This window comes from Bacillus sp. B.PNR1, from assembly GCF_030386235.1.
In the GTDB taxonomy this organism is placed as follows: Bacteria; Bacillota; Bacilli; order Bacillales; family Bacillaceae; genus Bacillus; species Bacillus stercoris.
In genome coordinates, this window is record NZ_JANYMN010000001.1 from 1,777,041 (window position 1) to 1,830,552 (window position 53,512).

The 53,512-nt window shown below is 39.8% G+C and carries 72 protein-coding genes and 6 pseudogenes (2 of these 78 only partly in view); 13 read left to right on the forward strand and 65 right to left on the reverse strand.

The window, feature by feature from the left end; translation table 11 throughout:
- Window positions 1-1,657, reverse strand: the 5' portion of a protein-coding gene (gene manR / locus NZD81_RS09200; RefSeq protein WP_289860206.1) for a mannose transport/utilization transcriptional regulator ManR. Its footprint begins 290 nt before the window's first position; 1,657 of the gene's 1,947 nt are visible here — the first part of the coding sequence; it begins with the start codon at window positions 1,655-1,657; the stop codon falls past the left edge of the window.
- Window positions 1,658-2,220: 563 nt separating this feature from the next.
- Here manR and NZD81_RS09205 point away from each other — a divergent pair.
- Window positions 2,221-2,568, forward strand: coding sequence for a BLB8/JUQZ-1 family protein (locus tag NZD81_RS09205; RefSeq protein ID WP_003232839.1), 348 nt, complete (start codon window positions 2,221-2,223; stop codon window positions 2,566-2,568).
- A gap of 159 nt (window positions 2,569-2,727) precedes the next feature.
- On the opposite strand, the gene NZD81_RS09210 is transcribed toward NZD81_RS09205, so the two are convergent.
- Both NZD81_RS09210 and NZD81_RS09215 read right to left on the reverse strand, forming a co-directional pair.
- Window positions 2,728-3,483 carry an SDR family oxidoreductase gene (locus NZD81_RS09210; RefSeq protein WP_282374199.1) on the reverse strand — a complete coding sequence of 252 codons (756 nt, stop codon included), beginning with the start codon at window positions 3,481-3,483 and terminating at the stop codon, window positions 2,728-2,730.
- A gap of 236 nt (window positions 3,484-3,719) precedes the next feature.
- Window positions 3,720-4,037 carry a putative quinol monooxygenase gene (locus tag NZD81_RS09215; protein WP_080478205.1) on the reverse strand — a complete coding sequence of 106 codons (318 nt, stop codon included), beginning with the start codon at window positions 4,035-4,037 and terminating at the stop codon, window positions 3,720-3,722.
- 243 nt (window positions 4,038-4,280) lie between these two features.
- Here NZD81_RS09215 and NZD81_RS09220 point away from each other — a divergent pair, with 243 nt between their 5' ends.
- Entirely contained in the window at window positions 4,281-5,447 is a 1,167-nt protein-coding gene (locus NZD81_RS09220; RefSeq protein ID WP_289860210.1) for a response regulator aspartate phosphatase, read from the forward strand.
- A gap of 511 nt (window positions 5,448-5,958) precedes the next feature.
- A complete protein-coding gene (locus NZD81_RS09225) occupies window positions 5,959-6,159 on the forward strand; it encodes a hypothetical protein (RefSeq protein WP_014663576.1) in 201 nt (66 codons plus the stop codon).
- A 78-nt stretch (window positions 6,160-6,237) separates the two neighbouring features.
- Here the strand turns inward: NZD81_RS09225 and NZD81_RS21260 are convergent.
- Window positions 6,238-6,570 (reverse strand): annotated as a pseudogene (locus NZD81_RS21260) (N-acetylmuramoyl-L-alanine amidase); the annotation flags it as partial.
- Here NZD81_RS21260 and NZD81_RS09235 point away from each other — a divergent pair.
- From NZD81_RS09235 to NZD81_RS09255, 5 genes and pseudogenes are all read left to right on the forward strand, one after another.
- A pseudogene (locus NZD81_RS09235) lies at window positions 6,551-6,814 on the forward strand (hypothetical protein); the annotation flags it as partial. The pseudogenes NZD81_RS21260 and NZD81_RS09235 sit on opposite strands and share 20 nt — an antisense overlap.
- Before the next feature lie 11 nt (window positions 6,815-6,825).
- A complete protein-coding gene (locus NZD81_RS09240; RefSeq protein ID WP_282374196.1) occupies window positions 6,826-7,224 on the forward strand; it encodes a CDI toxin immunity protein in 399 nt (132 codons plus the stop codon).
- A gap of 27 nt (window positions 7,225-7,251) precedes the next feature.
- Window positions 7,252-7,557: pseudogene (locus NZD81_RS09245) on the forward strand (hypothetical protein); the annotation flags it as partial.
- 46 nt (window positions 7,558-7,603) lie between these two features.
- A complete protein-coding gene (locus NZD81_RS09250; protein WP_014663571.1) occupies window positions 7,604-7,882 on the forward strand; it encodes a contact-dependent growth inhibition system immunity protein in 279 nt (92 codons plus the stop codon).
- 459 nt (window positions 7,883-8,341) lie between these two features.
- A complete protein-coding gene (locus NZD81_RS09255) occupies window positions 8,342-8,680 on the forward strand; it encodes a YolD-like family protein (RefSeq protein ID WP_289860213.1) in 339 nt (112 codons plus the stop codon).
- A 425-nt stretch (window positions 8,681-9,105) separates the two neighbouring features.
- Here the strand turns inward: NZD81_RS09255 and NZD81_RS09260 are convergent, their stop codons facing one another.
- The 5 genes and pseudogenes from NZD81_RS09260 to NZD81_RS09280 form a co-directional block, all read right to left on the reverse strand.
- A complete protein-coding gene (locus tag NZD81_RS09260) occupies window positions 9,106-9,939 on the reverse strand; it encodes a DUF3800 domain-containing protein (RefSeq protein ID WP_289860216.1) in 834 nt (277 codons plus the stop codon).
- A 60-nt stretch (window positions 9,940-9,999) separates the two neighbouring features.
- Window positions 10,000-10,226 (reverse strand): annotated as a pseudogene (locus NZD81_RS09265) (DNA-binding protein).
- A gap of 324 nt (window positions 10,227-10,550) precedes the next feature.
- Window positions 10,551-10,685: a hypothetical protein gene (locus NZD81_RS09270; protein ID WP_268425218.1), complete on the reverse strand. Its 135-nt coding sequence runs from the start codon at window positions 10,683-10,685 to the stop codon at window positions 10,551-10,553.
- A 90-nt stretch (window positions 10,686-10,775) separates the two neighbouring features.
- Entirely contained in the window at window positions 10,776-11,006 is a 231-nt protein-coding gene (locus NZD81_RS09275) for a helix-turn-helix domain-containing protein (protein WP_010787768.1), read from the reverse strand.
- 247 nt (window positions 11,007-11,253) lie between these two features.
- A complete protein-coding gene (locus NZD81_RS09280; RefSeq protein WP_015715414.1) occupies window positions 11,254-11,397 on the reverse strand; it encodes a hypothetical protein in 144 nt (47 codons plus the stop codon).
- Between the two features lie 160 nt (window positions 11,398-11,557).
- On the opposite strand from NZD81_RS09280, the gene NZD81_RS09285 reads away from it, so the two are divergent.
- The 4 genes from NZD81_RS09285 (at window position 11,558) to NZD81_RS09300 (ending at window position 14,962) form a co-directional block, all read left to right on the forward strand.
- Window positions 11,558-12,169: a hypothetical protein gene (locus NZD81_RS09285; protein ID WP_167559397.1), complete on the forward strand. Its 612-nt coding sequence runs from the start codon at window positions 11,558-11,560 to the stop codon at window positions 12,167-12,169.
- A gap of 21 nt (window positions 12,170-12,190) precedes the next feature.
- Window positions 12,191-12,406, forward strand: a complete 216-nt coding sequence (locus NZD81_RS09290) for a hypothetical protein (protein WP_167559396.1) — start codon at window positions 12,191-12,193, stop codon at window positions 12,404-12,406.
- 265 nt (window positions 12,407-12,671) lie between these two features.
- Window positions 12,672-14,507 carry a T7SS effector LXG polymorphic toxin gene (locus NZD81_RS09295; protein ID WP_289860225.1) on the forward strand — a complete coding sequence of 612 codons (1,836 nt, stop codon included), beginning with the start codon at window positions 12,672-12,674 and terminating at the stop codon, window positions 14,505-14,507.
- Window positions 14,508-14,521: 14 nt separating this feature from the next.
- Window positions 14,522-14,962 carry an SMI1/KNR4 family protein gene (locus tag NZD81_RS09300; protein ID WP_289860226.1) on the forward strand — a complete coding sequence of 147 codons (441 nt, stop codon included), beginning with the start codon at window positions 14,522-14,524 and terminating at the stop codon, window positions 14,960-14,962.
- Window positions 14,963-15,372: 410 nt separating this feature from the next.
- On the opposite strand, the gene NZD81_RS09305 is transcribed toward NZD81_RS09300, so the two are convergent.
- From NZD81_RS09305 to NZD81_RS09500, 40 genes and pseudogenes are all read right to left on the reverse strand, one after another.
- The gene (locus NZD81_RS09305) at window positions 15,373-15,927 is read right to left on the reverse strand and encodes an SMI1/KNR4 family protein (protein WP_289860228.1); all 555 of its coding nucleotides are present in this window, start codon (window positions 15,925-15,927) and stop codon (window positions 15,373-15,375) included.
- Window positions 15,928-15,945: 18 nt separating this feature from the next.
- A complete protein-coding gene (locus NZD81_RS09310) occupies window positions 15,946-16,926 on the reverse strand; it encodes an HNH endonuclease signature motif containing protein (RefSeq protein WP_289860230.1) in 981 nt (326 codons plus the stop codon).
- Between the two features lie 120 nt (window positions 16,927-17,046).
- Window positions 17,047-17,868: a peptidoglycan recognition protein family protein gene (locus NZD81_RS09315; protein ID WP_289860232.1), complete on the reverse strand. Its 822-nt coding sequence runs from the start codon at window positions 17,866-17,868 to the stop codon at window positions 17,047-17,049.
- 45 nt (window positions 17,869-17,913) lie between these two features.
- Window positions 17,914-18,336 carry a phage holin family protein gene (locus tag NZD81_RS09320; protein ID WP_289860234.1) on the reverse strand — a complete coding sequence of 141 codons (423 nt, stop codon included), beginning with the start codon at window positions 18,334-18,336 and terminating at the stop codon, window positions 17,914-17,916.
- Between the two features lie 40 nt (window positions 18,337-18,376).
- Window positions 18,377-19,219, reverse strand: coding sequence for a glycerophosphodiester phosphodiesterase (locus NZD81_RS09325; protein ID WP_289860236.1), 843 nt, complete (start codon window positions 19,217-19,219; stop codon window positions 18,377-18,379).
- Window positions 19,220-19,237: 18 nt separating this feature from the next.
- The gene (locus NZD81_RS09330) at window positions 19,238-19,381 is read right to left on the reverse strand and encodes an XkdX family protein (protein ID WP_256766819.1); all 144 of its coding nucleotides are present in this window, start codon (window positions 19,379-19,381) and stop codon (window positions 19,238-19,240) included.
- Complete coding sequence (locus NZD81_RS09335) at window positions 19,382-19,735, reverse strand: hypothetical protein (RefSeq protein WP_256766818.1); 354 nt, start codon at window positions 19,733-19,735, stop codon at window positions 19,382-19,384.
- Between the two features lie 14 nt (window positions 19,736-19,749).
- Window positions 19,750-21,075, reverse strand: a complete 1,326-nt coding sequence (locus NZD81_RS09340) for a hypothetical protein (RefSeq protein ID WP_289860241.1) — start codon at window positions 21,073-21,075, stop codon at window positions 19,750-19,752.
- Between the two features lie 12 nt (window positions 21,076-21,087).
- Window positions 21,088-21,717: a hypothetical protein gene (locus tag NZD81_RS09345; RefSeq protein ID WP_289860242.1), complete on the reverse strand. Its 630-nt coding sequence runs from the start codon at window positions 21,715-21,717 to the stop codon at window positions 21,088-21,090.
- The gene (locus NZD81_RS09350; RefSeq protein ID WP_289860244.1) at window positions 21,714-22,898 is read right to left on the reverse strand and encodes a baseplate J/gp47 family protein; all 1,185 of its coding nucleotides are present in this window, start codon (window positions 22,896-22,898) and stop codon (window positions 21,714-21,716) included. The genes NZD81_RS09345 and NZD81_RS09350 overlap by 4 nt, the downstream gene beginning before the upstream one ends.
- Window positions 22,882-23,238 (reverse strand): contractile injection system sheath initiator, encoded by a 357-nt coding sequence (locus NZD81_RS09355; protein ID WP_015715403.1) that lies wholly within the window; start codon window positions 23,236-23,238, stop codon window positions 22,882-22,884. The genes NZD81_RS09350 and NZD81_RS09355 overlap by 17 nt, the downstream gene beginning before the upstream one ends.
- On the reverse strand, window positions 23,235-23,582 hold the full coding sequence (locus tag NZD81_RS09360; RefSeq protein ID WP_015715402.1) for a Gp138 family membrane-puncturing spike protein: 348 nt from the start codon (window positions 23,580-23,582) through the stop codon (window positions 23,235-23,237). The genes NZD81_RS09355 and NZD81_RS09360 overlap by 4 nt, the downstream gene beginning before the upstream one ends.
- Window positions 23,582-24,547 carry a phage protein gene (locus NZD81_RS09365; protein ID WP_289860248.1) on the reverse strand — a complete coding sequence of 322 codons (966 nt, stop codon included), beginning with the start codon at window positions 24,545-24,547 and terminating at the stop codon, window positions 23,582-23,584. The genes NZD81_RS09360 and NZD81_RS09365 overlap by 1 nt, the downstream gene beginning before the upstream one ends.
- Window positions 24,534-24,890, reverse strand: coding sequence for a phage baseplate plug family protein (locus NZD81_RS09370; RefSeq protein ID WP_032722280.1), 357 nt, complete (start codon window positions 24,888-24,890; stop codon window positions 24,534-24,536). The genes NZD81_RS09365 and NZD81_RS09370 overlap by 14 nt, the downstream gene beginning before the upstream one ends.
- A 13-nt stretch (window positions 24,891-24,903) precedes the next feature.
- Window positions 24,904-25,458, reverse strand: coding sequence for a LysM peptidoglycan-binding domain-containing protein (locus tag NZD81_RS09375; RefSeq protein WP_289860252.1), 555 nt, complete (start codon window positions 25,456-25,458; stop codon window positions 24,904-24,906).
- Window positions 25,459-30,150: a transglycosylase SLT domain-containing protein gene (locus NZD81_RS09380; RefSeq protein WP_289860254.1), complete on the reverse strand. Its 4,692-nt coding sequence runs from the start codon at window positions 30,148-30,150 to the stop codon at window positions 25,459-25,461.
- Window positions 30,151-30,308: 158 nt separating this feature from the next.
- Window positions 30,309-30,605, reverse strand: coding sequence for a hypothetical protein (locus NZD81_RS09385; RefSeq protein ID WP_041351423.1), 297 nt, complete (start codon window positions 30,603-30,605; stop codon window positions 30,309-30,311).
- A 97-nt stretch (window positions 30,606-30,702) separates the two neighbouring features.
- Window positions 30,703-31,092, reverse strand: coding sequence for a phage structural protein (locus NZD81_RS09390; protein ID WP_041339434.1), 390 nt, complete (start codon window positions 31,090-31,092; stop codon window positions 30,703-30,705).
- A 14-nt stretch (window positions 31,093-31,106) separates the two neighbouring features.
- Window positions 31,107-32,141 (reverse strand): DUF3383 family protein, encoded by a 1,035-nt coding sequence (locus tag NZD81_RS09395; protein WP_289860261.1) that lies wholly within the window; start codon window positions 32,139-32,141, stop codon window positions 31,107-31,109.
- A 5-nt stretch (window positions 32,142-32,146) separates the two neighbouring features.
- Entirely contained in the window at window positions 32,147-32,617 is a 471-nt protein-coding gene (locus tag NZD81_RS09400; RefSeq protein ID WP_289860263.1) for a phage neck terminator protein, read from the reverse strand.
- Window positions 32,574-32,963, reverse strand: a complete 390-nt coding sequence (locus NZD81_RS09405; protein ID WP_041906578.1) for a hypothetical protein — start codon at window positions 32,961-32,963, stop codon at window positions 32,574-32,576. Before NZD81_RS09405 ends, NZD81_RS09400 begins: the two co-directional genes overlap by 44 nt.
- Complete coding sequence (locus tag NZD81_RS09410; protein ID WP_114168507.1) at window positions 32,963-33,466, reverse strand: hypothetical protein; 504 nt, start codon at window positions 33,464-33,466, stop codon at window positions 32,963-32,965. Before NZD81_RS09410 ends, NZD81_RS09405 begins: the two co-directional genes overlap by 1 nt.
- A gap of 4 nt (window positions 33,467-33,470) precedes the next feature.
- Window positions 33,471-33,806 carry a phage head-tail connector protein gene (locus tag NZD81_RS09415; protein ID WP_289860265.1) on the reverse strand — a complete coding sequence of 112 codons (336 nt, stop codon included), beginning with the start codon at window positions 33,804-33,806 and terminating at the stop codon, window positions 33,471-33,473.
- A 14-nt stretch (window positions 33,807-33,820) separates the two neighbouring features.
- The gene (locus tag NZD81_RS09420) at window positions 33,821-34,699 is read right to left on the reverse strand and encodes a phage minor head protein (protein ID WP_289860267.1); all 879 of its coding nucleotides are present in this window, start codon (window positions 34,697-34,699) and stop codon (window positions 33,821-33,823) included.
- An 11-nt stretch (window positions 34,700-34,710) separates the two neighbouring features.
- Window positions 34,711-34,881 carry a hypothetical protein gene (locus NZD81_RS09425; RefSeq protein ID WP_289860269.1) on the reverse strand — a complete coding sequence of 57 codons (171 nt, stop codon included), beginning with the start codon at window positions 34,879-34,881 and terminating at the stop codon, window positions 34,711-34,713.
- A gap of 14 nt (window positions 34,882-34,895) precedes the next feature.
- Window positions 34,896-35,756 carry a phage major capsid protein gene (locus NZD81_RS09430; protein WP_289860271.1) on the reverse strand — a complete coding sequence of 287 codons (861 nt, stop codon included), beginning with the start codon at window positions 35,754-35,756 and terminating at the stop codon, window positions 34,896-34,898.
- Window positions 35,757-35,770: 14 nt separating this feature from the next.
- Window positions 35,771-36,490: a DUF4355 domain-containing protein gene (locus tag NZD81_RS09435; protein WP_289860272.1), complete on the reverse strand. Its 720-nt coding sequence runs from the start codon at window positions 36,488-36,490 to the stop codon at window positions 35,771-35,773.
- A 145-nt stretch (window positions 36,491-36,635) separates the two neighbouring features.
- Entirely contained in the window at window positions 36,636-38,033 is a 1,398-nt protein-coding gene (locus tag NZD81_RS09440; RefSeq protein WP_268487441.1) for a phage portal protein, read from the reverse strand.
- Between the two features lie 11 nt (window positions 38,034-38,044).
- On the reverse strand, window positions 38,045-39,283 hold the full coding sequence (locus NZD81_RS09445; RefSeq protein WP_289860277.1) for a PBSX family phage terminase large subunit: 1,239 nt from the start codon (window positions 39,281-39,283) through the stop codon (window positions 38,045-38,047).
- The gene (terS, locus tag NZD81_RS09450; RefSeq protein WP_289860279.1) at window positions 39,276-39,980 is read right to left on the reverse strand and encodes a phage terminase small subunit; all 705 of its coding nucleotides are present in this window, start codon (window positions 39,978-39,980) and stop codon (window positions 39,276-39,278) included. Before terS ends, NZD81_RS09445 begins: the two co-directional genes overlap by 8 nt.
- Window positions 39,981-40,070: 90 nt before the next feature.
- Window positions 40,071-40,391 carry a hypothetical protein gene (locus tag NZD81_RS09455; protein WP_289860282.1) on the reverse strand — a complete coding sequence of 107 codons (321 nt, stop codon included), beginning with the start codon at window positions 40,389-40,391 and terminating at the stop codon, window positions 40,071-40,073.
- 188 nt (window positions 40,392-40,579) lie between these two features.
- Window positions 40,580-40,864 carry a YjcQ family protein gene (locus NZD81_RS09460; protein ID WP_003245536.1) on the reverse strand — a complete coding sequence of 95 codons (285 nt, stop codon included), beginning with the start codon at window positions 40,862-40,864 and terminating at the stop codon, window positions 40,580-40,582.
- Window positions 40,865-40,875: 11 nt separating this feature from the next.
- A complete protein-coding gene (locus tag NZD81_RS09465; RefSeq protein WP_289860284.1) occupies window positions 40,876-41,379 on the reverse strand; it encodes a hypothetical protein in 504 nt (167 codons plus the stop codon).
- Window positions 41,380-41,645: 266 nt separating this feature from the next.
- Window positions 41,646-42,107, reverse strand: coding sequence for a hypothetical protein (locus tag NZD81_RS09470; RefSeq protein WP_289860286.1), 462 nt, complete (start codon window positions 42,105-42,107; stop codon window positions 41,646-41,648).
- Between the two features lie 36 nt (window positions 42,108-42,143).
- Window positions 42,144-42,313 (reverse strand): annotated as a pseudogene (locus tag NZD81_RS09475) (hypothetical protein).
- Between the two features lie 15 nt (window positions 42,314-42,328).
- Window positions 42,329-42,460 (reverse strand): annotated as a pseudogene (locus NZD81_RS09480) (hypothetical protein).
- Window positions 42,461-42,596: 136 nt separating this feature from the next.
- Window positions 42,597-43,523 (reverse strand): hypothetical protein, encoded by a 927-nt coding sequence (locus tag NZD81_RS09485; protein ID WP_289860288.1) that lies wholly within the window; start codon window positions 43,521-43,523, stop codon window positions 42,597-42,599.
- A gap of 10 nt (window positions 43,524-43,533) precedes the next feature.
- Window positions 43,534-44,169: a hypothetical protein gene (locus NZD81_RS09490; protein ID WP_289860289.1), complete on the reverse strand. Its 636-nt coding sequence runs from the start codon at window positions 44,167-44,169 to the stop codon at window positions 43,534-43,536.
- A complete protein-coding gene (locus NZD81_RS09495; protein ID WP_289860291.1) occupies window positions 44,162-44,638 on the reverse strand; it encodes a hypothetical protein in 477 nt (158 codons plus the stop codon). Before NZD81_RS09495 ends, NZD81_RS09490 begins: the two co-directional genes overlap by 8 nt.
- A 214-nt stretch (window positions 44,639-44,852) precedes the next feature.
- Window positions 44,853-45,029, reverse strand: coding sequence for a hypothetical protein (locus NZD81_RS09500; RefSeq protein WP_289860293.1), 177 nt, complete (start codon window positions 45,027-45,029; stop codon window positions 44,853-44,855).
- A gap of 112 nt (window positions 45,030-45,141) precedes the next feature.
- Between NZD81_RS09500 and NZD81_RS09505 the strand changes: the two genes are divergently transcribed.
- Complete coding sequence (locus NZD81_RS09505; protein ID WP_289860294.1) at window positions 45,142-45,411, forward strand: LCI fold-containing protein; 270 nt, start codon at window positions 45,142-45,144, stop codon at window positions 45,409-45,411.
- 103 nt (window positions 45,412-45,514) lie between these two features.
- Here NZD81_RS09505 and NZD81_RS09510 read toward each other — a convergent pair whose 3' ends face one another.
- From NZD81_RS09510 to NZD81_RS09585, 16 genes are all read right to left on the reverse strand, one after another.
- Complete coding sequence (locus NZD81_RS09510; protein ID WP_010330964.1) at window positions 45,515-45,763, reverse strand: hypothetical protein; 249 nt, start codon at window positions 45,761-45,763, stop codon at window positions 45,515-45,517.
- Window positions 45,760-45,987, reverse strand: a complete 228-nt coding sequence (locus NZD81_RS09515; RefSeq protein WP_251233572.1) for a nucleoside/nucleotide kinase family protein — start codon at window positions 45,985-45,987, stop codon at window positions 45,760-45,762. The genes NZD81_RS09510 and NZD81_RS09515 overlap by 4 nt, the downstream gene beginning before the upstream one ends.
- Complete coding sequence (locus NZD81_RS09520; protein WP_289860300.1) at window positions 45,984-46,355, reverse strand: VWA domain-containing protein; 372 nt, start codon at window positions 46,353-46,355, stop codon at window positions 45,984-45,986. The genes NZD81_RS09515 and NZD81_RS09520 overlap by 4 nt, the downstream gene beginning before the upstream one ends.
- A gap of 34 nt (window positions 46,356-46,389) precedes the next feature.
- On the reverse strand, window positions 46,390-46,593 hold the full coding sequence (locus tag NZD81_RS09525; protein ID WP_289860302.1) for an XtrA/YqaO family protein: 204 nt from the start codon (window positions 46,591-46,593) through the stop codon (window positions 46,390-46,392).
- Window positions 46,594-46,680: 87 nt separating this feature from the next.
- Window positions 46,681-46,848 carry a hypothetical protein gene (locus tag NZD81_RS09530; protein ID WP_289860304.1) on the reverse strand — a complete coding sequence of 56 codons (168 nt, stop codon included), beginning with the start codon at window positions 46,846-46,848 and terminating at the stop codon, window positions 46,681-46,683.
- A 119-nt stretch (window positions 46,849-46,967) separates the two neighbouring features.
- A complete protein-coding gene (locus tag NZD81_RS09535; protein ID WP_289860306.1) occupies window positions 46,968-47,426 on the reverse strand; it encodes a DUF1064 domain-containing protein in 459 nt (152 codons plus the stop codon).
- A gap of 232 nt (window positions 47,427-47,658) precedes the next feature.
- The gene (locus tag NZD81_RS09540) at window positions 47,659-47,802 is read right to left on the reverse strand and encodes a hypothetical protein (RefSeq protein ID WP_289860308.1); all 144 of its coding nucleotides are present in this window, start codon (window positions 47,800-47,802) and stop codon (window positions 47,659-47,661) included.
- Window positions 47,795-48,619, reverse strand: a complete 825-nt coding sequence (locus NZD81_RS09545; RefSeq protein WP_289860550.1) for an ATP-binding protein — start codon at window positions 48,617-48,619, stop codon at window positions 47,795-47,797. Before NZD81_RS09545 ends, NZD81_RS09540 begins: the two co-directional genes overlap by 8 nt.
- On the reverse strand, window positions 48,531-49,244 hold the full coding sequence (locus tag NZD81_RS09550; protein WP_289860309.1) for a DnaD domain protein: 714 nt from the start codon (window positions 49,242-49,244) through the stop codon (window positions 48,531-48,533). Before NZD81_RS09550 ends, NZD81_RS09545 begins: the two co-directional genes overlap by 89 nt.
- A gap of 166 nt (window positions 49,245-49,410) precedes the next feature.
- On the reverse strand, window positions 49,411-50,310 hold the full coding sequence (gene recT / locus NZD81_RS09555) for a recombination protein RecT (protein ID WP_289860312.1): 900 nt from the start codon (window positions 50,308-50,310) through the stop codon (window positions 49,411-49,413).
- A complete protein-coding gene (locus tag NZD81_RS09560; protein ID WP_289860314.1) occupies window positions 50,303-51,253 on the reverse strand; it encodes a YqaJ viral recombinase family nuclease in 951 nt (316 codons plus the stop codon). Before NZD81_RS09560 ends, recT begins: the two co-directional genes overlap by 8 nt.
- Window positions 51,253-51,441 (reverse strand): hypothetical protein, encoded by a 189-nt coding sequence (locus NZD81_RS09565; protein ID WP_289860316.1) that lies wholly within the window; start codon window positions 51,439-51,441, stop codon window positions 51,253-51,255. The genes NZD81_RS09560 and NZD81_RS09565 overlap by 1 nt, the downstream gene beginning before the upstream one ends.
- Window positions 51,442-51,541: 100 nt before the next feature.
- On the reverse strand, window positions 51,542-51,736 hold the full coding sequence (locus tag NZD81_RS09570; protein ID WP_015715353.1) for a YqaI family protein: 195 nt from the start codon (window positions 51,734-51,736) through the stop codon (window positions 51,542-51,544).
- Window positions 51,737-51,865: 129 nt separating this feature from the next.
- Window positions 51,866-52,123: a YqaH family protein gene (locus tag NZD81_RS09575; protein ID WP_289860319.1), complete on the reverse strand. Its 258-nt coding sequence runs from the start codon at window positions 52,121-52,123 to the stop codon at window positions 51,866-51,868.
- On the reverse strand, window positions 52,120-52,689 hold the full coding sequence (locus tag NZD81_RS09580; RefSeq protein ID WP_289860321.1) for a helix-turn-helix domain-containing protein: 570 nt from the start codon (window positions 52,687-52,689) through the stop codon (window positions 52,120-52,122). Before NZD81_RS09580 ends, NZD81_RS09575 begins: the two co-directional genes overlap by 4 nt.
- A 131-nt stretch (window positions 52,690-52,820) precedes the next feature.
- Window positions 52,821-53,512 carry the 3' portion of a phage antirepressor KilAC domain-containing protein gene (locus NZD81_RS09585; RefSeq protein ID WP_289860323.1) on the reverse strand. It continues 76 nt past the right edge of the window, so the window shows 692 of its 768 coding nt (coding positions 77-768); its start codon lies off the right edge, out of view; it ends in the stop codon at window positions 52,821-52,823.

The following is a 53,512-nucleotide window of genomic DNA, read 5'->3' on the forward strand; positions in this document are numbered from 1 at the left end:
TCACCGCATGAACCGCATAGTCCTTTTCAACATAGCCTTTCTCAAACAAAGCTGTCGCCAGCTGTTCAATTAACTTGTAGCGATGCTCCGCCTCCTGCTGCAAAAAAACCAAAAAAGGAGTCGTATTGTTCAGCATCTGAAACGTTTTTTGTTTTTGGCGGTGTGGTTCGCCCAGCTGACGTATAAATGCACTTAATTTCTTCTCTTCGCCAGGCTCTAACAGCGGAGACACAACAATATGGGGGACCGTTATATTCTCCAGCGCAATGGTGGATATGACAAGATCGATATCCTCATGCTTTTTGATATAATCCTTTAAATCGGCCTTTGCAATACATGCCATTACAGCGATTTGGTGATATTTCCGTTCAATTTTCGTACGCAGCAATTGTGACATCCCGATTCCCATGTGGCAGACGACGATCGCCTTTTTATGTGCCTCGCTGCTGCACTGCATCCGTTCGATGGCTGCTTGAAAATGCAGTGTCAAATATGCTGCCTCTTCCTCAGGAATATGAAGATCAAAAGTTTGATTGATATCTTCCAAAACGTCAATGATAAGATGAAACAAATAAGGATACATCTTTTTAATATCATTCAGCATAGGATTTGATACTGAAAGATCGTAGCTCAGCCGCTGTAACACTGTATTGAGATGAATGTTCAAACCATTGATCAAATCCAGGTCTTTATGAAAATCCATCATTTTCAGCTCTGAAACACGATTGATTAAATGCTCTACAACCTTAGGAAGCACAGCATTTTCAAAGTTTTCTTCTTTCTGTAATGGATAACGAACTTTACCGCCCAATATATGTAATGTTAAATACACGGCTTCTTCTTCTGGAAAACGGATTGCAAAAACCGGTTCAAGCCGTTGTAAACAAGCAAATGTCCATTGATATTCTTTCTTCTTTTTTACTGCCGCCATTTCTTTCGGGGACAAAGAGATCGGCTGCTTCATTTTGATGCGGCGGACCATTAATAATGTATGCAGCAGCAAACTCTCAAACGTTTCATCTGTGAAATAGAGAGAATGCTTTTTTTGCAATGATTTGATTTCTCTCGTCACAAAATCTACTTCATAATGTAAAAACTTACTTTTAATAAATTGGCTCGTAAACTCTGTATTGTGAATCAAATCAGATATTCTTGCCAATGCCTTTCTTTTATTTCTTTCGTTCCCTTCAACCTTTAATCCAAGCCTCTGCCTAGAAACGAGCGTGAGATCAAAACGCTTCAGCCACTCTTCTACTGCGTATAAATCCTTTTTAATGGCAGATCGATTGACAAAATGCCGAGCGGCAATTTCTTTTGCGGAAACAGGCTTCGGATTCATTAATAAGTCATAAGCAATTTGCAGCATTCTTTCTTCATCGCTCCGCTGCCTAGAAGAAAAATGATCAGTATGTAATTGTTGGCTTAGCCAGGTTCTTTCCTGTTCTTCTATATGTAAATAAACGCCCAACCCTGGTTTTCGAATAAGCTGTGCATGAGAATGCTCATTGAGATAATCCTCGATCACTTTCAAATCATTCCGGATTGTTTTTTCAGAACACTGTACCCTATCTGCGAAATCTTGCACAACTAAATAGTCATCAGGTTCAGATAACAACAGATACAAAATCTCTTTTTGTCTTGAATTTATGTATTCCATCTGTTTTTCTATCCTTCCTGTCAGTATCCACTTGAGCAAATTCATAGTATAAGTATACTATATAAGAAACCGTTTACATTATAAAATAAAATCATAGAGACAAAAGTTTTGTTTTTTACCGAAGCTTCCGGAAAAAAGCGATTTTTATATTCTTTGAGTTTGTTATGTAATGTATTTTTTATCGTTATTCAGCAGAAATTCATAAAAATACTCCAATTCTTCACCTATTTAGAACGAAGATTTTCTAATGTATGAGTACGAAAGTAAGAACATGATGAAGAAAAGTGATTTGGTATCTTTGGGGATAAAGTGCAGGTAACAAAATTCCCACACGCTCAACAAACTAATAACCCCACCAAATGTGTTTTATTAAGATTTTAAAGATGACCATTCTCTCTCAGCAATTTTCAATCATAAATACAAACTCTGTGCAGGGCACACAATAGTCTTAGCTCAAATCAGTTGATCGTTCACATATTATTAACATTTATTTACAAGGGAAATAATTACTTTTATTGAATTGTTATAGTGCAAGACAAAAAACTTTAAAGGAGTGTTTCAAAATGAATTTCAAAAAAACTGTTGTTTCTGCTTTATCGATTTCTGCGTTAGCTCTGTCGGTCAGCGGGGTAGCTTCAGCTCATGAAATAAACTCCACACCTACTGAAGTAAAGAACATTTCTATTTCACCTACACATGTTATCAAGATTCAAGACTATAATTTACCTCTAAAAGTTGGAGAAACCTATTCTGTTAAAAATAATTCAGCTACTCGTTATTGGACTGATAACCAAAAAGTTGCTGAAGTCGATCAAAATGGTTTAGTGACGGCTAAATCAAAAGGGAAAGCCACGATTACTTTGTTTAAAGGTACTGCAGTATTCGGAAAAGTATATGTAACGGTTTATTAATCTCTTAACCGCCAGATTTTCTGAATGCAAAACATGCATGAATAAAATAAGGTCCCCCTCTAAAAAGAGAAGGGACCTTATTTTATTTCAATTGCGCTTCAAGTTTAGATTTATTTTTGGGAATACATCATACATTGGTTTATATTGTGTTTCATTAGCTTAGCCCCGAATAAATCCACCTTCTGAATGAATAATTTGTCCAGTTATCCATTCAGCCTCATCACTTGCAAGAAAAGCAATAATTCGTGCCGCATCATCTGGTGTGCCAATACGCCCCATTGGAAATTTAGGTGAAAGAAAATTTCTTATTTCATCAGTCATCCATGTAGAATCTGTTGGACCTGGGTTTACAGCGTTAACAGTGATGCCCAATGGTGCAAGTTCTTGTGATAACGACCTAGTAAAGGCAGAAATAGCTCCTTTAGTAGCTGCATACGCTAACTCCCCAGGCAAAGGACCTAAATCCTGCCCTGATGTCATATTGATGATTCTTCCTGATATTAAATTAGACTTTTTAAACCGACGGGCGAATTCAACACAAAGAAGAAAATTCGATCTCATATTAACCGCATAATGATCATCAAGTGATTTAGCATCTAACGATACATAATTATCACTTGCGGAATGAGCTGCATTATTAATAAGAATGGAAGGATATCCTAATTTATCTGAAATTTTTTCATGTATTGTGAATGCAGCATGTGCATCTGATAAATCAATTTTCATTGCCTCACAGCGCACACCCATACGTAAAATTTCTTGTTGAAATTCTTCTATCCAGGCCGCATCAGAGTTCCAGTGAGTAAAGAAGATATGTATACCCTGTGAGGCTAACTTACGACAAATAGCCGTACCAATATCCCCTTGACTGCTTGCTCCTGTAATTAGTGCAGTTTTTTCTTGAGAATGACTCATTATTTTAACCTCCAATTTATACGGAGTATCTCCATTATGATGGTAACAAGCTATCCAAAGAATATAATCCATTAAATCAAACAGAGCTGACTTTGAATACATTTTAAAATCAGCTTAAAAAAACATTTTCGTCTCAAAAAATATTAAATAGAAAAAATAAGAGTTGGACAACAATTTACTACTTAGTCACAAGTGGCTGATACTAAGTCATTGAATGTCTCTTTTTAAAGAGCCTTTCAATCATTCACATTGCTTTTCATTAACCATTCTACTTCCGTTAATTCTTGTTTTTGAACGTCTATTGTGTGTTTTTTCGTAAAATGGGTTTTCACAGCTTCTTCGTTTTCCCATATCTCCCAAAGCATTATTTTACGTTCTGATGGCTCAAGCGGATAAGCATGGAATTTGATACATCCCTCTTCTTTGTTCGTTTCTTCCTCAAGTTTTTTGAATTCCTTCATTATCTCATTAAGGTCTTTATTACTGATGATTTTTAAACATGCCGTTATGTAATGCATCGAAAATCCCCCTCCTATCATTTTATGGCTTTTCATTATAACATTTTCTTGAAAAATGCAGATGCCATTTATAAATCATTAAACGACTTCAAGTGCCTTTTAGATCAGCCTCCCTAAATTCTAAAGCAAGCTAAAGAGTTCGTATCAGACAATACGGTCCTTATTTATGTTTATTCTGACTTTTTTTAGTCTAAATAGATGGACTTTTCAAAAAAATAATTCTATTAGAGGGTGTCCTTAGTGATATAATATTAAATATATGTAAAAAAAAGGAGGTATTTGATTGTCTGTTTCGGATTTAATCCCATATCTTATGTAACTACAGACATTAATCATTGGTATGTTGTCATAAAACAGGGTCGAGTTGAGAAAGCAAAAGAAATGAAACAAAAAGTTGAAAAAGCATTCGATATGATGGAGAAAAATGAAAAAGTAGCAGTCTATCTCCAGCTATTAAAGCTGCGGCACGAAATAATGCTGTCGTATCTCGAACCTGACTCTGTTGAAAATATAGATGGTGTATATGCTGACCTCAAAAAGACAAGGGAAAATATGGCCCCTGAATCCCTCACGAATACAATAGAGTTCTATTATCATTTTTTTACCGGCATGTACCATTTTAGAACGAGAGATTTAGTTATTGCTTTAACATATTATCGCGAAGCCGAAAAATATCTTGATTTATTAGATGAAAACGCAAATACAGATAAGGCAGAGTTCTATTTTAAAGTGTCAGAAGTCTATTACTATATGAAAGAGACTCATTTCTCAATGAATTATGCTCAGCGAGCATACTCTATATTTAAAGAGCAAAAAGATGCTCAGGGGAACCTTACATATGGCAAAGAAATGGTCCAATGTCAGTTTGTTATCTTTGGGAACTGGCTAGATAAAATGTGTTATGAGGATGCTTTAGAAACAGCTGAAAAAGCCTTAAATGATGCTATAAAAATAGGGGAGCAACATTTAATTGGTTCAGCTCATTTTAACGTGGGATTATGCTATAATAACCTTGAAGAACTTGACAATGCTGAGAAACATTTTCAAATCGCCTATGAAATTCATAAGGATCGAAAACACATTTATGAGTCCAAAGCGATTTTTAATCTGGCTTATGTCAAAGCAAAGAAAAATGATTTAAAGGCTGCATTAGAATTATACCAGGAAGGTCAGAAGGTTGCTGCCCGACACAACAACCAGGAAGTAACCGAGAAATTAAAACTGGTTAAAGGCCTTTATTTATCATTCGACTTACAAACACTTAGAGAAGTGTTCAAGTTCTTCGAAGAGAAAAACCTTTACGGTGATATGGAAGAATACGCTGTTGCTGTTGCTGATTTTTTGACCAACAAAGAAGACAGACATGATGCGGTCGATTTTTATCAAATGGCAATTGAAGCACGCAAACAAATTCAAAGGGGGAAGCATTTAAATGAAAAAATGTAAAATTGCAATTTGTTTAGCGCTCTTGCTTGGCGTTGTTGGAGTATCTAGCGCTTCATACGCTCTTTCTGAGCAGTCCACTTATAAGGTCGCAGATAGAGCAGCAACTTAATATGATATTAAGAAATAACCCCATTTTGGACTTTAAAAGTGGGGTTTTTATTTTATATTCTCAACTCAATATTATTCCTGAGTTTTTATTTAAATCATATACTGCATTAATAAACCGACAGCCCATAAATTTTAAGCTGATTCCGACTGAGCTCGAACCAAGGATCTCCTCCCTGTCACAAGGTAGCGATTATATTCTGACATTAAGCTCCCTGCTGCTTATAAGCTGGCTTGCACATGCCTGCTAACCCCGAGTAACTCTGCTGCCACTATACCCTTATGGTCTGCTGGATAAGAAAAAATCATTTCATATACCATTAAACATATTACGGATTGCTTAATTTTTATATAACTGTTGGAACCGGTTTTTCCGTCTGCGATAATTAAATAAGAGGTGAAATCAATGAATGGTATAGAATTTTTAGAGTCCGTGTCGCAACTGGGACAAATAATTTTATTGTTCTCCGGCTACGCCCTTTACTGGAAATTAGGTAAAATAAAAAAAGAACGGAAACTTACAAAATATGAAACTTTTCTTAGATTCTTTGTAACGTTCGGCATATTTGCATGGGCACTTTCGTTTCTTGCTTTGCATTTGTGGTAACAATCTTCTGTCGATATTTCATTAATTATATCGAATTTTTTTAATCATTAATTAAACTCCCTTTTTATTAAAAAACGGAAGAGTATCACTTTTTTTGACTGTGTAAATGCCCCCAGAAGCTTTAGACGCAGATGATAACAGTTTAGATGTTGTCTTTCCTCCCAGCACCTTCAATTCTGACTCAATGGCTGACTTAACTTGGTTTCATCTGCCCTCAGCTAAAATGCGGTGCAGGCAATCCTTTCCGCTTCTGTTCTGATGTTTACGGACACAATCAATTCCCCAGCTGCGCTCTTTAAGCAGCTACGCCACAAACTTGATAGCCAGCTTTTCAGCAGTGTAGTATTTAGCGCCTCCTGACTTGCTATAACAAATACCAACACCAATCAAATTACGGTTCCCGGGACCATTAGGAATAGATTCAAAACCTTTTATAGGTACTTTATCTAAAAGCGCAGGCTTTGGTAAAGTTACTGGCCGAATATCTGGAGATAATAAAGTCCTTTGGAGATTAGATTATGACCCTGAAAAGGGACCTCATATAAATGTTGAGGATTATAGAAATGGAAAAGGAGATAAGGCAAAGAAATATTATATACCGTTTAACGGAAACGAAGAAACTTATAAATCACTTTTAAAACATTTAAATAAATAGGAAGTGTTAATATGACTTTATACGAAGAATGTCTAGAAGCTCTTGGAAATAACAAAGAAGTCCTCACTATTTCTGAGACACGTAAATATCATGAACAACTTGGTGAAAGTTTCCCCTTCACATCATGGGGAAGAATTAAATGGGATGAAGTAACTTCTCACAGATCTATTGATTACGCTGATGATATTGATGAATGGTTAATTGAGAATAAAATAGATGATAAAACTGTTATTCTCCTTTGGGCTTACGGTGATAATCCAGCTGTAAAAACCAGCTTAGACAACGCCTTAAACGTAATTGATGATGTAACTGCTGTAGGTTCCGATACTTTCATGTTCAGCGAATCTGGTTATGTTATTGAATTTTTCCATGATGGAGATGTAACAATAGGAAAGGCAATAGGAAAATAATAGCCCTGCTTAGTTAAGAGGATCAATATGAATTTAGAGAAAAAAATGAAAACTATATCAATTAAACGAAAAAAACTTAATCTTAATGATGACTATGGAATTCAAAAAAGTTGGGATGAAATAATTGAAGTACTCTCAGAAAATGAGGAAAATACAATTAGCTATCTAGAAAATTGTAATGAAGAAGATTTATATTGGATCAGTGAAGTATTTGAAGATTTAGCTGAAAGTTTACAAAGTAAAGAACTTATTAATTGTTTAAGAAAATTAGATGAAAAATACCCTGACTTAGAAATGACAAATGATATTGATATAGCAGAAAGTTATTTAGAATTAGATACGTACCATTTCTCAGATTTGAAATTAATATTTCTTAGTGGTGATTGGAATCGAAATTTCTGAACCTGTATTTCAATTTCTAGGAGGTATTTTTTATCAAGGCATAGAAACTCCAGAATCAGCACTGGACGAATACTTAGAAGAGATACCAAAAGAAGAGCAAGAAACTGATATAGCTGCATTGAAAGATTTTATTAACAGTGATTATTCGGATGAAGAAAAGAATGATTTTATCGATGAAGCTGCTGACGGAGTGGACATTCTTAGTTACGGCGTATCTCCAATCATATGGCTCGAACAAGTTATTCAAAAAATCTAAAAGAATATTGAAACTTTATAATCCATTAAACTAGCATAGAAACAGAGCTGATTTTAATTCACTTCAAAATCAGCTTAAAAAACTTCCGCCCCCAATCCGTCCCCAACTCGATGAATGATGGCAAAATCAATAAATAAGCAAAGTAAAAAACCCTTGCTACGCAAGGGTTTTGGCTATGATTCCGACTGGGCTCGAACCAGCGACCTCTACCCTGTCAAGGTAGTGATTACCTTCTGAGCTGTTATTTTTATTCCTGACAAATACTTATCCATCAAGGGATTTCAAAATAGATGTCTGATCCCTTCTGAATAAAAATATTAATTGTTGACAGGTTTGGGCAACAACCCGCCAACAATTTTCCACTTAAATCCAATGAGTAAATTCACAGGCCTACCAATATTTTCTCCATTGATAAAAGAACATTAGTTCGCATATAATTTATTCAAGGAGATGATCGGAATGAGTCAAGGAATTTACGACAAGAGATGGGAACAAAAATTCATATTGTCTGAACAAAGGACTGCCCTCTTAAACAGAAAGAGAGAAGTCCAGAAGCTCAAAAAACCCATTCTCGATGAATACCAGCTGGAGGAAATGGCACGCACTATTTGCGAAGCGATGGAATCCAACTCGGTTCTGGTCATCGGTATATACAGAGACGGATTTATTGAAGAAGTAACAGGACATGTTCATTACATAGATGAAGTTAAACAGAGGCTGCACGTGAAGGATTTAAAAGGAGATACATGGTTTATTGCATTTGAGGCTCTTTTGGCCGTTGGAGTATATGAAGAGTGAATTGATGTGGGGTAGACATATAAAGGATGGAGTTTTATAGAAATAAAAAAACTCCCAAACGGGAGAAGTTTCTAATCATACTCTCAGCTCAAAGGAGAACCCGCTATTTTACTAATTAGGTAAGCTTGAATACTGCTTGCGAAAACTGTTAGAATACTTAGATTGTTCATATCTATCGCCCCCTGTGTAATACTCAAATTGAAAATCCCTAACAACATAATGACTGTCCAGATAATCAACCTATTAGTAAACCCAAGAGTTGAACTCGGCTCCTTATCTACGCTCAGGGGTAACGCTGAGCTCAGAGTACGATCTAAAAAGAAAAGCCCCATCTCACCTACGTCAGTAGCTCACGTAGGAACGCAAGCCTTCGGATTGACAGGGCTAATACACAATATTTGTAACCCAATTATACAAAAATCAGACTAAAATTGCAAGGTTTTTTTCACAACTTGTGAAGGAGTGAATTTCCAGTGGGAGTATGGATAATTCCATTTATTTATTATATCACCATCATTACTTGTACTTACGCCTACATTGAAATTCGGTCTGATTTCACATATACGTTTATGAATATGTTTATAAAGCTTTTCTTTAGCAATTGTCCTTTTCCCTCGTCTACCCGTTTCTTCATTTTTTTCTAAATGAAGTTTATTTAATCTGAAGAACATTGCCCCTGTTACAATATCAGCACATTGCAATATAACATGATCGTGTGAAGAAACTTCAACAATGTCGTCAAACCGTATAGAGAGATTTGCATTTATAAAATCTTCAGATAATCTTAAGTCATATATAAAATTTTTAAATTTATCAACTTTTGATTTTTTATCTGGAAATTGATCGAAATATAAACGTAAATTGATTTTTTCATTAGTTAAATTAGAGTACTTTAAACCAAAAGCATGTTTTATAAATTGATAATAAAGCTTGAAATAAGATTCTTCATGTTCTTCTTTAGTAAAGTGTCTTATTATATCGTCACTAACTAAATTCTGTTGAAACATAACTCTCATTTTCACCTTATCCTCTTGTAATAAATCAAAAAAAACATCCATCAAACCAATGTATTTTTCTAAATATGGAGCAGTAACCTTGGTCCATTTTACTTCACCAGTTATATTCGCTTCACTTTTATATCTATTCAATCTATTAACAACATCTTCAAAGTGTATTGATTTAACTAAAGCCCCGCCGTAAAAATTACTGCAAAGCTTTCCCCTTTTTGTAGACTCGTCACAGTAAATAAGGTATTCCAAAATTTCCCCCTCCTAAAATAAGTATACCTTATTTACTGAAACTTAGAAATATTTGTTTTTTTAACCATAATACGGTCTATATTTCTTCCGGCCAGCTTCTAATTCTTTTTTAAGGGATACATGTCCCAACAAAAACAATGCAACGGTCCCAACCTTTTTCACCGGCTTGAGCTTTCCGGAAGTCACAAGGGTGCTTAAACGCTGTCGGGTGACTCCAAGCAGCTCCCCCGCTTCCGCTGCAGTCAAAACTTCTCCTGGATAAACTTAATTTTTTCGCTTTCTTTCATGTCGTTTTTCTGACCAAATCATAATAAGACCTTTAAAAATTGTGAGGATCACTGCCAGATATAAAATTACATTCGCTATCATTCCCGAAAGCGACAAGTTTTTAGAATCAATAGCTACAAGGCCAAATAACATTATTAGAAGTATGGCCATTTCTGATGTGCTGTATTTGCTGAAATAATCTTTCATTCGAAAATGGATGAGTTACAGTATACCGCAATACGTTTTTGCGGCATACCGCAATCACTTTTGATGTATACTGAGTGTATATTCGAGGAAACAGGGGGTTTCCCCCCTTAAAAACCTTGAAACCTGCAGTTGCGCTTCTAGCTTTGGCGGCGGAAGCGCTTTTTCTCCTTTTCTCCTCGCTGCTTCTTTTCATTTTGGAAAATGTCATAAAGCTGTTTGCATATTGTGACAATCCCTGCAATGGAAAGAACCCAGTTTCTAAACTCATCCACTTAACCACCTCCTAACACAAGAATTATACCATTTTTATCCGAGACACCAATAAATTTCATAAAAAAAACCTCCTCATCTCGAGAAGGGCTTCATTCATCATACGGTCGATACTTCTTCCGGCCGGCTTCTAATTCTTTTTTAAGGGTTTGTACATGTCCCAGCAAAAACAATGCAACTGTCCCCACTTTTTTAACCGGCTTGAGCTTTCCGGATGTCACAAGAGTGCTTAAACGCTGCCGAGTGATTCCTAGCAGCTCCCCCGCTTCCGCTGCAGTCAAAACTTCTTCCTGGATAAACTTAATTTTTTCGCTTTCTTTCATGTCGGCTTTCTCTCCACATCATAATGAATCCTTTTAACAAGGTAATAACAACGGCTATCATCAATACAGTATGCGCAATCTTTCCAGACATACCCTCATCGGTCAGATCAATTGCGACGATCCCGGCAACCAATATGAGCAAAACGGCAAAGTCACCTGTGCTGTACTGCTTAAAATATTTTTTCATACTATCGTGGACGTGATATAATGTATGAGCAAGGGGATTTCTCCCCTTGTCTCACTAGTATCAGCGCTTCTTGCTTGTCCGGCGGGAGCGCTTTTTCTTTTTCTTGCTATGCTTTTCGCTTTCCTTCTGCCATATGTCGTAGATGTGTTTTATAATGGTCACGATACCAGCGATAGCAAGAATCCAGTTTCTCACCTCGTCCACTTCAGCACCTCCTTTCTATACTCTTATTATACTATACCTATTGACTGTTGTAAACAGATTATCAAAAAATATTTCTTTTTAAGTAAATTTTTTCTTGTAAAGTCATAATCCTTTTATATACAATTAGGAGAAGAATTATTTGATACTAAGGGGCTATACGATGGCTACAGAACAGACTGAAATTTCGGATGAAAGACAGCTAAATTCAGAGGAAAGTCAACAAAATTCAGAACAACACCATATTGAATACCCTAGTTCTGAAACATTACTCAATACAATATCTAGAGAATATGATGCTGAGGCTAATAGAAAACGAGATATTGAAACTAGAGCTGGTGTCCTTATAGCTTTATTAGGAGCATTGATAGGATTTTATGCAACAGCGCTAGATTTTTCTTTCTTCAAGAAAGCACATAGCCCAATTGAAATGCTATGTTTTGCAATCATCGCCCTGTTATATATCTTTCCAGCTATTATGCAATTGATCGCATTTAAGCACTTAATTAATGTGCTTAAAACATACGAATATCAATCGCTCGGATTAAGTGGATTTAACGAGGACGATGGAAGCCTAAATAACAATGCAAGACTACCCAAAGATGAACTTCAGTATGCTTTAACAGATTCATACTATAACATTGTCAAAAAAAACAGTAATGCCAACGACACGAAAGCAAAGCTTTATAAAAAAGGAATCGAGAAGATATACATTTCAATAATCGGAATTGTATTAGTGTATATGATTAAGCAAGTCATTCTTTTAATGGTTTAACCAAAAGAGAGGAAGGTTTTAATGGGAGATAAAGACAGTTGGAACAAACATACAACAGTTAATAAACAAACACCAGTTGATAAAACAACAGTTAAAAAGGCTAAAGGATTTGGTTCCCGAGGAGTACAGAGTAACGTCAATAAGATTAAAGATGTAAAATTTGAAAGTAGACATATTTTATACGAAGCATTACCAGACTACTTCCATAATACTAATATCAAAAGAGATAAAGAATAACCCTCTCTAATTTAGAGAGGGTTATTCTTTAATTCAATAATCTTTCAAGTTTCGCTTTCGTTTTCGATCCATAAATGCCGGCTGCCTTTAATTCATTAACTAGAACCGGCTGACTGCGTCATCAGTTTCCAAACAAATAACCTGAATAGGTAAATTGACACAGATCAAATTATTCATTTCACACTTTTGAATCACATCGCTGTCTATTTCTTCATTTTCCCATGGTAAAATCTTGTTGGAGCTATTCAAACGAAAGGATATGATCATGAAAGTATTTGAAGCCAAATCACTGCTTTCAGAAGCAGATAGACGCGCAAAGGAATACAAGGAATTAAGAAGTCAGATGGTTAATCTAAAAAAGGCCTTTAAAGCCGTAGCTGATTTAGATGACAGTGAGTTTTCCGGAAAAGGCGCTGACAACATCAAAGCGTTTTATCAAGACCACGCAGGTGTAGCTGACAATTGGATTGATTTACTTGATATGAAAATTGCTTTCTTGACGAGCATTTCAGGCACTATAGAGGACGCCAGCTTATCTGATGCATATATAGAAGAATCCTTCTTAGAGCACGAGCTGGCTAATGCTTACACAAAATCAAAATCGATTATGTCTGAACAAAAGAAAGCGATGAAAGATATCTTACATGATATCGACGATATTCTTCCGCTTGATTTGTTCTCGACAGAAACCTTTAAAGACGAACTCGCCGATGCGGAGAACCAACGCAAAAAAACAGTCAATAAAGTAGGCAGCGTTGACGAAGCACTTGTTTCTGAATATACCCAGTCAGAGCCAAACGAGCAATTCATCAAGAAGGACTTTCAAAAGCTTGAGGAATCCACAGGCAAAGGCAAGAATGCTACACCCATCCATTACAACGCCAAGGCGTACCGTGAGAGTGATATACATAAGAAAAAAAGTGATATTGAGAAGCGAACGGATGCTTATTTGACTATTAAAAAGAAAGAAGAAAAAGAACGGGAAATCGAAAAGCTGAAAGAAAGACTGAAAAATTACGACTATGCTGATGCAGATGAATTCTATTCAATGGCTAAAACTATTGGTTACGAGAACCTGACAGAGGATCAGCAAAGGTATTTCACACAGATAGAAAACACACATGAACTCACGGAGGGCTTCAAAGGAGTCGGTGTCGGTCTTTATGATGTTGGAAAAGATACTGTAATTGGTTTAAAAGACTTAGCTGTCGGTGCCTGGGAATTCTCCCAACTCTCTGATAAGCAAAAAGTTGCCACAACAATTAGTACTGTGTTGAATACACCTTCATATGCTAAAATCATATGGAAAAATATAGCTGATTCATGGAATGATAAATTTATAAACGGTGATACATACTCAAAGGCACACTATGTTACCTATGTAATCGGCAATCTAGTTGGATTAAAAGGCGCAGGAACTGCTGTAAAAGTATCTAGTAAGATCGCCAAAACTGGCGCAACTAAGGTAGATAAAGTTTTGAAAGCTGGAGAAAAGACAGCAACTAACCATGTAAATAAAGGAATCTCTAAAGGAAAAAAATACATCAAATCCTTATCTGGAAATAAAGATGAACTGGCTCTTGTAGGAATAGCTCAAGATATAGAGAACACTTACAATGTAAAGAATACATCTATATTAAAAAAAGAGATTCAATTCAAACAAGATCAATTCGTCCAAGCTGCACCATATACGCATAAAGATGCATTCGGTAACACCGTCACAACCAACTTAAAAAATGGACATTTAAAAAATGATGTTCACCCTGTAACCGGAGTACCTTATGATAAAGATGGCTTCCCAATTTTTGAACCAGTTGCCGAAGTAAAGATTGATAAATCATTATATCTACAGAAAGATACTGCACAATTTAAAAAAGCCACTGAACTATTACAGCAAGAAATTAATAAAAATCCAGAGTTAAAAAAACATTTTACAGAAATGCAGTTAAAGCAGATTTCAAAAGGCAAAAAACCAAAAGGTTTTACATGGCACCACCATCAAAATGAAGGTATAATGCAGCTAGTAGATGCAGATATTCATGGCAAGACAGGACATACTGGCGGAAGAAACATATGGGGCGGAGGTTCCAAATACAGATAAAAGGAGTTTTTAAAATGGTTGAATGGGATTTCGGAGAGCATCCTGTTAGTAACGAGGAAATTATTGAAGTAGAAAACATTTTACAAGTAAAGTTCCCAAAGGATTATTTAGAATATGTCAAAATCTATTCTGGCGCTACCCCTTCTCCCGAAACTTTTGACCTTGAAGATAGGGAAGGAGTTGCATTCGGATACTTACATAGCTTCCATAAAGAAAGTGAGTCATATATAGTTAACGTTTCTAATCGTTATCGAGATGGTAGAATGCCAGACAAAGTAATACCGATTGCGGATGATGTGTTTGGCAATGAAATCTGTTACGATTTTCGGAAAGGACTCAGTAGTCCTTCTATTGTTTTTTGGGACCATGAAATTGCACATGAAGATCCTGATGGAGCTTTGAGTCATATATGTGATTCATTTACCGAGTTGATTAATAAACTATACGAGGAATAAACGGATAAATCCCTTCTCATAACGAGAAGGGATTCTTTTATTTTTAGTAGGGATTCAAGCTTAACTTTCGTTTTCGGGTCATAAATGCCGTCACACTTTGTCCAGTGAATAATCTAAAAAATCTAATATTTTCAACATCTGTTCTGACCATTTATACAGAGATATCTCAGCTTTAGCTTAATCGAGGAAGTAAGAGAGCATGATTTTTATATAGAGGAAGTAAATCAAACGCTACATGTGTGAAGGTTTTAAAGGGGATACATGGTTTATTCCAGTTGAATCACTTTTAGATGTTGAAACTTGTGAAAGACGAACTGATTAGGATAAACGGGGGAATTGGTAATAAAAAAGAGCCGGTATTACACCTGCTCTCTCTTTCTTACTAGACTGCTATTGACTCTAGGGAGGGTTTAGTCCTCTACACGGTGAGTTCTGTAATAATTCTCAGCAGTATAGATTCCCCAATCCCAAAAATTCGATCCCTGAGATAAAATATACCGATCTAAGAATATCTCAAAATTAAGTTGCAGTGGTTCATAATCTACAAACCTGAGGAACCATAAATAGTTTGGATCTGTGGAAATTCTGGTTTTGTCAATTAACAAATAACATCCGTCTAACAGATGTGCGACGGGAATAAACTGAGGCTTTAAAAAACCATTTTGCATATACTTTTCAATCTCTTCTAAATTAAGAATATGCAACCCCCCACCTACATTCTCGCCGTAAATCAACAAATCAAATATTCTGGCCCCGTTATGCAGTTTTAAAAAGGTTTTATAATCTTCAGGAAGTGACACTTTTATTTTCTTCTCAAAACTCTCAATCTCTAGATCTGTTGCACCTTTAGAGAAACTACATTCTGTTTCTAAAATAGCTCCTTCATCCCCTAAAATTTTCAAACGTCCTTTTTCATCAATTAATTCTTTTAGACCTTGGATCGTTTTTTTAACAAAAACTGTCATTGAGCCACCTCTTACTTACTAATATTTATCCCACCAACGATTTAATACGTTTTGGTGTATATCACGAGGAAGAGGGAACAAATTATCAAAGTTATTCTTTCCCCCATACTTTAAAGGAAGTACATGGTGAACATCTAATGCTGACCAATTCCATTTTGGATTACCGTATTTGTCGATGTACTTCTTTATATAGTTACCTCGATCCGTTGAAGTCCATTCTTCTCTTTTATCTGCAGGTACAACTGGGAAATTCGCTTTAGCTGGTACTGGCATTGTCTTTTTGCTGTGGTTATTTTTTATTTCTGGATACAGCCATCCTATTTTATTAGCAAGAGCAGGAGCCAACGTTCCAGTGGAAGTATCAGGTACTGATCCTTTCCAACCAGCTACCGTAGTATGTTGGGACATATAAAACTTTGTCTTTTTAGGATAATAGGACTTTGAATAAGATTTACCTACTTTAATATCCTTCCCTAAGAATTCTCTGCTATGGACAAAAACCCTTCCGTATTTTCCGCTATAAGTGTTGCTATCATATAAATCGTTTCTAGCTTCAATAACTATCGGCTTTTCGCCAACTATGCTTGCTATTTTAATTGTTGTTGTGATGGATTTTTTGTTGGGGTCATATATCGTTGTGTAGGACATCGAAACTAAGCTGGCTGCTTTTGGATGTGCTTTCTCATCTTTTTTCTCAACGACTGGCACATTAACGATATTGTTTTCTTCTTTAGCTGTAGGATTTTTATAAGTTATTTCATTGTGATCACTCTGGTTAGCAAGTTGTCGTGCGTTCTTAATGACAGAAGCTTGGTCATCATTTGTGCTCTTAGCCACTCCATTCTTATCTACTGTTAGAGTTTCTTTTTCCTCAATGGTTACTGGTTTTTCCAATCCAAATGAATTCTCTTGTGACGCTTTCGTTTGTGGTGAAAATCCAATAGTAGCAATCAATAGAGTTAAGACGAGCAAACAAATCGAATTCTTTAACAATTTCATACAAATCCTCCTTAATTTGTTTTCTGGTCTAATATACTATATTTTTACTTTCATTTCAATAATATGTAAATTATTTGACTGCTATTATTAGGTCTTCCCAAAAGAGAAGACCCAGTAGACCTATTTTAATAGGGATTCAAGCTTCGCTTTTGTAGCTGGTCCATAAATGCCATCAGCTTTTAATCCATTCATCAACTGGAACCGTCTGACGGCATCGGCAGTTTTCGGTCCATAATAGCTATCGATCCCAAAGTTGTTGGCTTTCTTATCCGGATAGAAATGCAACGCAGCTAACGCTGTTTGAATTTTCTCAACTGCAGCACTGTGCATTAATGGGCTTTTCACTTTAAAGATGCCAGAGGGCAGATTAAAGGATGATTTCTTTTTGCTTGAGCTTGGTTTTTTCACTGCCTTGGACGAAGTTGTTTTCTTGCTCGATGTTTTGCCGCCAAGCGCTTTTAATTCAGCATCAATTGCAGCTTTGACTTCATTCCAGCGCCCTTCTGATAAGATGCGATGCGGGCAATACTTTCCGCTCCAGTCTTGATGTTTCCGCACACGCTCAATACCCCATCCGCGTTCTTTAAGTAGCTGCGCCACAAACTTGATAGCCAACTTTTCAGCAGCGTAGTATTTAGCGCCTCCCGACTTGCTGTAGCAGATTTCAACGCCGATAGACTTACGGTTACCGGGGCCGTTTGTGCCGTCTCCTGTATGCCATGCATTGCGATTTAACGGCAATCCTTGAATAACCTCTTTGTCATCAACTGCAAAGTGGAAACTCGTTGAACTGGTATTTCCGGTCATGTAGCTGACCTCGTTAGCAGCTGATGCATCATTCGCTGTATTGTGGATGGTAATGTATTCAGCATCCAAGTAATTCGGGCATTTTAAAGCGTATTTTGCTTCTGATACAAGGTTCTTTTTCACTGCAATTGTCATGAAAATCTCTCCTATTCTTTTTTTGAAATAAAAAGAGCCGCTGGATTACCCAGCAGCTTGTTCATCTTTTTTTGTTGTTTGTTCGTTTTCTTCTTCAATTACATGAAGTCGGTCCGTAATTGCAGCCGGAATCTTTACGCCGATCTGTGCCAAGTTCTCCGTAATGGAAAGCCCCTCATTGGCGATATAAAAAAGAACGGTTCCAAATGTCAGGACGCCGTTCAGATTGAGAATTGTATCTATGATATTTGCCACAATAACCACCAAAAAGCTGAGCATCTTCCGGACATAACCGAACCAAGCGCTCCGGCTCCGCAGCTTCTTAAATTTCCAAGCCTTGGTTACGCCTGTTATGACGTCAATAATGCTCAGGACCAGTAATAAATCGAGATATTTCACACCTCCGAACAGGTAGATCCTCGCTAAATCCAACGTTTCAAAATTGATAAACACAGTCGTTTCCTCCATTTCGTTTGATCACCTCCTTAGAGGCAAAATAAAAAACCCGTCAATTTGACGAGTTTATTAATCTCTCAGTATAAGAAGGGTTATTGGTAAATAATCCATCCACTCTTAAATTAATCATTTCCATTGTTTGTTTTTTCTCATTTTCCGCATCAAAGAATACATGGATTTTTAAATCTGCAGCATGAACTTTTTCAACAATATCCTTATCGACTAATTTGGCATTGGGGCCAACTGCATAAGCATAACTCTTTATCTGCTTTAGCTTATTATTATTTAAATCCTTCACTTCATCATCACCAAGTAAACGTACAAGTGGTATCTCTTTATTAATAGAATGTATCTTCTTTAAACTCTTTTCACTAAATGATTGTAATACTACTTTGTGGGTCGCTAACAGATTGTATTTATTTAGAATGTCAATGAGTTTTTGTTCCATTACTAAGTTTCTGTTATTATCTTCTCTCGTTTCTATATAATACTTTGTTGAAAGACCAAATTCTTTTATTATCTCTTCTATTGTCAATACTTTTTGACCCTTACCTGCATTTAATTTTTTTATTTGAGACAAGGTAAGATCTTGAATTTTTCCTTTTCCGTTTGTTGTTCTCTCAACATCCTTATCATGAATCGCAACCAACTTATGATCTTTAGTCTGCCTTAAATCAATTTCAATAAAATCTGCTTTATCTTTTATGGCACGCTTATATGAGAGTAATGTATGCTCTGGTTCTAAAGCTGAAGCGCCCCTATGTGCAATTATTAATGGATGATAATCAGGTGTTTTTGAAGGTTGTCCAGAACCTTTAACAACAGAGCCTTCATATGTTGAACACCCACTTAAAATTATGGAAACTATAAAAAGTAAATAGATAATATTTTTCATAAGTTTAAATTATCATAATTAATCTGCTGTAACAATATCTTCCTGAACAATTTCTTCATACTGACTTTCGGTTATTTTGTTATACATAACAAAGACTTTAACATCATTTTTGGAATAACATCCCCAGTTATAACATGCACGAATGCTTTCATACCAGTCCATTTAAATTACTCCTTTTTGTGTAAGTGATAGGATTAAATCAGCATACATTTTGGCCTGTTGCTGAGCCATCGATTGAGTTTCAGCTAATTGGGAGATAAGTAAAGCATTTTGTTGTTTAAGTAAATCCAAATCAGAAGGTTCTCTGTTGGGCTCCAAACTTAAAATATAGTCCTCGGTTGCTGCCTCCCACCATTCATTTAATTCAGGATGAAATTGTGGCTTAAACATACCATCAGGAGGCGCAATTGTTGTACAATTTTTAGGTAGATTTACTTCTTCATCAGTACCTATTTCATCAATAATCACAGGAGTTTCAAATATATAGTCGTCATCGTATTTATAGACTTGTATCATCCTAAAAAACCTCCTTAAACCGCCTTAAAACTAAACCCTAAACTAATGAAATCGTTTGGTTTCACAGTGTTCGAACAATTTTCAACAATCACTTTTCCATCAGTATCTACAAGTAGCCTATGTGTTTGTGGAATACCTGACATGCCAACTTGTGAAGCTACTCCAACCCACTGAATTGCCCTAGCTGGTCTATACCCTACCGGTAGTACAAAAGCTGGCACCCCGAATCCAATGGTACCTTTTGCAATAGCTCCTTCTACAAATACCGTTCCAGTAATATCCTTGGCATATCGAACTTTAAACTTTGTTTGATCAGTTGCATTTGCATCAGTATAGTTAACCCAATTATTTTGTAAAGCTGGTGAGAACCATGTTAAATCGGTTAGTTTTTTTTCAAGGTTATCAGTGTATGACTTTGCATGGGCTTCAGTTTCTACTTTAGCCCATCCAGCCCATCCTTGATTTAAGTCCAAATAATTTGTGAAAACATTGTTTTTATAATCAATTGCAACAACATAACCAAATGTCCCTTTTCCATTACTATCGACTGAGGTAAAGTGAAAAAATCCCTTAGTTGATAATGTAGAAGGTGCATTTGTAGGCTTTCCTGTTGAATAAAAAGTTCCGAATGTCTTTCCAGCTTCAACAATTTTACTTAGAAAATCATCCGTGTCTCCTATGGATATTAGGACCCCGCCCACATCATTAGTAATTTTAAATAGCTGAGCCCCGTTCCACTTTGTTCGCTCTGATGCAGTTATATGAGCTGTATTATCTTTTACATGCGTATCAAACTCCGTTTTGGTTGCCTGTTTGTCATTTGTAACATTACTGAGCCCGACTTGATCTTTTGTCACTCCGTGAGGGTTGCTTTTATCACTAATGTGCTGATCAGTATATGTTTTGGCGTTTTTTTCGGCTGTATCAGCCTTGTTTTGCGCTCCTGTAGTCGTTTCCTTTGCATTCCAGTTTGAACGCTCTGTGGACGTGATATGGCGTGTTGAATCGTTATTGTGTGTGTTGAATTCTGTTTTTGTTGCTTGCTGCACGTTGTCTACGTTCCCTAAACCAACTTGCCCCTTTGTGACTTGGTTCGGGTTATCTCTACGCGCAGCAAAATCATCTGTATAAGCTTTTGCTGTTTTTAAAGCAGCAGAAATGTCATCCTGCGTTGCTCCTATCTCTTGCAATTCCTTTAGTGCATGATAGGCCGTATACTGATACCAGTTGAACCAATCCGCAGGGGGATGATCCATTGGTTTGTATCCTTCATCAATGGAGGACTGCGGGGGCCGTTGCCCGGCGTTCCCCCATTCAGGCAATTCTTTTGTAAAAGGCATAAAAATCACTCCTTAAATCGGTAAAGGGTAATCATCTTCAGGCTGAAAAATTCCGCCAAGTGTTCCCCCATCTGTCCCGTCTGTTGAAAATCCATATTGACTCGTTTCTATATAGTTAGCAGAGGACGAAAAACGAAAGGTGCCGTTTAAATCTACATAAGCCACCCGTACGCCTGCAGCTACTGTTTTTTGAACGATATTCGAAAACTGTGTTGCACTCATTCCAACTTTGCTCAAAGCCTCAATGGGTGCCTTTTTTACGATAATGGCAGCCGGTTCATCTTCATTATTTTCCTTGGTGCTGACAATGTGTATTTCACTTGGCTTGCAGTTCAGTGTTTTGGCTAAAGCTTCAATGATCCGGTTTGTGGTGCCATCTGAAACATTTCTGGCAACCTTGCCGCGAATAAGCACACGATAAATTTCATCAGTGGCACGGCCCCGATCCTGCGACACGTTGTCACCAAGTAGATCCAGAGCCTTACCTTTTGCCGAATCAATATCACGCCAGTTCTCAGCTGTGGTCAGCGCGCTTTTAAGTGCTGTCAGCTGTTCATCGACAATTAAAAAAAGCTTACCGATATTGCTCTTTTCATCTTTCAAAAAGGCATCGGTCAGCTTTCCTATTAAGTCTTTAATCATATGAGATTCACCACGATTTCATCAAAATGTACCTGGGCAACCTCTTTAGGTTCAATTTCAATGTTTGACTGTGAAAGGTTTGTCGCATCTTTCCCCATCCTGATTGTTACATCAGAGACACCATCTACTTGATATACCGCGTTGAACAACTGCGACAATATAATATCATCGCCCATTTGTGAGCCGGTATAGTAAGAGCCGTTTGCATCAATTCCCCCGATTTTATAAACGAGGTTGTTTTTGATCTGACTTACTCCATCAATAGGGAAAGAAGCATTTGTTTTTAAATCCAGCTGCAGATATATTTTGACTTCCCTTGCAAAATCAAATTTGAAGGCATGGTCAAGTCCGCTGGCGTCAGTTATGGTGACAACTTGCTCCCCGACCGTTTCAATTCCTGCAGCAACACTGTCAAACAGTGCTTGCGCAACATCATCTTTTGTACCGCCCAGAACATAAGCATGAATGCTTTTTGGTGGGTTGCCGTCCGCATCGGTCTGCATGGTATTGTTGGCAACAATATTCGCCGATCTGACGCCTGACACGTTTAGCAGGGCTGAAATAATACCTCCGTTTGTAGATGCTGAACTGCCCTCAACTGATTTCTTTATTCGTGCCCGGAATTCCGAATCTGTTTCCTCGTCGGCACCGCCTGCCGATGGTTCCGGATTTGTAACTGAATACACGCCCTCTGAGGGCTCTGCCTGCACGGTAATGGTATTTGCCGCAACATTGTTTATAACGCCCTTAGAAAGCGAGACAGCCGTCCCTGAGCCTGTCCCATTAGTCTCAATTACAACATCTTCAATCAATTCAAAATAGATGCCTGATTCCGTAGTAAACTGAGTTTGTTCTTCAATTACGATGCCGGGTTCTCCAGTAAAGGACAGAGTCACAACTGACTCCGCAGCTGGCTCCCGCGTGATACCTGAGTTGCTGCCAAGACGATCGAGCTGCACGCCCTCAGACTTACTGACAAAGCCGCTGTTATAAACCCTTTCTGCAATATCCCAAAAGCCGGCCAGAAACCAAGCGAAGATACGAATAATAATTCCTAATGGCGTTTTACTGGATGTGTTTACATCCTCCCCGAATTGTTCCCGAGCCCGGTCCTCCATACTATCAACAAGCTCGGAATAGGTTTGCCGTTGAAAGCCCGTTTCATCAAGCAAGATCAACACCCCCTATCTCAATTGTTTCTTCATCCTCTTTTGTCATTTTCACATGCACTGCAAGACTGCGAGACTCTTTATCCATTAAAAAGTTCACCGATTCCACACTGGCAATACGCTCTTCTTGAGAAATGGCATTTATAATGTCATATTGCGCCTCTTCTTGATCAAACTGCTTTCTTAAAATGTTGCTGCGATCAAGGCCGACATGTTCATCAAGCTCAAACTCTCCTAAACTTGTTCTAAGGATCATTTCTACTGATTGAGCCAGCTCAGCATCACCCTCAACCATTTGTAACTCACCATTTTCAAAACAAAGATCCCCGTCTTTAAGCTTGAGAGTTTTCATCCTTCCCACACTCCTATAACAACTGGATCGTTTATACTGTGTGTGCGTCTCGAATCCGGATCAAAGGTTTTATTGCCGTCCAGGTTATCCAGTGAACGTTCAGCAAATGAAACAAACACGCAGGACCCTACTTTAATATCAGCTTCGACGTGTTTCAAAACAGGCGCATGTTCGATTAAAGGGTATTCATGTAGATACTCACCATCATTGGTTTGAAACAGCAATTTCAGATCGGCAGTGTGTTTATCAGCATTGTAATTTACAACCCGTGCTGGAGCCGTTGTATGGATTGATTGTTTTATCCGCTGTTCGAATCCGTCAAAGAACTTTGTCGCTTTACTCATTAAATCACCCTACATTCTGTGAAAAAGTCTTTACCGTCAAAGGAATGAGAGCCATCTTTCACACGATATTTCCCTTTCGCTGTCTTGCTGTTTATTTCTATGATTGAAGCAACTGCGATACGATGCTGTAAAAGGCATTTCACCTTATACCCTTTGAGATCATCTTCCTCAAATTGTTCTGGCGTTTCCACCAGTCCTGTTGCTTCTTCGAGCTTGAAACGTTCGTCATCTCCTTGACTGAGTGGCCGAATAACAGGACGGCCGCGCCGATAATACATGACTGCCCCAGCATCATGAATGACCTCTTCAAGATTGTTTTCAATCAATCCGGTGACACGATAGCCTTTTTTATAAACTTTATTTTTTGGCAGAATGATATTTTTCACTTTAATACCAAGCACACGCAGAAGCTTATCGACAATTTGCCTTGAGGTTGTGCCAGCCTTGAACGTGATTTTCATGTATCTCTTACGGTATCTGACCTCTGTTCGAGTGCCATAATTTCGGACCGTTTTATATGTCCGGCCGTTCTTGTCTTTTTTATAAGTCACCACAGGCTTTGCGAGCTTGTACCGCTTTTTCACGTAATATTTTTCAGCAGGATCAGCGTTTTCAGTGGTTACTTTCATATGGGTGTAATCATCGCCATCTTTTGAATAGATGGCCGTTACCTTATTCAAACCGTCCCAATTATTCAGCACCTTGGTAACTTTACCGATAGTTAAAACACCGTAATCGTCTTTATAACCAGCTTGAACAGTGATAGTGCTGCCTTTTTTAATTTTGCTGATTGAATCTTTGCTTAGGTTGTATATTGCAACCTTTGTTTCATTCGGTTTGAAGTCATCATCAAACGGTACCTCAAAATGAATCTCTAAGTCCTTATAATCGAAAGTGGTTTGTGAACTGCCGTTATCTATCGTGACCTTAACGACGCGCCCAAACAGCATTTTATTCGTCGCCATCGTCTTCGCCCTCCGCATCGTCCGAGACATCATCAATATAAAGAAACACGGTTTGCATAAAATTCTCGTATGTAACCCGTGTTTCTGTATTCGATTCATCCATAGGGATTAAGGAGGGTGCCGGCAGCTTCTCGTTTACAATGTCTTCCCACAAAGGGACGTTCAAAATCAATTTTTCACCCAGCACGATTGGTTCCATGTCCTGATCGTATAAATCAAGTGAGAAACTATCGTCTGTCTGGTTGTAATTGATACGCAAAATGAACGTGTCATCTGCTAAATCAAATTCAAACTGCTGTGGTATGTCCTCTTTGTCAAAAGGAATGTAATCTCTCGATGCCATGCCTTTCCCTCCTTCATCTGATCCTCATTTTGACCCCTATCGGAATTCTTCGATCCGGCCAGGGATTCAACCGACGCAAAGCATTTACAGTGGTGCCGTATTTACGAGCGCATCCCCAGTAAGTGTCACCCTTCTTGACCTTGTGGTATCGCTTGCTGGATTTTTTTGTTTTCTTCTTGCTGGCTTTCTTCTTTTTCCCGGCTGTTTTCACTTTCTTTTTGACCCACGGGCTTTTTGCAATACGGATTTCTTGCAACTCAATTGAAATAGCAAAACCGTTTGTGTAATCGCCTGTGTCGCGATCTATCTTTGTGATGATCACATTTTTAGCAACCTTACGCCCGGTATAAGTCAAAAGAGTGCCGGCATAAGCCTGCTTTTTCAGATATTCATAATCACTATTTGCTGTTTTGCCTAATAAATAGCCAGAGACTGTTGTCGTCTCTGGCTTTCTTTGTACATGGTCCGTGATCGGAACCCCTTTTTCAACGGGATATGAAGTGACCTCCACATCCGCGCCATCAGATTCCTTTTCGTTTACGAGATTAATCTTTCCGAGCTTCGCCAATTAATAAGCCCCCTCTGGTGGATAAAGCGACTTCAGCATGTCGAAAACTTCGTCAAATGTTTCAGTTACAGCCTTTTTCACCTTTGTTTCTGCCCCTTCACTGCCGCCCTCAACTTTTACGTTGATCGACGGGTTAAAAGTGATATTGACAGATGAACTGTTTGAGCTTGTAGCAGCCTTTTCTGGTGTGTAACTAGTATCCGCGCCAAGCTCCCGACCGAGTGCAGCATACATTCCGAGTGATTGGTTTCTGTATCGTGGCTCAGTTGTGATGACATACTCCCTAAAGCCGTTTTCACCAAGCGCAGCGACTTGTGGGCTGTTAATGACTCCACCTGTCGCATAACCTCTATACGGCCCACCATGAGCCATAGAAACGAGCCCAGGGTGTTTTAAAATACCGCCGTATCTGCTGTTCAAATAGTTGATAGCAGCAAGGATCTGGTCAACTGGATTTTTAATATTTCCGTGGCCCGGTTCCTTGTGAGCGTTGAATGTGCTTGGAATGAACTGCATAAGCCCTTGAGACGGGTGCCCGGCTTTCCAGTTTGAATCCCATCTGTTCACAACATTAGGATTTCCGCCTGATTCTTTCATGGCAATGGTTTCAAGTGCGCCAGCATATTCAGAGCCAAGGCCCTTGATTGATAGCGCTTGAGCTACCCACTTTTTGACGGCTTTTGAGCCGCCACCTGAAAAGCTTTCAGCGTAACTGGACATTTTGCCTTTAACAAAACCAACGGCTTTATCTTTAACAAAATTAAAAGCTCCTTTTGCAAGATCGCCGAACGATCCGGACATAGAAGGAGCTTTAACACCCATATTTTCCAAGACCTTCGTTAACAGTTTGGATGGATGGCCGACATAATCAAATACATCAAGGGCTATGTCTTTGGCTTTTTTCACCACATGTTTTGCTCCATCTATTGCTGATGTAGCCTTGTCTTTGACCCAACCCAAAGCACCTGAGATACCTCCACCAACATTGCCACTACCGTATGCAGGGAGAGCCGATAAAGCAGCCCTTGTTTGTTTTGCGGATAACACCTCAGTGCCTTTCGGAAGGTTCATCAGTGTATCTGTTGCAGGGCTAAGCCCTACGTGTCCTGAAGGTGTCCGATACATTTCAGGTCCAGCGTTTGCCCCTTTACCGTCTCCCAGTATCGCTGAGCCTCCCGGATGTCCGCCGGTTCCGTGCGCATATTTAGGTACTTCCCATTTAGGGATATGCTTATCTTTCAAACCGATCTTATCAAGGACCCAGTTCACTCCGCCGATTACACCATTTACGCCTTTTCCGAGTGCTCCGGCAAGTTTGTTCGCTAAGCTAGTCACACCAGACACAGCCTTATGAGCCATGTTCTTAATTCCATCACCGATTTTACCCGGAAGTTTCTTGGCCCCTTCGACTAAATCATTGAAACGATCCATAACTTTTTGACGTAAATCAAGCGCCAATAACGCGACTTTATTTTTTATATAAAGCCATCTATCAGTGATTGCTGAACCCATATTACTTACAAGCTTTTTCACCATGCCGACAGCACTAGAAAAAATTTGCTTCACTCCGTCCCACATCATGCGGAAATTCCCAGTGAATAAGCCTTTGAAAACCTTCACTATTCCCATAATAATGCCGATTGCACCCTGTATTATCGCAATGATATTTTTAAGTGCAACTTGAATTATTGAGAGCACAACCGGGAACACAGCAGTCACGATATTTAGGATGAAACGGATCGCCGGAATGACCACAGTTGTAATGATATTCGCCAGAAATTGCAAAAGAGAAACAACAATCGGAAGTACCGCTTGTATAATTTGCATGATCTGCGGGAATACCTGCTGCACAACTTGAATCAAAATAGGAAGTGCTGCTTGCGCCAACTGTAAAATGATTGTTGCCGCTACAGTAAGCAATTGAGCCACGATTGGAAGAACAGCCATGATGACCTGTTTAATAATCGGGAACACTTGCTGCACCGCTGATAAAATTAACGGCAGCACTTGAACCGCTATTTGCCCGATGGATGAACCTAATAGCTGAATCAATTGCAAAACAATCGGAAGAGCTTGTTGAACAATGCTCAGGATCAACGGGAACGCAAGCTGAATCATCTGGACCAAAATCGGTAAGGCATTTTGCACAATTGAAACCAGGATTCCTGAGAAACTGCCTATCAATTGAATAATGATTGGCAACACTGCATTAATTACGCTCAGAATGACTGGGAAAATCGTCTGGAAGCCTTGAACAAGTAACGGCAGGATGCTGCTTGCTATTTGCAAGACACTTGTCCATAAAGTACCCGACAACTGCATCCAAGCTGAAAGCAATTGCTGAATCAGTGGCATGATTTGCGGACCGATTGTCTGGAACGTTTGCGAGATAGCTGCAGCAAACAAAACAAGCGTGCCGCCTATTTGAACGAAAGCCTGCTGAAGTTGTCCGGCCAGCTGCTGAAACTGTGGCGTCAATTGCGTAACCAATTGCCCGAAAGACTGTTGAAGCGTGTTGATGATTGGCTGCAATGCCTGAAAAACAGTCGTTAGAACAGATTGTACCGATGTCCATGCCGTCTTTAAGGCCTGGCTTACATTTTGGTTTGTTTGTTGCATGCGATACAAGGCGCCAGCAACACTCAAAATAGCACCGACAGCCACACCGATTGGCCCTGACACTCCGAGGAATGCAAGTCCGATCGCCGCGACAAACGGAGCAACAAGAGAAACCATTCCTTTAAAGCTGGATAGACCGACTTTCAACTGCTCCATGAATCCTTTTACGATGCCGTTTAGACCGTCTGACAGACCTTTTCCGAAGAAATCAGAGACTGTCTTTCCGGCATTATGAATGAAGCCTGACACGGTTTTCACAGCCGTTTTATAGGCCGACTCAATTCCAGCCACTAACTGTGGATGTGATTCACCGAGACGATCCCATAATTTCAAGGATTCAGCCTGCATTTTATGAATCGCTGTGATCGCCACGTTTTGTGCGTCCTTGAATCCTTTCATGAATGCAGGCTTTAACCCCTCAGCCTCTTTGATCATCGTATGGAATGTACCGACAACCGCCGATTTCCCCATGTCAGCAAAGCGTTTCATCGCGTCTGTTGCTGGCTTGAACCTCTCCTGCAGCTTATCGAAATTCTTGTACAGCAAATAAATGCCGGTTACAAGGAGAACGATGGCCCCCGCTACGACATACACCGTGCCTGACATAGCAGCCAGCCCGGTTACAACTGGACCAATGAACATCCACAAACTGCTGAGAGCTCCGAGGAACCCATTAACTAACCCTACCCCTATCGCTAGTGGCGATAAAAGTAGTGTTAAAACAGGGATGAGAAGCATAAATCCTTGGATCATTTTCGAGAGTACAGGGTGCGCCTCATTAAACTGAATGATCAGCTTCGCAACGGCCGTAATGTCCTTGTATATCGCCATCGCAAACGCCGCAAACACTTCGATTGCTGGCTGAATGGCTTTCAGTAGTGTACTGCACATCTCTTCCCATGCTTTTGAATAGCCGGGAACTGTTTGTGTTGCCGCTTTATGAAGCCCTTGGAACATGAAAAAGTTTGTAAAAGCCGCGCCCAGTGCCACCATTTGAAAACGCATATAACCCTGAGTGATCATCATTGTCATATCGTTTAGCTCTTTCATGTTGGCAGTAGGCCCGAGCATTTTTAGAGCCAAATGCGCAGCAGTACCCTGCTTCGCCATGTTCTCAAGCGTATTCGATACGGCAAGGCCCGCTTTATTGACTTGATATAACGGGTTTCCCATTCGGTCATAGTTCGCCGCGATCTTCTCAGATTGAGTGGACCGAGCCATCAATGTCCCTACAGTCTGCAGCATGCTCATGCGCATCATTTTGTTGTTTTTCATCATGTTGTCTGTTACTTGCTTGTGAGCACGTCCCAGCCTGTACACTTCATCCATAAACTGCTGATTGGTACCGGACCAGCTGTCCATCTGGTTCCCTAACTGAAAGAAACCGTACTGGGCTCTGATCATTTCATTCCGGAAACCGTTCATACCGTATCTTTCTTCATTCCAAGCTCGACGCATTTCATTGAGCATTTGTATCGTATCGGCTTCCAGTCCACGAGTTGAGCCGCGCAAGAAGTCCATTTCCCGACTATACTGCCGGATTCCCCTATAATCTGGGGCCGGGACAGACACTGCAGCCACGTTATTCTGAACGCTTTGAGTGTTCTGCTGTGTAACGTTTGCTGCAGGCGTACCAATACGGCTCATATCAACGTTATTCAAATTCTGCCTGAGTTGATCAATTGACTCATTGGCATTTGTTATAGAAGTCTGATCAACATTGATATTGACATCAGACGGCAGGCTTTGAATAAGTCTGCTTGTCTCTTGTACCTGGGTATTCAGCTGGCTCAAACGGGATGTAACTAAGTCGATTTGAGGCCCTAGCCGTTCAATCGTCTGGCTGGCGGTTTGCAATGACGAGTTGTCCAGTATCATACTCATATGGATGTCTCTAAAATTCCGCTGTTGCCTTTGAACCTGAGCCATCCGTGTACGCATCTGTGAAAAACTGCCGCCGGCATCGCCGACATGATCAACGAGTCTATCTATTTGCTGATTTGCTCTTTCTATAGGGGAGGTATCAACGTTCAATTCAACGTCAATATGCGTACTTCTTAATGCTTCTGACAACGTTCATACCCCCTCATTTCCTTTTGTTCCTCTTGTTTTCTTGCTCAATGTGGATGTCTAGTGCTGCGTTTGCTTCCATCAGCGTGTCGAGATCCATCGCCGCGACCTCTGAGAAGGAGAACTTCTCAGACATCACGAGCCGATACATAGGCCAGTTGTCACTCGCCTTCTTTTTGTAATACTGCCTTGGTTTGGGTTTCGTCGATAAGAAAGGATTGAACCTCTCTCATTAATTCCATGAATCCTTCGTGTTCATCGAAATATTCATAGTTTACTTTCGGATCAACAACAACTTCTTTCATGTACAAATCATATAAATCTGCTGAGGTAGGCTTTCCTGTATTTAGGTTGACTGCTTCATCCTGTAATTCAACCATGCGTCTTGTTCCTGGGTGTTGAAGAGTGTACTCAGTTCCTTGGATAGTTACTTTCTTTTGTTTACCGAATTTTGACATAGGTTTTCCCTCCGCTTGTTTAGTTTGCATATATTGAAAAGCAGCCCTATTGGACTGCTTTCGCGCGTTTGATTTCTTCTTTTTTGCCATAGCTTAATTACTGTTCCAATACTGTATAGTCAAAGACTTGAATCTCGAACTCACGATCTCCAATCTCGTCACTGAATTCTGCATCAGCAGGCTTTTTGACCATCGCTTCTGTGCCGCCGATTTTTTCCTGTCCGCCCGTAACCCAGATAGGGAAACGCTGGGCCGTGTTTGCCATTTTATTCAGGTATGGTACAAATGGCGATCCCATGGAAAGAGTCAGTGTAATTGTTCCGAGTGGGTTGTTTTTCGTTGCAACACTGACATCACCCTTGGCGCTGACTTTAGTCGAGAACTTTTCTTCGTCTTTTGCACAAGAAACCATTGTGCCCTCGGAATAACCGGTTACGATTTTCCCGTCAATGTTCGTGTTGACTTCGTTTGCATCATAAACGTACATGCTTTATATCCTCCTTAAATTGAGATTTCACCAGTAATTTCAGCAGAATGAACCGCGCCAGCCAGTTCAAAAGTAAATGACAGGCCGTCGTATACACGATTTTTTCTGTTTTCATCTGTGATTTGATCACGGGTTTTAGTGCTGATTGAATACACCGGCTGTCCGTCTGCATCTTCGGCAACAATGCCATTTGCAAAGGCTGTTTGCAGAACATTTGTGACCTGTACACTCAGCAATGAAAAACCAGCATTCGAGAACGGGATTTTGCCGTTGTTTGAGAATGCAGATTGAATTGAGGTTTCAATATTCAATTTCACCCAATCTTTGCCGTGCAGCACGTCGATATATTCCCCGGATGCAGTAATGCCCTCGGATGTCTCGTTGTGGCCCGCTTTGGTTACATAAGCAATAGCCCCTTCTGTATGCAGCTTTTTCAACTCGTCTGCCTTAATATCTTGAGGCGTGATACCTACGATATTTTTAAACTTCCAAGTTACTGATCCCACCGTATGAGAAGCAACCGAACCAACAAGCCCGGCATCTGGATGCTCGTCATTTAATGGGTGATAGAAAACGATTGTGCGGTCCTTACCTTTGTAAGAAGCAACTTCTTCCCGGTCAGTTACCTGTAAAACTACAAATTTATATGATTTCTCTTCCATCGCTTTTGCCGCTTCCATTCGTTCGTCTGCTGTAGCATCAGCAAGGATCAAGAAGTGCCAGTCCTTGTCGAAATACTCGTCAAACGCATTACGAATGGTGAATGTTGCTTGTGTAGTCGCTCCTTCTTCTGGCGTTTCTGTGCTGCCGCCGCCATAGGTACCAATGGCAACCTTTGACGGTGCATTGTCGCCCTGGGCAAAGATAGCCGCAGCCTTTTTATATGCTGCTGTGGTTTCCGCATAGTCTGCCTTAATAGCTTCTAATGAGCCATATTCTTTATATGTGTTGTGGCCGTCTACCTTTGCGAGAATCAGAGGTGTTCCCAATCCTTTAAGGCTGGACGGTTTCACTAAGTCAATTTTGACTGTAACGTCACTAAGTGGCATATGAATTACCCTCCTGTATTTTCAATTAGTACAGAGTCGAAAACCTCTGCATTTGCTTCTCCATGAGTGACACGCGTTCTAAAGCGCGTATCAAAGCCGTGACGGCGTTCTGTGTCAATCGTGATAAATGTATCTCGATTACCGAAACCGTCGTTCCTGACCCACGCCAGCCCATTATCATGAAGCTTTTGACGTGCTTCAGCTGTTTTGAAGTACGCCGCTGTTTGTTGGGCAAGGGAAATGGCCTCAATATGGCTGTTTGAAACCCATGTAAAAGAGAAAACAAGCTCGATGTCTTCCGTTAACACTCCCTGTTCTTCAATGCCTCTATGTTGGGGCAAATACGGGGACGTCACGGTATATGTGCAAAAAGGATAGACAGGTTGTTTCCCTGTACCATTTGCAACGATTACGACATGGCCTGTTTTCTCTCTAATCAGTCCCAAGACTGTTTGTATTATGCTGTTGTAGTCCATCTGAATTGATCACCGCCTTTAAGATATAGCTGTTGAAATCGGCATACGTCCCATAAGGCGTCATCGCTTCAACATCAAAGGTGGCACCATCAAAAATCACCTGAGCTTTCAGAGGAATTTCATTCTTGATAAATAGCTGCCTGTCCATAGATGTAAGCCGGCCGCCAGATTGATAGATCAGTTGTGACTGTAAAGGTACTATTGCCCCTCTTTCATCTGACTTCGTCGGTTTCGGTGGCACCCATTCGCCGAGATCATCATATGAACCCTCTTCAGATGGAATAAGCAATGTAAAATCAACGCTGTACCGCTTAATCAGATCAGAAAATATGAAATGATTCCCCATCAGCTTTCAACCTCATAATCCATAGAGCCAATCATTTCCCCGGTATCAACCAATGGATTTGAAGAGCCTTTCTCTTCGGTTGTAAATGGATGGTTTGCCGGGTTCCGCAAGTCTCGGGCATACACTTGAAGCCGCCCTTTCGCAAGCAGGCCGACTGTTTCCATAATGTCATTCATCGAATCGCCATTCTCTAACGCTCTATTGACCAGATCCTCTACCTTTTGAACGATCTCTTCCTCGTTCTCGTCCCATCCAGCACGGATGAAAGAACGCTCCGGAATGTTGATATATTGAGTTTCTTTCTTGAGGTACAGCCCTTTTGCAGCAAGATAATTCCGCATGCGATCAGTTACAGCAATACGGCAGCCGAATTCGTGAACAGCCGCGATCATTTGCCGCTCACTGTCCAGGATTCCGACTTTCACCTTACCGACGGAACCGAGGTTTCTTATGACTTCTGGAATACGGTTGCTATCTCGTACCCGAATGTTTCTACGTGCCATTTGATCACCTCAGTGATTTAAAACGAATTTTTTTGTATGGCCGAAAAAAATCAAGTGCTGGTTTATACCTTACGTCATCCGCCGTGTATGTCTTGCTCATTCCGCCAATTGATTCAGACTGAACACCTTTCGGGCTGTCCCGATCAATTTCAATCATGAGAGCAATTCCTTTCTTCACTGGGCCTGGTAGTGATTCAACCCCATCTGGACCGACAAAAGAGTTATTGCACTCCTCCTTAACGAAAGAAATCGCGTCTTCAAGGTCTATTTGTAACTTTGCATCCTGCGAGGTGTCATCAGCCGGAATCCCTAGCCTGACTTTTAATTCTGCCAAGTCCATTTCTCTCATTCCTTTCAAAGAACCGGTTCATATGTCGCAAAGCATCGGCAATTAATATCATTTGATGGATCACCGCTTTGCCCCGGCGCTTCTGTTGTTACATGAACACCATTTTTATTAATGCCAAGATCAAACAACTGATTGACCATGCGTTCCTGCCCTTCTAAATGGACATGATCCGCATGTTTTGTCTCACGTACTCTTTCATCCCCAACGTTGTGCCAGGTCTTTTTCATGTTGATGCCCCGTGACTGAGCTTTTTTAGCAGCGTCAAGCGTTGCTTTTTCCCTTGTGCGATGCATTTCCGTATTGGCTATGCGCTTTGATCGGTTGTAACTCAGGCCGACATCAGTCTGGAGCTCCTTCGCAACCTGAGCAAAGCGCTTTCGCTCAATAAAACCGCGTTCGATTGTCTTGTTAATCTGCTGTATTGTCTTTTTACGGTCTGTTTCAATGGCTTTGTCCATTTGTTTACTACTAATAGCCTGCCGAACGTCTCCGGGAGCCCATTCAGCAGGCAAATTTGCCTGATTTGGTGTTTCTTTTGGCTTCGCAAGTTTTATCCCTAACGCAGCCAGAACGCCAAGGATCAGCCAGCTGTATGATGATTCGTAGGTTTCTTCAAGAAATTCTATAATCATAGCTTTGACCTTTGCTGACAGATCACTAATCAACGATGTGATTTCCCGCTTTATACGGTTTAGATCACCGTGTCTATTAGCGTCAGCAAGTGTGGGCTCTTCGGTTTGATCAAGTTTGACGGATAACGCCGTCAGCTTTGACAGCACATCTTTTGAAGCACGCTGAAAAAGCCGCTTGAGTTTCCGTAAGAATTCCTTGGTTTTACGGTTCAACGGCTTCAAAAGCTCTTTTTCAGTTTGTTCTTTATCCACCGCTTCCCCTCCTACTCTTCGGCTTCGGCTTCTGCTTCTTTGCCTACAGGTTTTTTACTGTTCTTCTCGGCTTTTTTAATGGGAGACTGCACTTTTTTAAATTTATCTTCCTTCAAAAGCTTATTGCCGTGCTCTTCACCCACAAACCAAGTAGAATCAGTTTCAGTATTTTGAATCCACATAAAAAAATCCCTCCTTATTTCGGACGGGCTGCACTCAGAACGGCCAGCGCTTCCGGTCTAGTTACCTTTGCACCATACAGATGAAGTCCTTTAACTGCATCAGCAAAACGTTTTTCAGGACGGTAAGCTTCAACTTGAGCCGCTTGATCCGCATAAGACCATGCAATATTATGACCAGCAATAATCTTATGATTTTCTGTTCCGCCTTCCGGAGTAGATACAGGGGCGTTATTTGACTTTAGAATTAAGAATCCTGCAGCTTGTCCTACTACACCGTTCAGCAAACGATCTTCAGAAGACATGTTGCCAGCTTTAACAAAACGATCATCTTTCAGCATTAAACCTTCATACCATGGTGGAACAACAGCCCATCGCCCTTGTTCCGGGACATCCGCCTCATCCAGTTTCACTGACAAATCGACAAGATACTCGTAAGCATCATTCTTTGTTGGCGAAACAACATTTGTGTCACTCCCGATCGTATGGGCTGCGTTTACATATTGAGAAGCAATAAATGAATCAGCTTTGTTTTTAAGCGCATATGCCGCCTCTTTCATAGCTTCATCCATTAATTTAGGGTTTTGCTGAATCTTGTCCACATCATCAATTTGGAAGTTAAAATACTTCATTTCAGTAATGACAAGATTGCGTGATTGATCATCCAATGTTTGTGGACTATCCATATCAGCATTTTTTGTGTAATCTCCCACACTTACTCGACCGATGTTGTTAATTGTTACTGAATCACCAAGGTTCTTGATTTCACCTTCATAATCTCTATTGATTACGCCCGGCTGCCCATAAACCAGGTTCTTTTGTAGGTTATAAAGTAGCCTTGCACTCCAAAGTGTAGGAATAAAATTGTTTAGTGCCATGTTTTTTCATCCTCCTATTTTCCTTTGTAATACTCCTGAATTCGATCCCAGTTTTTATTGATTTCATCAGGTGTCATTTTTTCAATTGTCTCATGTGTTAACGGAGTTGGGGCGCCGCCTGAAGGTGGTGGTGTTGATCCCCCTTGCTTGAATTGTTCATTTACGATGTTTTGCTGAAAAGTTTTGAACGCTTCAGAGAGCACACCGAGATTTTGTTCAGTTGCCGCTTCGTCTTGTCCAATAAAGAAGTCCACCAAGTTTGTTGGCAATCCTTTTTCAGTAGCAATTGACAAAGCTTTATTCCTCAGCGTTTCTCGCTCTTTCTCCTGCTCTAAGCTTTGAAACTTGTCTTGTAGCTCACGCAATTGTCTTTGCTCTTCTGTTTCGGGTGGGAACCTTTTTGCAATCTCTTCTTCTAGTTTCTTCGGCAGGGTCTTTGATTCATAAGTCTTAATAGCATCTGTAACCCTGCTGTCTGAAAATGATTGCAGCCATTTTTTCCCCTGTTCGTTGTTTTCAACAAAATTACGAACAACATCTAATGTGATTTCACCGCCGCCAGGTTGAGCTGTAGGTGACGGATTGTTTCCTGCGTCACTGGCATCTTGGTTTTCTGCTGGATTGGCAGTAGAACCCTCTTCTCCGCCTTCAGCGAAAAACTGCATATTTTTTAAGTGAAGTGGTAATCTTTCATTACCAAAAAACTTCAATGACTGTACATTTAATCGTTTCATTCTATATAGCCTCCTTGCCCTTATCAGTTGCCTCAGCCCCTAATAAGTACAAAAAAAATATTTCGGTTGCTCTTTAACGCCTACAACGCGAAAAAAAGGCATAAAAAAAGCCCCTCAAGAAGTGAGATGCTGTATTTTATATATTTTATTTTTCTAATCCGTAATCTTCGTGTTGTTCCTGTTCTTCAATATAGTTTCCCTCAAGATCATAGGCATCTCGTTCCGCTGCCATTCTTTCAAGCTCAAAACGCACATCATCAACGAAGGATAATAGAGCCAGTCGTGTTTCTTCACTCACTTGCCCTTTGAGTTGCGCAGACGCTTGAGCCTCTTCAAGAATATTTACAGGTAGGTTTCTTTTGAATTGAAACCACAGTTTCAAATACCCATCTTTGTCCGCAAGGATCTTTTTGTCCCATGCTGAGCAAAGAATTTTATACTGATACCTGAATGCTGCTGTCATTTTGCGTTCCATTGTAATTGCTTTATGCTCTAAGGCCATAAGTTTGTAACGCATAGCAACACCCGTTATAGTTCCACCAAATGAGCCATCTGAGAAATTGACCGTCTTTGCGAAACGGAGAATGTTTTCTTCCAACCGGTTCAAATGATTTTCAATCATAGTATCGTTGATTTCCTTGGTTAGAAATTTCACATCGCCATTTTCGTCAAATACTTCAAAAACACCGCTTTTTTTCAGATTCTCCATATCTTCCTCATCCAGTGAAGCCCCTTTTACAATTAGATAAGCAAGACGAAACTGCTCAATCTCGTTAGAAGCATCAGAAAGAGTTCGATCATATGCATCAATTAGAGAAATAACCTTTTCTGTGTCGCCTTTCAATTCTTTGTTATTAGGCACACCAAACAAAGGGCAGCCGGCAAACATGTGCGGTTTTCGTTCGATTAATTGATAAAGCTCTTTATCAGACGATTTGAAAGAATAAATGTACGTAGCATCATAGAAATCGGCACGATATGATGTTACTTTGGTTTCTCCGGACCACTCAAACACTTGATAATAGCGCAAACCAAATGTCGGCTCTGTAATGTCGTCAGAAGCAAGAATAATAGCTTCCCAGGGATCAACATTGCGTAGCCGCTCATTACCTTCTTCGTCAACATAAAGCAACCGGGCACCGTATCCACATATAGAAGCTGTTTTCCCTAGTTCTGAATCAGAATCCTCAATGTTATTTCTAGTATTGAATGTACTGACCATTTTCTTGAGAGCTTCATCTTCGGTTTCATAGGTGATTGGGTGACCAAACATATACCCTGTTTTTGTATCTATGATTTCAGAATCGAATGAGTTGTTCAGCTTATTATTCACTTTGTCATCGATCCGTTTCACAGCTTCATTACCGATACCATCATAGTCAATTAACTTTCTTGTAAGAATAGGAACACCAGATGGATCAGCCTTATATCTTGCATATAACTTGATCATTTTGTCCCTAGTGGGTCGATGCTCCTCAATCATCAGCTTAATGATATTTCCGCTGATTCCATTCTGCTGAATAAGATTTATGAATTCTTTCATGACTTCACCTCCTACAATCGCACGCGCTTTTTGATTGGCTCCATGCTATAACGGAGCGCATCAATGAAATGGTTATATTCATCGACAGGCTTATTGATAAGCTTGCCGTCTTTGTTTTTGTCCCACACATAGTTACTAAATTCCATTGCGGCATTCGAACATTTCGGATGAATAAAGATGGTGAACTGCTGCAGGAACTGGATGCCTGCTTTAATGCTATCAGGCCCCTTCTCAGCTGGCTTGATCTTCTTTAAGCCGTATTTACGTAGCTCTGCAATACTTTTTTGCTCAGCTGAATCAGCAATGATTAATTCTTTTCTGTAACCCATATCAGTGATGGTTTCTGCTATCTCGTTATTTAAGAGCCCGGGCTTATACATTTCATCGAAAATATAAAGCTCACGGTTTTTAATATCCACCAACGAACAAGCCAGGGCAGAAGGATCTGTTGTAAATCCGAAGTCCAAACCGAAAGCCGATTTGATCCCTTCACGCTTGGCTATTTCAAAACGATCAAAGGCGAATTCACGCCAGTTCGTAAAGATGGCACCTTCAGCAATCCCCCATTCGCCTAATCCTTCAATTTTGTAACGCCGGAGATTGTTCTTTTTCATCCAGTCAAATAGCTGTCGGTCATCATCACCTAAAAATTCATTGCACTTGTAATTTGTAGTAAGAGCCAGAATATTGTTGTCTTGGACATCAAAAAAACGCCGCTTCAACCAGTGCTTTTCATTCCAGGGGTTAAATGACAGCGTTATTTGCTTAAAATATCCGGGTGGCAATTCACCCCGAATACTCATATCAACTTTGTTAAAATCGTCTTCGTTTAATATCTGATATGTTTCCTCGAACCAAGCCCAGCAGAGATAACCCACATCAACTGTAATTGACGTTACACTCATTGGATCATCCAAACCACGAAACAAAATCTTTTGTCCTGTCGGCTTATATCGAATCTCCAACGGACTTTTAGTCCATTCCCATAGGTGTTCAACTCTAAGGCGTCTAATAGCCCATTTAAGCTGCGCATAAGTTGAATCTTTATGATCTTTGAAGACCTTCCTCACAACAAGCGTATTTGCTTGAGGAAATTGCATCATGCGGTAAATAATGTTCAATGCAGTTGTGGTGGATTTTTTAGAACCGCGGCCGCCCTTTACCACTCGATAACGACCTTCATAACTCCAGAAGGTTTTATAACCGCCGCCCACAATCTCTTTTAAACTGACGCGTACAGTGTTAATCATCTAAATCATTCACAATCTCAACTTTTATATCAGCGCCACCATTTTTAACAACTGCTCTTGTTTTCTCGATATTCAAGCGCATTTGCTCCAATTTAAAGCGCCGTTCGTCTTCTTCATGCGCCAGCTGGTCAAACTGCTTAATCAAGCCTCTTAGCTCTCCCATTGCCCGAGATTGAGCATTCAAGAAGGTTGCATGACGATCCCAAGCGAATTGAAATTCATACTCTTCCTCTTCAATTTCGCTGACCTCAGATATGAGGGACCTTTTCTTTTTCAGCTCTTTGATCATTTCTTCCTTATCAGAAACGAACATAATTCGCTGCGCCCGGAGAATAGCCGCATACTGAATCTGAATCTGATCCCATATCATATCGGCAGGCGAACGCTCCTGAATCTCTTCCATAATTTCAAGCGTTTCTTCTGGCAGGAATTTAGAGAAAAAGCCGTGAGTCACAGCGTTTTGATTGCCAGCTGGAGCCGCACCGCCTTTGTTTCCTATTGCATTTTTGTTGCCGGGCTGTCCGCCTTTTTTTGTGTGCACCCTTTTTTCAATGGGTGCACCCTTTTTTCTTTCCCAACCATGCCGCTGCTTCCACGATTTAATAGTGTTCACTGACACTCCGTATTTTTCGGCAAGGTCCTTGTATTTCATGCCTTTGACGTAATCCTTATACGCCTGAATGTGCTTTTCAGCCATCTACATCCACCGCCGCCCCCTTCTGATTCGTGTTTGTTTCGAAATAAAAAAACGCCTTTCACTTTAAAAGTGAAGGCGTATAAGGATTAATTAATCACATTCCCCTTTACTAAGGGAATAACCTGACCCCATTGGGGGGATTGGACCACCACAATCTATGACAAGATAGTTAAAACATGCCGCTGCTGCAGTGGCTCTGTTTAATGATGAATAACTCCTTCTTTCCTTTACCTCTCCGTCTTCACAATGTGTTGTGCAACAGAACTTAGGTCTGCCCATTAACTCTACGTTATCACTTTTCTCTGCAAGAGTATTTAAAGTATTTACAATTTCTTTAAATGTATCCATTTCGAGAACAACATTGTTATTTTCATCAATATAAAATTCTAAATTGTTATTATTTAATTCCACGTTAGCACCTCCTTTTCTTGTAGTACTCTCTCCAATACCTGTTAGAATATACTTTGCAAATAAGACATAAAAGTATATTCCCTCTAAACCACCACCGTGCTCAAGCCGTTAACCGCCAATTGTCTATCCTGAGACTTACCGGAAGCAGTTTACAGGGAACAAAAAAAGCACCCCGCAGGATGCTCTTATTATTTAATCCAATCTTTAATCTCTTTAATGGTCTTATAGGCCTTAGACCATGTTCCATTCTCTTTCAAGTAGTTTTCACCTTTCTCTGTCAGTTCAGGTCCTAATTTGTATAAATGAGGTCTATCATCTGAATAATGGACCCCAATGATATACCCTTCGCGTTTTAAAAAGTTCACAGCATCATCAAATTGATCTTCAGTAACTCCAATATCGTTTTCTGACAAAGGGGTATTACCTTCAAAAATTTCTTTTAAGATTGCATACCTTAATTTATCCTTATTCATATTTTCTCCTTTCAGTCTTTAGATCTGTCTTTCACTTTTCTCTCTTTGACTTGTTCAAATATTTTCATAATAGAAATTGCTTGATTTCTATGTTTTCTTTCTACTGCAATTATCCAAACAATAGCAGCAATTGTACCAGCAGCAAAAGCTAAAGCTCCCCAATGTTTTTCATAAAAATTAAAGAACATGGTGAGATATGCTGCAAATAAAGGGATAAAGGCTGGAACATATTTTGAATGATCATGGATAATATCTATATGAGAAAATCTCGATATAGCAAATTCTAAACATTCAATATCCAACTTATAAAGAAGAGATTGGAACCTTTTGTATTCTTCCTTATCATGACCAATTCGAGTTTTTTCAAGAAAGAAAGCAAGTAGCTCCTTTTTGTGATAAGTATAAATCGCATTTTCCAGTTCTTCTAAGTCCTCATTATTCTTCTCTTCGATATTCTTCTCTTCAATATTTCGCTTTTTAATATTCTTCTTTTTATTATTTTTCTGTTTTTTCATTTTACAATTCACTCCCATTTTTAATATCGGGAATGAAAAGTTATCGATTAACAATTTGCAAAATTTGTCGAACGAATCTGTTGAATAAAACCATATTTTGTCGGGGATATTAACATGTACGCAATACTGCTGCTGTTTTATCACCGATTCACTATGTAAGACCTCCCAGTTGAGTTGATCCTCGCTTACCACTGGGAGGTTTTACTCATTGTATGAAATTGGTGGTGACGCAGGAATAATCCGCCGCGCCGATCCTGCCTCCCATTTTACACCGCCGATTTAAGCGAGTTCAAATATTGCAGAAAGTTGGCTTCTTTGACTTTATTGACGATGTTGCCGATTATGGCTGTTTTGATCTTTCTGATAGTATCCCGGGAGCAATCAAGGTGGTTTGCAATAGCAGTGTAGCTCATGCCTTCCATCATGCAATCGTAAACGATTCGGTGCTTTTCTTCTTCGATGTGTTCCATGGCGTTGTCCAGGAAATGCACAATAGATTCATATTTGTGGAGCCGTCTCTCTCTTCGGTCCTTCTGTCGCAATTCTGCCTGACTGACGCCAGCTGATCCCCTTGGCATGCCCGCTTCCTCCCCGTATGTTGCAGTGAGCTTTCCGCCAATAAAATCCACTTTGTTTAAAACACGGTTGAGCCTTTTGATCTCCCGCAGCATGAATTTATAATCACGAATCCATTCTTCAATCTCCCATGCAATCATTTGATCTGTCATAGTGTTTTCCCTCCTGATAGTTAAATAGAGTAAGTGTCATTCCAGTTGTTTGCTTTTTGCTCTGCGATATATTGAGGCCTCGATACCTCTTTCACTCTGATACTGAAGGTTTTGACCAAGAAGGCTTTCATCTCGTTATAGAGCTCTTCTCTGCCGCAAAAGATATTTACAAGCTTTCCGTTTTTATAAGCGAATCCGTATTTCATCCTGAAACTCCCCTTTTACTTTCTGCGTTTATAAGCGCCGCCTTTGCCGCGTCTGAGTGTTTGCATGTTTGTGTTCATCATTGATTGCTAGAAACGATCTGAGCGCTCCTGTTGCTTCTGTGATGGCTTCTTTTTGAACTGTTTCAATGTCTCATCACTCCTTCATCGCTAGTAATAGCGATGTATATCCGGTTAGTAGCGAAATAAAAAACGGACACCAACCAAAGCACAGATTTATCTGTACAGTGATCAGCGTCCGCAGGCTTTCCGTCTAGGACTAACATTATTCAGGTGCTATCGCATCAATTTTTTCCTTAATCTTACTAGTTATAGACTTACCTATCTCGTTAAAAAAATCAATTTTTTTGTTGTTAGACCATTCCTTAGTATCTAAATCAATCTTGTAAGCACTTAATAATTTAGGGATAATCACTAAAAAGGCTGTTAATATAACTTTTGAACTTCTCTCATAATGTTCACTAAGTAAATAATCTCCTGTGTAAGTTGATAAATCCACATCAATGGTACCGTTTAAGTTTAATGAAACATCTAATGTTTCATTAATATACTCAATTTTAGTTTGAATATTAGAAACATTTTCATTCTCAAAGAGAAATGCTAATGTGCCTAAATTATTCATAATTCGATCACCCTTACCCGATACTTGAGCTAATTTATCTTGAGTGGAACCCTTCCAACCAGTAATCATTTTAACTAAAAAATGACATTCATCCAACATTGATTTTTCTAATCCTGTAGATACTTTATAAATTAACCAAATTATAAAATCTTGATTTATGAGAATGGGAGAATCAGTTATAATACGGTTCTTAGTGTAATTATTTAATTTCCTTAATATAGTTTTTGAATATCCATTATTGCTTCTGTTTATGATATATTGAGTTGTTGAACCATCTGTATAAATAATTACATAACCAGATACTGAATTGATCCTTACAGACCTTAAAGGGTTATGCTCTTCGCCATACTGAACTTTCTCAAACTCATAATTTATATAATTATATGTAATCTCAGTATCATTCAAAATTATTTTTTGGTTCTCTTTAAATGCTTTCTCAATGAAAAATTTAAGATTCTTTTTTTCTAGAGGATCTTTATCCAGTTGTATCCACTGGCTATAATTCATTATATTAGACAAAATGTCATCAATGCTATTACCTGAGTTATCAGTCCATCTAGAAAGCGTCATAAAAATAACCTCATTTACTTTTTATTTTTATCCCTTCATTTTTAAATTTGATTGCAAATAATTTATAGAATATACTCATGTTCAGATTTGCTTGAATTAGATCTTCATTGTTTTCATCACTGTTTCTTAAAATGTCAAAGGTAATTGACCTTTTCAAATCACAATAACCAGTAGTTGAAGACATTAAATTATTTAAGTCTATAACGCATTTATTTTCTGAATCAATAATTTTCAAAAATGGGACAGATTTTGTTTGTATATCCAACCAATGTGGAAAGATAATATTTAAATCACCAGAAAGCTTTCTCCATTTTCCTTTTATATTAATTTTCACACAGATTTTTTCTCCGCTATCATCAGATCTTATAGTAAGTTCATTCGAATCTTCTTTTTTATTTATAATGTTCACACCAATATTAAGTCTTTTTTCATTAATCAAGTAAGAAGCTATTGAAAAAACAATTTGTAATATCCCATTATAAACTCCAATATCAACAGCCCATATTATTCGTGGGTCATCTGTAAAATTAAAAAATTTGGCAATCGATAAGTCTATACAAATAAAAAATATACTAATTATTAAAATGAAGATATTTCTGAGAGCAGCTAAAACTTCCTTTTTTACCTGTTTTCTTTTTTCACTCATTAAAATACTCTTCCAATACAGGTTTTAGAAAATCAATAAAAAATGTTTCTAAATCATCACCAAAAACAATTCCATTTGAATAAATTTTGAAATATTTTTTGAATTTGTATATTTCAATGCACATAATATCAATGGAGCCACTCTCTGTTATTAAACCCAGTTCTTCTTGTAACTTTACAAATAATATGGGCTTTGATCGCAACTTATTTACTATGGAATTTATATTTTCAATTATATCTTCATCTGTATTATCAGACATGTTTATCTTCATAATAACCCCATCTGATGTTAAAACAGCATATAGGATGGCAGACATTATCTCAGAGTTAATGATCACTTGTTTAAATTCTTGAGTACGGGCTTTTTTTATAACATCAAAATATTTTTCTTTATCAGGATTATAAGAATAGAGTTGGAATTCAAGCCGATTATTTAATTGTTTTTTAAAGATCTTACCGTAATCATTCATAATTATCTCCTTATTATCGAATTTTTAAATGAAGGAGGATTGATGGCTATATTGTAACATAAAAACCATCTAATCCCACTTTTTTCAAGAAAATTCACATGATTAATTTGCCCAAATTGTTAAATATAATCCTTAAAAACATTTGTTATTCTTTAAACACTTTGAATCTGATTTAAATATACCCAATCTGCTAAGAATCTATTAAATCAGTTCATCAGATTTCATTCTCTTTTTTTATATACTTATCAATATCTTTAAAGTAAGCCGTAGCCGTAAATGAAATGATTGCCCCGATCAAAGCAAGGTTCGCTTTCATGTCCGGCCTGTAATCGTGTTGGAAATATATCCAGAATCCGCATCCCATCAGCAGAAAAAATATTCTGAGTGCCATCCAATCCCCCTAACTAAATTCACGTTCACAAAACATTAACAATAATTACCTTGGATATTTTTGTATTATGTGTAATAATACAGTTGTATTAAAAAATAAAGGGAGTGTTAAAATGAAATTGAAAAGAGTTTTAACTGGTTCCACATTGTCCCTAGCTTTACTTGTTTCTGCTGCTCCTGCCTTTGCTACAAGCCCTACAAACCATAGTACAAATCACGAATCAGTATCACCCCAAGCAGTTTTACAAGATTATTATCTGGGGGCTAAGTCTAGAGCAGAACTGAAAAATGTAATTCCCGTTTTCGGTACTAATTTTTATTTAAAAGATGCATGGCAGAATAGTGATGGATCTTGGACTGGCCATTATCAAGGTTGGGTTTAATCTTCTCAAAAGATAGGGACTTTCATCCCTATCTTTTTTTAATTGCGTTGTATTGAGCGTAATCACATTCAAGACAGCTGTATTCAATCACGCTGTCATCCCCCTATTCCCAGCCGACTGCAATTGCAAAGAATAAAACCAAAACCATCGCCCCGATGAGCCAACCGTTTGTCTTATCACGCTTTGCAATGATAGTTTCATCGCCGATCATTTTCAGATCGTCTGACTTTGCCACCAGCACCGGTATGTAATCTGGATGTACTTTCAAATATTCCGCCGCCTGCTCAACTGTCATTGCTTCGTCTTTCGTAGCTTTGACTGCCCGCTGCAGCTCGACTTGTAAAGGGATCATTCTTCTTCCCCCTCGCAAAAGCATTCGCTTTCTTCATGTCCGCACTCTTCGCAAATTCTTTCAACTTGCCACCCCTCAAAATGATAGTGAGGCAATGAAAAGTATTCCTTATGGCAACTCGTGCATGTTACAATTCCGTCACTGTCTGAATCCCAATTAGAGTAGGAATCTTCTTCTGTGTAATCGCAGTACGGGCAAGTTTGTTTATCTGATAACTCATTCATTCCGCATCACCTTCCATTCCTCTGCCTTCAAGAAGCTCCTGCGCATACCGGGAATACATTTGAATCACTAACTCAGGCGCCGTTCTAACTGTTTTCATATTTGCGAACTGATGAAAGGCTTTTCTAAACCTGTCATTCTCTTTATTGAGCCGCTGAAGCTCTTCCTGAGCCTGCCGGAATTGATGAACCGTTACTTCCTGCTGACGCTTGTTTTCCTCGATGATTTCCTGACGCTTTTCAGCCAGTTCAGCTTGTTCAATCAGAAAGTGCCAAGCTTTTTCTAAACCTTGTCCGCATTCGGCGTATCTCTTTAACCAACTCGTGAAGATGGTAATATCAAATTTTTTAACTTCCTCCAATTTATCCATGCCGTTCCTCCCCCGCAGGGGAAAGCCCCTGCTATTAGAATTTGTGGCCGATCCTATAATCTAAACGAGACAGACCGCCCTTAATTGTTTGAATGATTGTTTCTCCGTGTTCTGGGGTTTCAAGGACATGTGCAGTGCCCTCGTTCCCATCTAAAATAAGAATCTGTATTTTGCCCGGCTTGATTGCCTGTTGGATTGTTATATCTTTGCTTAAATTAATTTCTTGTGGTTTGTTCACCTAGCGCGCCCCCTGTGCATGTGCTATGATAGAAGTACCAGTTCGTATCAATGCATCGGGGCTTACGCTTCGGTGCTTTTTTTGTGTTTAATAGTGATCCGGTTTCCATCCGGCCATTGTGAATGATGGCGATGGTTTCAGATCCTCCCGGTAAACGATCGGATGCTTTTTCACGTATTCGGCCAGCTGTTCCGGCGTCATCTTCCATTCCTCAACCGGTCCTGGCTTGTAAGGATTGATGCTTTGCTGTTCCATGGTATCTACCTCCTGAATTGATTTTGGGAATTTCCGTGCCGCCGAGCTTCTTGCAATTAGAACCCATTCGGCTGGCGCATGCCTTAAACTGAGAGCAACGTGTCATACAGGCCATGAGCTTATCTTCTTCCTGCACCCACAACGGCCGATCGTCTGCGATTACCACGTTTAGCAGTGGACTTTCCCGCCTTTCTTTTGAGTTTTTTCAGCTCATCCAGCTCGATGAAGCCGAGTGACTTATCCAGAGTCAGCACCTTGAGTGGCGTATCGTAAAGCCGCTCATACAGCTTGCGTTTGATGGCAAATTCCTTTGTTTCCACGCCCTTGATGTCAATGATCTCGATGCTGCCGTCCAAATTATGAACCTCAAAGTCTGCAATATATTCAATCTTCCGAAAAGTTTTGCCGTTCTTTTTGAATGCCTCTTGCAACAGGAACCGTGGCTGCAGCTTAAAATCTTTGATCTGCTTGCTCACCTTGAGCCACTTCAGCTGCTCATAGTATTTGGCTTCGGCCCGGCTATCGAACATGATGCCGTCCACCTGTGTTTTTCTGGCGCCGTACTTATTTGCTGGCATGTGATGCCTCCCCTATCCTGATTAGTAGTGTAAGAGGAAGGCATGTGCATTTTATAAATCGCATTCTGCCAACTGAAAGGATTTCAAAACCGATATTCCAGTTCAACAGCGCGAATCCCCAAAAGATCCTCGGCATCATTCTCCTTACCTCCCGTCATTCTCTTCCCATTGCTGAATCTGCTTTTCTTTTGCTGGTGCCGTGATTATAATGGCCGGCAGCAGGATCACCGCTTTAAGCACTGCGCATCAGCTCCATTTGTCTGATCTTTTCCTCAAGCACCCGGATAGCTGGTGTGAGGTCCTTGCCGCCCTGCTGTTCAGCAGGCCCGAACAAATACATTCCCATGGATCCATTAACGTTCGTTTTCTCATCCATTCCGCAACCCTGCCAATCTATGATTTAATTGCATTCTGTCGCCCTTGATGATTACGCAATAGTCCGCGCACATTTCATAAATCCGGGTACCAAGCGCCTCGTCTATATCCACCAGCTCTTCGATGTCTAATTCACTTGAGATAAGAACCGGTTTATGATTCAGATATCGATAATTGATGACGGAGTATGTCTGCTCCACTTGCCAATCGGTTGCCCGTGGTTTCTTAATCCGTCCTTCTTTGATGTTTGTGTAAACAGGCTTGAACAGATCATCTATGAACAGCACTTCAACCTCTTTCATGCGGTTGAGTTTTTCTTCCAGCTTGTCAAAGTCATCTTTCAGATCGTTGAACCCTTCCACGTAAGGGAAATACTGAACCGCGATATTTTTCGATTTGATCAGCTTGTTTGAAATAGCTGTCAGCAAATGCGTTTTCCCTGAGCCTGGCTGCCCCAGTAAAGCAATACTGTTGCTTCGGGTGCCCCGGATGCTGTCAAAATCCTTGTAGTATTCAACCGCAGTATCGTAAGTGTCTTTCACGACAGCTGGTTTTCCCTCAGTTATAAAATTCTTGAACTTCAACTTCTCAAATTCAGCAGTTATGTCACTAGAATTCATCAATTTCCGGATGCGCCGGCGTTCTATGCATTTGCACCGGACCCAAACCTCATATCCGTCCTTGTTCTCGATGTAGCCAAGTTGATCTTTGCATTTCGGGCATTCGTATTCAGCCTTTTCTTCTGACCCGGCCGACCCGGCCGACCCCGCCGAAAATTGGGCTGACCTTTCTTGGAGCTTTTTCAGTATTGCTGCCATTGCCGCGTCCGTACTTTGTGTTTTGTATGTTTCCATGTTGCCACTCCTTACTTTTGTTCTTGTTTGACTGGAGAATGCGCTGCACGTAGGCCAAGTTGCGAGCGTTCCGCGTTACTGCCTCTTTCATTGCCTCCAGGACCTTATCTTCGCCATAATCGTCTATCAAACTATTAAGTTTCTCAGCCATGAACGATGATAGAAGACCGAATCCCTCATCCTCGAAAAATGCAAATGCGTTACTCTTCATTTTCTTCTCATCCTCCTGCTGCTCTTCGTGTGCTGAAGTTTCTTCCTGTACCGGCTCCGATTTCTTCCCATAATTCTTGGTGTTTTGAAGTTTTACATAATCAACAATGGTGACAATAATCCCTTTGTTTTGCTTCAAGCGCCTCGTTTTGATAAAGCCTGATTCTTCTAACTTACTGAGCGAATAACGCACCTTCTTTACGTCAATGGAAGCTTCTCTCGCCAATTCAGCAACGTTGATCATTGCTTCTCCAATCTTTAGAGATCCAAATGGTGCGAAAGCAGCCTCTTCGAGTAAGCACATATAAATCATCTTTTCGCGTCTATTTGTAAATTGACGAGAAGGGACAATAACGTAACCCCAACCTTCCATATCCATGCCGCTCACCTACTTCCTTTCACACAGTGCTGTCATTCCGCTGATGCGGACTAAACGTAAACCAGGTTCATTTGTTCTGAGATAGCCTTCAACATAAGCACGGAACAGCTGCGCGCGATTGGGTGCCCCTTCCGCCAGCCACTTATAACAGAAGGGGATACTAACCTTAATCAAATGGGAGGTCATCGTCGCTGATGTCTACAGGCTTACCATCAAAAGGATCAGCAGCCTGCGCACTTGGTTTTTCATTTGGCTGTTCAGGCTCACTCAAAAGCTGATTTCCGCCTAAATCTAAAACATTATCGTCATATACGGATTGAGCTTCTGCTGTTACATCCTTCCGAACCGTCTCATCTTGTGCAACTTGTTGCTGAATTTCTATGCTGATCGGAAGGTATTTCCACATTCTCCGAATGACTGTTTTCTTTGCCATTTCTTCATAGTCTGTTTGCCAAGGTCCGTTATCACTTGCTTTGCTTCGTTTGCGTGTTTTTTCAATATCTTCTTTACTGAACACCTCGAATTGATAACCGCCATCTTTGAAGTGAGCAACTGCATAAACATGTGTTATCTCACCTCTTTGTCCTGTAGCCGGCTTATGAACCAGCTTAGGATGCAAGCCCAGTTCGTAGTCGAATTTATCTGATTCGTATACGGCATGAGCATAGATGCTTTCGATATGTCCTGATCGTCTTGCAAGGTCAATCATTCCTTTGTATCCTATGATGAATTGCACATCGCGCCTTTTTTCTTTGTTATTCCAGAAAGGAACAAAGTAACAATGACCAATTAGACCAGGCTCTAGTCCTAATTGAGCTGACTGCATAACTGCTCCTAGAAGAGACGGAACACTACATTCTAAAAGTGCCGGGTTAGTGCGTATTGTCGTTAATGCAATACGCGCCAAGCGATCAGGCTTAATGTGATCTGGCAATGCTTTTTGAATCTCCGATGCCATTTTTTCTAGATATGCCGTTATAGTTTGAGCTGGTGTCGGTGGCTTCTCAGTAGGCGCGCCGCCTGCTCTGTTTTGCAGCTTATTTCTGATATCCTCGTTTTTAGCCATTGTCTTTTAACTCCTTCACATTGAATCGTCTATGAGTCGATACTTTATTGAATTTTCCAAAGAGCTCAGGGTGTTCAGCAGCAAATGCTTTTGTATCAAAACGGTTTGTCGTAACTGTTTTCCAAGTAACAAGCGCTTTTTCAGCATTGCCTACCTCATACTCCCCGAGCATCCCTTTTAATTGGTTTTCAGCTTCTTTGAGCCTTTCTTTGGCATTTTTCTCCTCAGCCTTAGATGATTTGTATTGCTCAATGAGCTTATTTGCTGCCAGAGGAAGCTCTGTTTCATCTTCGAATCCTACAGGGTACATATGCGTTAAAAGCTCAGCAGAAGCCTCAGAACCATCAAACATAGGAGGGATCTCATTCTCAATATGGTTTTTCCAAAAGTCCTGTTCAATTTGAATCAGGTATGCAATGAGCTCTTCGTCTCGTTCAACCTTTTTGTAAACGAACTTGTTGCCGCCAATCAGAACAGCGATCCACCAAGCACTTAACCCGGTAACAGCCATATAATGCTGACATTGAACTAGATACGCGTCCGGTACCTCTTCGCCGTCCCATTCACCTTTCAGGTATTCTGATGCTGTTTTGCATTCCAGTCCTGCTCGTTCGCCGACTACTAATCTATCAACGTTTGCAAGCATAAACGGGTAATCAGGATGCTGTAAGATTGCCTTCCGCCGCCGAACCTTCTTGCCTGTCCGCTTTGAAAATTCCCGGGCAACGGTTTCTTCGTGAATGTGCCCCCAATATGCAGCCTCACTGGTTATATGCTCTTGAGGTGCCTGTCCGAGTTTGTCCAGATAAACTGACATTGGCGTTTTCCACTTACTCAGCCCAGCAATTGCCGCAGCATCGGAACCCCCGATGCCAGCACGCCGAGCCTCAAGCCATTGATCCTCCGTCATGTTGTCCGTAGGCATGTAAACTTGTGCAAGCATCAGAGCAGTCCCACCTTTCTTTTGTACTCTTCCGCGCCTAGCCGCTGCCATTCCCGGTAGTGATCCATTGAAGGGAAACTAAACTGTGCTTTACCGTTTTTGGCGAATACAATTGAACCGCCGACCTGTCTTAAACGTTGCTGATCCCCCGCACGCTCGCTGAATGCCACTTTTATTGATTTAGCCATGTATAAAACCTCCATTGATTTTTATGAGGCGTTTTGGTATAATTAAGTAAATATTTCAGTCAAAACGCCTTACTGAGTCCACTTGCCAGAGTGGGCTTTTTTATTGCTCATTTTTAAATTTGAAACCAAGCTGTTCCCTCAGATAACGATCAAGGTTCTCTCTCAAGATCACCGCGCCGCAATCGATTACATAATCATCGACTGGGGTAACTTCATCCCCGAAAAAATCCTTTTGTGTTTCTGGCTCAGTCAACTTATCGTGCCAGTTGTTTAGAATCATTGGATTTTCGATCATTCATATTCTCCTTTCTGTAATTCGCTGTGCGTTCATCCCAAATCAAGTACAGTTCGCTATGATTTCGGATTCTTTCACACCATGCTCTGACCCCCAACGCTGTTGCTGGTTTGTGGACAAAGTGAACCATCATCCTAAGCTCCTCCGCACAACTGATAAATCAATGCCTCGCTGTTGCATTTTTAATACTGTATCCTGCAACAACCCTTTATTGGAGAGACGTTTCAAATCCTCAATATTCAATTTAATACTGCCAAGAATATCTAAAGCTTCTTCGAAATCTCCATCTTTTAATGATGCCAGTAACAGATCAGCCATACTTTCAACAGAAAGTGATTTTCGTTTTGCAACTTCTTCATCAGATTTCAAGAATTGATTGAGTTTCATATGAGCATAGCCTGCCTTTCCTCTTGTTTTGACATTGCAACCTGATCCATTAATGCTTTACGTGTCCACCTGTCAGCCAGCTCTTGCATATTCAGTCCGTGATTCCGAACTAATGAGTAGATCAGTGTTTTATTTGCTGGTATCAGATCAAAGATCTGCTTGATATCTCCCATCGGTAAATCATTTGAACGGCCCGGTCGATCACTTGCCAACCATCGTGCCAACTGCTTAGTAGCCTGCAATGCTTCTTCAAGCTGATGAATCATATTTATTACCGCAGCACTTGCGCTTTCATTTAATGCAGGATCAATCGGTGCAACCGCTGTCGGATGCAACTTAAACAGGTAATGTACGAGATCAATGTGTTCATAGGCTTCGCAGGCTTCAAACCACTTAATGCACAACTCAGGTGTTAGTCTGCTAAAACCGTTTTCAACATCTGAGACATAACGCTGATCTTTCCCTCCGATTAGAATTCCGATTTGGTACTGTGCAAGACCTGCAGTCTTGCGGGCTTTGCGCATAATCTGCGGTAAATTCCGCAAATTGTATGGGTTGTTCTCCATATGTTTGCCTCCTGATATATAAGTTATTTATTGGTAAAATTTAATTAATGAAGGGATGGGGTTGTCCCTTGCTGTATCTCCCCAAAATTGTGGAGATCAACTCACTCCTCAAAGTTGTGGAGTGAAGGTGATTAAGCCGATTGAGAAGACATGAATTTATTTACAAAATAAATCTGACCTTTACCGGTTACCTTTGGTGTGCGTGTGGTCCTGATAGAGCCGTCAAGATTGCTTACTGTTCTTTTCTTGATTTCAAATAGGCCCATATCCATACTGCGTTGAGTTGGGAGATTAAATGACTCACCTTTTTTGCGAATCAGATACCCATTGTCGCGCAGCCATTGAAATAATTTGTTTGGCCCGATATCTACACCGTTTTGCTGGATGATTTTCGCTAATTCACCAACAAGTACAGAGGACTCGGACGATTCAACCGCCTCAGCGAAAATCACTTTCGGTTTCATGGTTTCAATTTGCTTGCTTTGCTCTTTCATAGTGTGAAGAGTAGTTTTGAAAAGCAGCTTTGTATTTTCATCAGCTTGCGGCAAATATGTTTGGATGAATAAATCGTCATTTGCTACGTAACCGCCCGTTTTTCTGATAGTCGGGATAACTTCAATTGCTAACCAGTCTTGGAATTGCTCAGCAACTTGATTAGATGCTTTAAAAGCTAGCTTGTACACCAGTGGTTCAGGGATGAAATCACCTTTCCCCACTTCTGGGGAAGACTGTGGTAAATACTCATTCACACGTTCCCAACGGATATATTGTTTGTTGTTCTTTTCTTGTACGATCCCTAATGATCTTGCAACTCTTTCAGCAT

What these genes read in the sequence shown, in the direction of transcription:
- NZD81_RS09205 (WP_003232839.1), top strand. Translation starts at nt 2,221, where the DNA reads ATGAATTTCAAAAAAACTGTTGTTTCTGCTTTATCGATTTCTGCGTTA.
- NZD81_RS09210 (WP_282374199.1), bottom strand. Translation starts at nt 3,483, where the DNA reads ATGAGTCATTCTCAAGAAAAAACTGCACTAATTACAGGAGCAAGCAGT.
- NZD81_RS09215 (WP_080478205.1), bottom strand. Translation starts at nt 4,037, where the DNA reads ATGAAAAGCCATAAAATGATAGGAGGGGGATTTTCGATGCATTACATA.
- NZD81_RS09225 (WP_014663576.1), top strand. Translation starts at nt 5,959, where the DNA reads ATGAATGGTATAGAATTTTTAGAGTCCGTGTCGCAACTGGGACAAATA.
- NZD81_RS09240 (WP_282374196.1), top strand. Translation starts at nt 6,826, where the DNA reads ATGACTTTATACGAAGAATGTCTAGAAGCTCTTGGAAATAACAAAGAA.
- NZD81_RS09255 (WP_289860213.1), top strand. Translation starts at nt 8,342, where the DNA reads ATGAGTCAAGGAATTTACGACAAGAGATGGGAACAAAAATTCATATTG.
- NZD81_RS09275 (WP_010787768.1), bottom strand. Translation starts at nt 11,006, where the DNA reads ATGAAAGAAAGCGAAAAAATTAAGTTTATCCAGGAAGAAGTTTTGACT.
- NZD81_RS09285 (WP_167559397.1), top strand. Translation starts at nt 11,558, where the DNA reads ATGGCTACAGAACAGACTGAAATTTCGGATGAAAGACAGCTAAATTCA.
- NZD81_RS09290 (WP_167559396.1), top strand. Translation starts at nt 12,191, where the DNA reads ATGGGAGATAAAGACAGTTGGAACAAACATACAACAGTTAATAAACAA.
- NZD81_RS09295 (WP_289860225.1), top strand. Translation starts at nt 12,672, where the DNA reads ATGAAAGTATTTGAAGCCAAATCACTGCTTTCAGAAGCAGATAGACGC.
- NZD81_RS09300 (WP_289860226.1), top strand. Translation starts at nt 14,522, where the DNA reads ATGGTTGAATGGGATTTCGGAGAGCATCCTGTTAGTAACGAGGAAATT.
- NZD81_RS09305 (WP_289860228.1), bottom strand. Translation starts at nt 15,927, where the DNA reads ATGACAGTTTTTGTTAAAAAAACGATCCAAGGTCTAAAAGAATTAATT.
- NZD81_RS09310 (WP_289860230.1), bottom strand. Translation starts at nt 16,926, where the DNA reads ATGAAATTGTTAAAGAATTCGATTTGTTTGCTCGTCTTAACTCTATTG.
- NZD81_RS09315 (WP_289860232.1), bottom strand. Translation starts at nt 17,868, where the DNA reads ATGACAATTGCAGTGAAAAAGAACCTTGTATCAGAAGCAAAATACGCT.
- NZD81_RS09320 (WP_289860234.1), bottom strand. Translation starts at nt 18,336, where the DNA reads ATGGAGGAAACGACTGTGTTTATCAATTTTGAAACGTTGGATTTAGCG.
- NZD81_RS09325 (WP_289860236.1), bottom strand. Translation starts at nt 19,219, where the DNA reads ATGAAAAATATTATCTATTTACTTTTTATAGTTTCCATAATTTTAAGT.
- NZD81_RS09330 (WP_256766819.1), bottom strand. Translation starts at nt 19,381, where the DNA reads ATGGACTGGTATGAAAGCATTCGTGCATGTTATAACTGGGGATGTTAT.
- NZD81_RS09335 (WP_256766818.1), bottom strand. Translation starts at nt 19,735, where the DNA reads ATGATACAAGTCTATAAATACGATGACGACTATATATTTGAAACTCCT.
- NZD81_RS09340 (WP_289860241.1), bottom strand. Translation starts at nt 21,075, where the DNA reads ATGCCTTTTACAAAAGAATTGCCTGAATGGGGGAACGCCGGGCAACGG.
- NZD81_RS09345 (WP_289860242.1), bottom strand. Translation starts at nt 21,717, where the DNA reads ATGATTAAAGACTTAATAGGAAAGCTGACCGATGCCTTTTTGAAAGAT.
- NZD81_RS09355 (WP_015715403.1), bottom strand. Translation starts at nt 23,238, where the DNA reads ATGAAAACTCTCAAGCTTAAAGACGGGGATCTTTGTTTTGAAAATGGT.
- NZD81_RS09360 (WP_015715402.1), bottom strand. Translation starts at nt 23,582, where the DNA reads ATGAGTAAAGCGACAAAGTTCTTTGACGGATTCGAACAGCGGATAAAA.
- NZD81_RS09365 (WP_289860248.1), bottom strand. Translation starts at nt 24,547, where the DNA reads ATGGCGACGAATAAAATGCTGTTTGGGCGCGTCGTTAAGGTCACGATA.
- NZD81_RS09370 (WP_032722280.1), bottom strand. Translation starts at nt 24,890, where the DNA reads ATGGCATCGAGAGATTACATTCCTTTTGACAAAGAGGACATACCACAG.
- NZD81_RS09385 (WP_041351423.1), bottom strand. Translation starts at nt 30,605, where the DNA reads ATGTCAAAATTCGGTAAACAAAAGAAAGTAACTATCCAAGGAACTGAG.
- NZD81_RS09390 (WP_041339434.1), bottom strand. Translation starts at nt 31,092, where the DNA reads ATGTACGTTTATGATGCAAACGAAGTCAACACGAACATTGACGGGAAA.
- NZD81_RS09395 (WP_289860261.1), bottom strand. Translation starts at nt 32,141, where the DNA reads ATGCCACTTAGTGACGTTACAGTCAAAATTGACTTAGTGAAACCGTCC.
- NZD81_RS09400 (WP_289860263.1), bottom strand. Translation starts at nt 32,617, where the DNA reads ATGGACTACAACAGCATAATACAAACAGTCTTGGGACTGATTAGAGAG.
- NZD81_RS09405 (WP_041906578.1), bottom strand. Translation starts at nt 32,963, where the DNA reads ATGGGGAATCATTTCATATTTTCTGATCTGATTAAGCGGTACAGCGTT.
- NZD81_RS09410 (WP_114168507.1), bottom strand. Translation starts at nt 33,466, where the DNA reads ATGGCACGTAGAAACATTCGGGTACGAGATAGCAACCGTATTCCAGAA.
- NZD81_RS09415 (WP_289860265.1), bottom strand. Translation starts at nt 33,806, where the DNA reads ATGGACTTGGCAGAATTAAAAGTCAGGCTAGGGATTCCGGCTGATGAC.
- NZD81_RS09425 (WP_289860269.1), bottom strand. Translation starts at nt 34,881, where the DNA reads ATGTGGATTCAAAATACTGAAACTGATTCTACTTGGTTTGTGGGTGAA.
- NZD81_RS09430 (WP_289860271.1), bottom strand. Translation starts at nt 35,756, where the DNA reads ATGGCACTAAACAATTTTATTCCTACACTTTGGAGTGCAAGGCTACTT.
- NZD81_RS09435 (WP_289860272.1), bottom strand. Translation starts at nt 36,490, where the DNA reads ATGAAACGATTAAATGTACAGTCATTGAAGTTTTTTGGTAATGAAAGA.
- NZD81_RS09440 (WP_268487441.1), bottom strand. Translation starts at nt 38,033, where the DNA reads ATGAAAGAATTCATAAATCTTATTCAGCAGAATGGAATCAGCGGAAAT.
- NZD81_RS09445 (WP_289860277.1), bottom strand. Translation starts at nt 39,283, where the DNA reads ATGATTAACACTGTACGCGTCAGTTTAAAAGAGATTGTGGGCGGCGGT.
- terS (WP_289860279.1), bottom strand. Translation starts at nt 39,980, where the DNA reads ATGGCTGAAAAGCACATTCAGGCGTATAAGGATTACGTCAAAGGCATG.
- NZD81_RS09460 (WP_003245536.1), bottom strand. Translation starts at nt 40,864, where the DNA reads ATGAATAAGGATAAATTAAGGTATGCAATCTTAAAAGAAATTTTTGAA.
- NZD81_RS09465 (WP_289860284.1), bottom strand. Translation starts at nt 41,379, where the DNA reads ATGAAAAAACAGAAAAATAATAAAAAGAAGAATATTAAAAAGCGAAAT.
- NZD81_RS09470 (WP_289860286.1), bottom strand. Translation starts at nt 42,107, where the DNA reads ATGACAGATCAAATGATTGCATGGGAGATTGAAGAATGGATTCGTGAT.
- NZD81_RS09485 (WP_289860288.1), bottom strand. Translation starts at nt 43,523, where the DNA reads ATGACGCTTTCTAGATGGACTGATAACTCAGGTAATAGCATTGATGAC.
- NZD81_RS09490 (WP_289860289.1), bottom strand. Translation starts at nt 44,169, where the DNA reads ATGAGTGAAAAAAGAAAACAGGTAAAAAAGGAAGTTTTAGCTGCTCTC.
- NZD81_RS09495 (WP_289860291.1), bottom strand. Translation starts at nt 44,638, where the DNA reads ATGAATGATTACGGTAAGATCTTTAAAAAACAATTAAATAATCGGCTT.
- NZD81_RS09500 (WP_289860293.1), bottom strand. Translation starts at nt 45,029, where the DNA reads ATGGCACTCAGAATATTTTTTCTGCTGATGGGATGCGGATTCTGGATA.
- NZD81_RS09505 (WP_289860294.1), top strand. Translation starts at nt 45,142, where the DNA reads ATGAAATTGAAAAGAGTTTTAACTGGTTCCACATTGTCCCTAGCTTTA.
- NZD81_RS09510 (WP_010330964.1), bottom strand. Translation starts at nt 45,763, where the DNA reads ATGATCCCTTTACAAGTCGAGCTGCAGCGGGCAGTCAAAGCTACGAAA.
- NZD81_RS09515 (WP_251233572.1), bottom strand. Translation starts at nt 45,987, where the DNA reads ATGAATGAGTTATCAGATAAACAAACTTGCCCGTACTGCGATTACACA.
- NZD81_RS09520 (WP_289860300.1), bottom strand. Translation starts at nt 46,355, where the DNA reads ATGGATAAATTGGAGGAAGTTAAAAAATTTGATATTACCATCTTCACG.
- NZD81_RS09530 (WP_289860304.1), bottom strand. Translation starts at nt 46,848, where the DNA reads ATGGAACAGCAAAGCATCAATCCTTACAAGCCAGGACCGGTTGAGGAA.
- NZD81_RS09535 (WP_289860306.1), bottom strand. Translation starts at nt 47,426, where the DNA reads ATGCCAGCAAATAAGTACGGCGCCAGAAAAACACAGGTGGACGGCATC.
- NZD81_RS09540 (WP_289860308.1), bottom strand. Translation starts at nt 47,802, where the DNA reads ATGGATGAGAAAACGAACGTTAATGGATCCATGGGAATGTATTTGTTC.
- NZD81_RS09545 (WP_289860550.1), bottom strand. Translation starts at nt 48,619, where the DNA reads ATGGCAGCAATACTGAAAAAGCTCCAAGAAAGGTCAGCCCAATTTTCG.
- NZD81_RS09550 (WP_289860309.1), bottom strand. Translation starts at nt 49,244, where the DNA reads ATGGATATGGAAGGTTGGGGTTACGTTATTGTCCCTTCTCGTCAATTT.
- recT (WP_289860312.1), bottom strand. Translation starts at nt 50,310, where the DNA reads ATGGCTAAAAACGAGGATATCAGAAATAAGCTGCAAAACAGAGCAGGC.
- NZD81_RS09560 (WP_289860314.1), bottom strand. Translation starts at nt 51,253, where the DNA reads ATGCTTGCACAAGTTTACATGCCTACGGACAACATGACGGAGGATCAA.
- NZD81_RS09565 (WP_289860316.1), bottom strand. Translation starts at nt 51,441, where the DNA reads ATGGCTAAATCAATAAAAGTGGCATTCAGCGAGCGTGCGGGGGATCAG.
- NZD81_RS09570 (WP_015715353.1), bottom strand. Translation starts at nt 51,736, where the DNA reads ATGATCGAAAATCCAATGATTCTAAACAACTGGCACGATAAGTTGACT.
- NZD81_RS09575 (WP_289860319.1), bottom strand. Translation starts at nt 52,123, where the DNA reads ATGAAACTCAATCAATTCTTGAAATCTGATGAAGAAGTTGCAAAACGA.
- NZD81_RS09580 (WP_289860321.1), bottom strand. Translation starts at nt 52,689, where the DNA reads ATGGAGAACAACCCATACAATTTGCGGAATTTACCGCAGATTATGCGC.